Here is a 57,671-nt window from a genome sequence, read left to right as displayed (position 1 = left end):
GGAACGCACCGGGGCGATGAACCTGGTGCTCGACGCGTTCGAGGCCCCACCTGCCCTGCGGTTCGTGGCGAAGGCGCTTGGTAAGCCCTTCCAGTTCCTGGGCTACAAGGGCGACCCATCCATGCCGCCCGCCACCCGCGCATTGACCGCCCTTGGCCCCGCATACATCAAATTCGGGCAGGTTTTGTCGACACGGCCCGATGTGGTGGGTGACGAATTGGCGGTGCAATTGCGGGTGCTGCAAGACAAGCTGCCGCCCTTCTCCATCGAAGAGGCCAAGGCCGAAGTTCAACGCGAGCTTGGCCTGCCCACGGATACCATCTTCTCCGAATTCAGCGCCCCGGTTGCGGCGGCATCCATTGCGCAGGTCCACAAGGCCCGGCTTGCCGATACGGGCGAAGAGGTCGCCGTCAAAGTCCTGCGTCCCGGCATCGAACGCGCATTCTCCAAGGATGTCGACGCGTTCTACCTTGCCGCCCGTATCGTTGATATCTTTGCCCCCGGCGCGCGTCGTTTGCGCCCGATGGAGGTGATCGAACATTTCGATGGCGTGGTGCAGGGTGAGTTGGACCTGCGACTTGAGTCTTCTGCTGCAGGTGAATTCGCGGCCAACACTGCCAATGATGACGGGTTCGCGCTGCCCAAAATCCGGTGGGAGCATTCGGCGCGTCGGGTGATGACGCTGGAATGGGCCGACGGGGTACCGATGGGCGACAACGCGGCCATTGATGCGGCGGGGCACGATCGGGTCGATCTGTCCGAACGTGTGCTAAAACTGTTCCTCATGCATGCCCTGCGCGACGGGTATTTCCATGCGGACATGCATCAGGGCAACCTCAAGGTCGCACCGAACGGGGATATCATCGCCTATGATTTCGGGATCATGGGGCATATCGACGAATACACCCGCCGGGTCTATGCCGAAATCCTCTTTGGGTTCATCCGCAAGGACTACAAGCGCGTCGCCGAGGTGCATTTCGAAGCCGGGTATGTGCCCGCCGACAAGGATGTGGATGAATTTGCCCGCGCCCTGCGCGCCGTGGGCGAGCCGATCTTTGGCATGGACGCCTCCAAAATCTCGATGGGGCGGCTGCTCAGCTACCTGTTCGAAGTCACCGAACGCTTTGGAATGGAAACCCGCACCGAACTGATCCTGTTGCAACGCACCATGGTGGTCGTCGAAGGGGTCGCGCGCTCGCTCAATCCCAACATGAACATCTGGCAGGTCGCGTCGCCGGTGGTCACCGACTATATCCAGAAATCAATCGGCCCCAAGGCCGTTGTCAGCGATCTCTACAAAACCGCGCGCGTCCTCAGCCGCTTTGGCCCGCGCCTGCCACGTCTTGTCGAACAGGCGCTGATCGCCCAATCCAACCCCGCCCCCGAAAAAAGGCGCGGTTTTTGGCGTTGGGTGGCGCTCGCCGGGTTCGCAGGGCTGCTGGCAGGTGGCGCACTCACGCTCATTATCGAAGCGCTCGCCTGACTCTTCTTTTGACCAAAATACCGTTCGGGGGTCCGGGGGTGAAAAGCTCTCGGTCCGGCGCTTTCCATTAAGTAATGCGTTCAATGGCCAGCGCAATCCCTTGCCCCCCGCCGATGCACATGGTGATCAGCGCCTTTGATCCACCAATCCGCTCCAACTCATACATCGCCTTCACGGTGATGATTGCACCCGTCGCACCGACCGGGTGGCCAAGCGCGATGGCACCACCATTGGGGTTCACGCGGGCAGGGTCAAAGCCGAGGTCATTGGACACGGCAAGGGCCTGTGCCGCAAAGGCTTCGTTGCTTTCCACCACATCGAAATCGCTGGCCGACAGGCCGGTGCGATCCAGCAGATTGCGCACCGCAGGGATCGGGCCAATACCCATGACTTCAGGGCGCACGCCCGCATGAGCATAGCCCAGAACGCGCGCCTTGGGTTTCAACCCGGCCTTTTCAGCCGCCTCCGCCGTCGCCAGAACAACGGCCCCAGCTCCGTCATTGATGCCAGACGCGTTGCCCGCCGTGACCGACCCGTCCTTCTTGAACACAGGGCGCAAGCCGCCAAGCGCGTCCATGCTGGTCGCCTTGGGATGTTCGTCGACCTCAAAGGCAACCGTGTCGCGTTTCACACGCACTTCGACTGGGACGATCTGACTGGCAAAGCGGCCCTCGGCGATGGCGGTCGCGGCCCGTTCCTGACTTTGCATCGCGAACGCATCCTGATCGGCACGGGTGATATCATGCTCGGCGGCGACATTCTCTGCCGTCACACCCATATGACCTGTCCCGAAGGGGCAATTGAGCGCGCCCAGCATCATGTCCAGCGTGCGCACATCGCCCATCTTCGCCCCCCACCGCTGGTCTGGGACGATAAAGGGCGAGCGCGACATATTCTCGGCACCGCCAGCCAAGCCAAACTCAGCATCTCCCAACGTCAGCGACTGAATGACTGACACGATGGCCTGCACGCCCGACCCGCACAGCCGGTTCACGTTCATCGCCGGGGTCGTGTCCGGCACATCGGCCTGCATCGCCGCGACGCGACTCAGGTACATGTCACGCGGTTCGGTGTTGATCACGTGGCCAAAGGCAACATGGCCGATCTGGTTACCTTCGACCCCGGACCGCGCGAGCGCGGCCTTGGCCGCCACGGTGCCCAGATCAATCGGAGTGGTCCCGGCAAGCGCGCCGCCGAAAGTGCCGATGGCCGTGCGCGCGCCGTCCAGAATTACGATGTCATGGGTCATGCGGTCTCTCCTTTGGGTTGCTGTCGAATATGACGGTGCACATGGTTCATGTCAGCCCCCGCACCTTGACAGGGACGCAACGGCACGGGCATCTGTCCGTCATGACGGATGAAACTGACGCTATCCTATCGCTGCTGCCCACACGCCTCAAAGAGGCGCGGCGCGCCCAGGGCTTGAGCCTTGATGCAGTCGCCAAGCTGTCAGGCGTAAGCCGGTCCATGGTCAGCCAGATTGAACGCGGCGAGTCTTCTCCGACCATTGCAACGCTTTGGAACCTGACACGCGCCTTGCAGGTCGATTTCGCGGGGCTGCTGGACGAAGGCGGACAGGATCAGATCGAAGTGCTGCGCACGGCCGACGTCCCAAGTATCGAAAACCGGGGGGCTGGCTGCACGATCCGCATTCTCAGCCCGCCCGAAGATGCCGGGCGGCACGAAGTCTACGAGGTGCGTTTTACCGAAGGTGGCATGCTCGACAGCCAAGCGCATCGGCGTGGTGCGCGTGAACATCTGACGGTGATCGAAGGCAAGTTGGTTGTCACCAGCGGTGGGGCTCAGGAAAAGGTCAGTCAAGGGGACACGGCCCGCTATGCCGCTGATGTCCCGCACCGGATCACCGCAGACCGGCCTGCGCGCGCGTTCCTGGTTGTGCAGGACGCCTGATTTCCGTCTTCACGGATTATTGTCCGTTATTATGATTTCCTCCATTTGGGAATCACATCCGATATGTTAGAGGGTGGCGCAAAGGAGCCGCCCCATGACCCAAGCCTTTCTCACCCATGTCACTGACACGCTCGCCCAGATCGAGGCGGATGGCATGACCAAGCGCGAGCGCATGATCACCTCGGCGCAAGGCGGGCGGATCGATGTGGGCGGGGCCGAAGTTCTGAACCTCTGTGCCAACAACTATCTGGGCCTCGCCGATCATCCAGACCTGATTGCAGCGGCCAAGGGTGCGATGGACAGTCACGGGTTCGGCATGGCCTCGGTTCGATTTATCTGTGGCACGCAGGATTTGCACCGCGATCTTGAAACGCGGTTGGCCCGGTTCCTCGGGACTGACGACTCCATCCTGTTCGCAGCCTGTTTCGACGCAAACGGGGGGCTGTTTGAACCGCTGCTCGGGCCAGAGGACGCGATCATTTCCGACGCGCTGAACCATGCCTCGATCATCGATGGCATTCGACTGTGCAAGGCGAAACGCTATCGCTATGCCAATTCGGACATGACCGATCTTGAGGCGCAATTGCGCCAGGCCAAGACGGACGGTGCACGCCATATCATGATCGCCACCGACGGTGTGTTTTCGATGGACGGCTATTTGGCAAAGCTGCCCGAGATCAAAGCACTTGCCGATCAATATGGCGCACTTGTCATGGTCGACGATTGCCATGCGACCGGCTTCATGGGGCCCAAGGGTGCGGGCACTCCGGCCCATGCGTGTGTGGAGGTCGATATTCTGACCGGCACCTTGGGCAAAGCGATGGGCGGGTCCATTGGCGGCTATATCGCCGGGCCTCAGCCTGTCATTGACCTGCTGCGCCAACGCGCGCGGCCCTATCTGTTTTCCAATTCCCTGCCGCCAGCGATTGTTGCGGCCGGGATTGAGGCGATCCGGCTGGTGGAGGACGGCGACGATTTGCGCGCTCAACTGTTCGAGAACGCCACCTATTGGCGCGATGGGCTGACCCGCTTGGGCTTTGATCTGTTGCCGGGCGAACACCCCATCATTCCCGTCATGCTGGGCGAGGCGCAGCTGGCGCAGGACATGGCCGCAGGTCTGTTTGACGAAGGCGTCTATGTGTCAGGTTTCTTCTTTCCGGTCGTGCCGCGCGGACAGGCCCGCATCCGCACGCAGATGAATGCCGCGCTGACCCGCGCCGATCTGGATCGGGGACTGACCGCCTTTGAAAAGGTTGGCAAGGTGTTGGGGGTGATCGCATGACCAACCAAATGACGGCGCTGGAAAAGACATATCCGCGCGAGGGCCTTTGGAAAGTCACGGCCCCCGTGCCCGAGATCGGCCCTGATGATGTGCTGATCCGCATCAACAAGACCGGCATTTGCGGCACCGATATTCACATCTGGAACTGGGACGACTGGGCTGCTGGCACGGTGCCGACACCGATGATCACAGGCCATGAGTTTGCAGGTGAGATTGTGGAATTAGGTGCGAATGTAGATGGGTTGGCACTTGGTCAGCGCTGTTCAGGCGAGGGGCATCTGATTGGCAAAACCTCGCGCCAAAGCCGGGCGGGAAAATTCCACCTTGATCCGGCCACACGTGGGATCGGCGTGAACGAACAGGGCGCCTTTGCCGAATACCTGCGCCTGCCCGCTTTCAATGTTGTGCCGCTGCCCGATGAGGTGTCGGATGATATCGGCGCGATCCTCGACCCGCTTGGCAACGCGGTACACACCGCGCTCAGCTTTGATCTGATCGGAGAGGACGTGCTGGTTACAGGTGCCGGTCCGATAGGGATCATGGCCGCTGCGGTGGCACGGCATGTGGGTGCGCGCCATGTCGTAATTACGGACGTGAACCCCGACCGCCTTGCGCTTGCGGCCAAGGTTGCAGACGTCGTGCCGATCAATGTGGCAGAGCGGAATTTGCGCGATGTCATTGGTGAATTGAAGATGAAACAAGGCTTTGATGTCGGTCTTGAGATGTCGGGCAATCAGGCGGCGCTGGATCAGATGGTCGAGGCGATGACCATGGGTGGGCGCATTGCGATGCTGGGCATTCCGCCGGGCAAGTCCCCAGTGGATTGGAGCCGTATTGTCTTCAAAGCCCTCACCATCAAAGGGGTCTATGGCCGCGAGATTTTTGAGACGTGGTACAAGATGATCGCCATGCTGGAAAACGGGTTGGACGTGTCCAATGTAATCACGCACCGTTTTGATGTGGGGGATTTCGAGGCCGGGTTCGCTGCGATGAAAGGCGGATCATCGGGCAAGGTTGTGCTGAACTGGCGTTAGTCAGGGTGCCAGCGCCTGACGTCCCTTTTCGGTCAGCGACCACACGGCGTCCCCTTCGAACACCGCCGCTGTCAGCGGTTTGCCATATCCCGCACCCGTATCAAGGTTGACGCGGTTGCCATAATGCGTGGGCCGGTCGATGGGCGTGTGCCCATGCACGATCAACTTGGGGTGGGGCCCTGTATAAGTGTGGAACTGCTGGCGGATCCAAAGCATGTCTTCTTCGGTCTGATCAGCCAGAGGGATACCGGGGCGAATGCCTGCATGGACGAACATCAGATCGCCTACAATGTGCGTGAGTTGCAGGTCTGCGAGAAAATCGAGATGGGCCTGGGGGACCGCGTTGCGCGCCTCGGCCTGTACGTCCTTTTCGCGCTGCTTGCCGCTGGCATCAACGCCATAGGAGGCAAGTGTCGTATCGCCGCCAAGCCGTTGGTGCAGCCAGTAAAGCTCGACCATCAGATAGGGGTCGTGCCGAAGCGGGTCTTGCATGAACCACTCGAACATGCGGTCGTGGTTGCCTTTGATAAAGGTCCAGTTGCTCTGCGCGTCGCGCCCCTCGATCAGCCGCTCGATCACGCCGCGGCTGTCGGGGCCGCGGTCGGTGTAGTCCCCGAGAAAGACGATCTCGGCATCGGCCCCGCCGTCCTTTTCGATCAGAGACAGGATATGATCCAGCTCGCTCAACTGCCCATGAATATCGCCAACGGCATAGATCGGACCGGTCATGGGGTTCCCTTGCAAAAGTGATGTGCCGTAAGGCGGAGGTGTCCTCCGCCCTACGACAAGGCCGTGTCAGGCGACGTCAAACTCCAGAGGTTTAACCTGAGTAAACATGCCCGTCCCGTCCAGTGTTTTCAGCACATCGCCCGGAATTGGGTGATCGACATACAAAAGCGCAATCGCTTCGCCACCCTCGTTGGCGCGCCCGAGGGTAAAGTTCGCGATGTTCACGCCATTTTTGCCCATGGTGTTACCAAGCAGGCCGATGATGCCCGGGACGTCCTCGTTTGTCGTGTAGAGCATGTTGGCTCCGATCTCGGCATCGATGTTGATGCCTTTGATCTGGATAAAGCGTGGCTTGCCATCGCTGAACACGGTGCCAGCCACTGATCGCTCGCGTTTGTCGGTGACCACGGTGACCTTGATATAGCCGTCAAACGTGCCCGACTTGTCCTGATTGGTGGTCGAGATCTGGATGCCGCGCTCTTTGGCAATGATCGGCGCGCTGACCATGTTCACGTCCGGGTTAGCGCGCTTCATTATGCCCGCGATCACGCCACAGTTCAGCGCATCGAGGTTCATCGCCGCGACCGATCCGTCATAGAGTATGTTGATCGCCTTGATGGGTTCGTCCGTCATCTGACCGACAAAGGCACCCAGATGCCCGGCGAGTTTGACCCATGGCCCCATGACCATCGCCTCTTCCGCCGTGACCGACGGCATGTTGAGCGCATTTTCGACCGCGCCCGTCAGAAGATAATTCGACATCTGCTCGGCCACTTGCAGGGCCACGTTTTCCTGCGCTTCGGTCGTGGCGGCACCGAGGTGGGGGGTCACGACCACGTTGGGCAGGTTGAACAGTGGGTTTTCCTTGGCCGGTTCCTCGGCGAACACATCAAAGGCGGCACCCGCCACATGGCCGGATTTCAGCGCCTCGGCCAAGGCCGCCTCGTCCACAAGACCGCCGCGCGCACAGTTAATGATCCGCACACCGGGTTTCATCATCGCGATGCGTTCGGCGGTGATCATGTTGGCTGTCTGCTCGGTCTTGGGCACGTGCAGGGTGATGAAATCGGCGCGCTTGATCAGGTCTTCGAGTTCGACCTTTTCGACACCCATCTTGGCGGCTTTTTCCTCGCCAAGGAACGGGTCGAAGGCCAGTACCTTCATCTTGAGCCCGCGCGCGCGGTCGCACACGATGCCCCCGATGTTGCCTGCACCGATCACACCAAGCGTCTTGCCGGTCAGTTCGGTGCCCATGAATTTTGACTTTTCCCATTTACCCGCATGTGTGGAGGTCGAGGCTTCGGGGATTTGCCGCGCGACGGCGAACATCATCGCGATGGCGTGTTCGGCGGTGGTGATCATGTTGCCGAAGGGCGTGTTCATTACGATTACGCCCTTCTTGGACGCTGCATCCTTGTCGATGTTGTCCGTGCCGATGCCCGCGCGTCCGATCACCTTGAGGTTGGTCGCGTTCTTGAGGATCGTCGGCGTGACCCGCGTGGCTGATCGGATGGCGAGGCCGTCATAGTCGCCGATCACCGCGGCGAGTTTGTCTTTGTCCTTGCCTAGGTCGGGTTGGAAGTCGACTTCGATCCCGCGGTCTCTGAAGATTTGAACCGCGGCTTCCGAGAGTTTGTCGGAGATGAGTACTTTGGGGGCCATTGTTGTGGTCCTTTGATGGAGCATGGCGGACGAAACGTCCGCCTTACGAACAGGGGATGGGGTAAGGCGGAGGTGTCCTCCGCCCGGGGTTATGCGTTGATTTCGGCCTCGAATGCCCAGGCGAGCCACGGCAGCATCGTTTCGATGTCCGACGTCTCGACTGTCCCGCCGCACCAAATGCGCAATCCAGGGGGCGCATCGCGATAAGCACCGATGTCGAGGGCGACATTTTCATCCGCGAGCCGTTGGGCAACGGCCTTGGCAAAGGCTGCGCCATCCGTGATCCGGTCGTCGGTGAACTTGAGGCAGACCGAGGTTGTGGACTGCGTGGCCGGGTCGCTGGCGAGGTTTTCAATCCAGCCATGTTGCGCGACGAAATCCGCGATGGCCTGCGCGTTCGCATCCGCTCGTGCGATCAGCCCTTGCAGGCCGCCGACGGATTTCGCCCAATCGAGCGCGAAGAGGTAGTCTTCGACCGCCAGCATTGAGGGGGTGTTGATCGTCTCTCCCTTAAAGATGCCTTCGATCAGCTTGCCGCCTTTGGTCAGACGGAAAATCTTGGGCATGGGCCATGGCGGGGTGTAGGATTCGAGACGTTCAACGGCGCGCGGCGACAGAATCAGCATCCCATGCGCGGCCTCGCCCCCCAGCACCTTTTGCCAACTGAATGTGGTCACATCCAACTTGTCCCACGGCAGGTCCATCGCAAAGGCTGCCGAGGTCGCGTCGCACAGCGTCAACCCGGCGCGGTCCGTCGGGATCGCATCGCCGTTCGGCATCCGCACGCCGGATGTGGTGCCGTTCCAGGTAAAGCAGACATCGTGGTCGTAGTTCAGCGCACCCATATCCACGATCTCGCCGTAGGCGGCGGTGTGGACGGTGTGGTCGATCTTGAGTTGTTTGGCGACATCCGTGACCCAGCCCGCGCCGAAACTCTCCCACGCCACCATCTCCGCAGGGCGTTCCCCGAGCAGAGACCACATCGCCATCTCGTAGGCGCCTGTGTCGGAGGCGGGCACGATCCCGATGCGGTAATCCTCTGGTACACCGAGGATCTCGCGCGTTTCGTCGATGGCCTTTTTCAGCTTGGCTTTGCCGACGGCGGCGCGGTGCGAGCGGCCCAAAGGGGCGTCGGCCAAGGCGGTCAGGATATGTGTGGGGGGTTTGGCGCATGGCCCGGAGGAAAAGCGCGGATTGTTCGGGCGGGTGCCCGGTTGTTGCGTAGCCATTTCTGGTATCCTTACAGATAATCGCCCTTCGTTGGGGAAGGGTGTCCCACCGCCGGACATACGGAACCCCAGTAAAAACAGCAATAGGCAAAGGTGTTTGCCTTGAAGGTAAATGTAGCCTTTTGCAGAACGATGCAGGAACGCATGTTTCCTATTGGCACAAATTTGACACAAGGAAATCCGGTTTTGTTCCACAACACCAAGCCGCAGAATCGTGTGGTATGCTTAATGCAATCAGCCCTTTTCTGGCGGGTCAGGTGGCGTCATGAGTGGCATGGCGTTGATCTGGGCCGCGAACGTCAAAGGGTTGAAACCCGCCGCTAAGATTGTGTTGATTCAGCTGGCGGATTTTCACAATAAAGAAACCGGCCAATGTAACCCTAGCGCGCAGCGGTTGGCTGACGAATGCGAGATGGGCCGGGCAACGCTGTTTCGGCATATGACGACCTTGGAAGAATGCGGTCTCGTTACACGCCATGCCCGTGGCGATGGCGAAGGCGGGCGCGGGTCCAATCAGTATGAGTTACACCTCGACATCACCCTCGGTCCGAGTGCGCGCCCGAAGGTGGGTGGCAGCGGTCCCAACGGGGTTGAGTCTCAAAATGAGACGGGGAGAAACGTCTCAAAAACGCGGGGGAAAAGTCCCAGTAGTGAGACGGGGGTAGTCTCAAATCGGGACAGGAACCTTACCATTGAACCTAAAAAGGAACCTCCTTCGCGCAGGCGCGAGGCGGGGGAGGCTGAGAAGATTCTGGAAGCCTATCCACCAGACCGACTTCGCGGCAGAGCGGCCTGCCTTGCCCAAATCGAAGAGGCCGTGAAGGAAGGGATCAAGCCGGAGGACTTGCTGCAAGCCGCCCAAGCCTACGCCACCGACAGCGCAGGGTTCACCCGCTCCAAGGTCTGCTTTTCCGACAACTGGTTTCAGTCACGGCGCTGGCAGGCCTATGTCGATAAGCAAGCGGAAGACCTAGAAAAGGCGAAGGTGTTGGAGGCCGATCACCATGCGCGGCTGGCCTGCTGGATTAGCGGCCGCAGCCCGATGTGCAAACACATCACGGCACCGCAGGTTACTGCGTTGCTCGCTTCAAAGCTGGTGACCCAGGCCCAAATCCAAGCCGCTGGCCTCAGATCATGACCGCAACCGATCCCACCGAAGAGCAAACAGCAAGGCGACCCATGTCATACGCTGGCGCTGCTGACACGGGACCTTGCGAGGGGCGGCAAGCCTCCCCTTCGAACCCCACCGGTGCGGTAAAAGCCCGCACCAAAGAGCCGCTGACCGAGACCTTCGTCTTTCGGTGCACATCGGCGGAGAAGGCCCAGTTGCGCGCCAAGGCCGAAGCCGCTGGCCTTCCTGCTGCGACCCTGCTGCGCGAGGCGCTTGGCCTTACCGAGGCCCGCCGTCGCAAGCCCATTCCCCGCGTTGACCCTACGCTGGTGCTGGCCGTCGGGCGCATTGGCGGCAACCTCAACCAGATCGCCCGCTGGCTGAACCGCGCGATGTTGGTTGGCCGCACCGACCTCGACAGCCTGACCGTCGCGCGCCGCCTGCTGACCATCGAACGCCAGCTTGCCCAGATCGTTGAGGCTGCGCGCCGATGCTGATCAAGTTCTTCCGCAACGGCAAAGGTGCGGGCGCTGGTCCGGTCGGCTACCTCGTCGCGGACAAGGTGCTGGCCTATGACGACAACCGCGACCTGATCCGCGATGCAGGCGGCCAACCGATGACCGTCACGCGCGAACCCTTGCCCGAGGTCCTGCGCGGCAATCCCGACCGCACCGAAGCCTTGATCGACGCCAGCCGCCACCAGTGGACCTACCGCGCGGGCGTGATCAGCTTTGCCGCAACCGACGCTCCGTCCGAGGAACAGCAGGCCGAGGTCATGGACGGGTTTGAGCGTCTGGCCTTCGCGGGGCTGGACCCGACGCAATATGACGTGCTCTGGGTCCGACATACCCACGAAGACCGCGTTGAGCTCCATTTCTGCACACCGCGCTTGGAGCTGACCTCGGGCCGAAGCCTGAACATCGCGCCGCCCGGCTATCAGAACGCCTTCGACACCCTGCGCGACGTGATGAACCAGCGCCACGGCTGGGCCGACCCGATGGAGCTGGAGCGTATCCAAGAGGTCCGCGACACCATCGAAACCCCAACCCGCGCCCAAGGCCGGGACGAGCTGCACGCGTGGCTGCAAGATCAGATCAGCGTCGGTCTGATTACTGACCGCGCCAGCATGCTCGACGCCCTCGTCGATGCGGGCTTCGACATCCCGCGCACGGGCAAAGCCTACCTGACCGCCCAAGACCCCAACACCGGCGAACGCTGGCGTTTGAAAGGAGAGATTTTCCATGAAAACTGGCAAGCCGACCCGGCTGAGCGAGAAGCTGAATGCGGAGCTGGACACGATCCGGCAGGACTACGCCGCCTCGATGGCATCCCAACTGGAGAGCTTCAGGACCGATTTGAACGCCATTGCGACCAACGCGCAGCATACAATCGAGATCGATACCCGCACTTTTCTGCGACAGAACAAGAGCTGGCTGACGATCTCACCCTGGTTGATCACGGGGACGTTCTTGGCGGGGATCGCCTTGATGATGGCGGCGAGCTTGCTTTGGACGGTCCAACTGACGCGCTCGGAACTGACGGAACTGGGCCTGACGCGGATCGACAGGGAGGACGGGACGTGGCTGGTGCTGGACCCGACCAAGACGCGGCTGAGGACCTGCACGCTGGGTGGCAGGTCAGTGACATGCATCAAGATCGAGGAGGACTAGATGACGAAACCCCTGACAGCGTTGGAACGCGACTTGCTCGCTTGCGTAGAGCGGTTGGTGACGGCCTGCGAGGTCTCAGCAAAGGAATTGAGCGGGTTAGAGGCACGCTCGACGACCAAGATGCAGAGCCAGATGGATGGATTGGCCGCCTGCGTGTAGGTGCTCATTCAATCGCAAGTGGCGTCCGTGGCTGCGTTGCACGGCTTGTTGAGCGAGGGCTCGAACTACGGGAATTTGCGCAGGCAACTCGAGACCAGCTTGAAGTTAGCGAAAGCCGCCGAAGAGAGGTTAAGACAGAGCTAGAAGAGCGGGAGGTGGAGATGGATCGGGGGATGACGCATTGAACAGCTTCCAATCTACGGAGCGCGTCCTTCAGCAACGTTTTTGCCAACTTGATAGCAGTGCAAAGCACACGGAAAATGTCTCACAGTTATGCCATCGACTTCGGTCTCGCAGGTTAGTGTTTTGGTTGTAGCCCCAACAGGCAAAGGCATATCGGCATGCTTCTTCGCAAGTTCGATCAGGCCTCGCAGCTCACCAGGCTGATCTCCTGCATAGCGATCAGACCATTTGATCTCATATGCCCATGATGGCTTTAGGCGCGCGGCATCCACACGCACCAAGTCGACCTCAAGATAGGTTCTACCCTGTTTCCAGCGGGCGTAGTGGATGTTGTTCATCATTTGGTTCGAATGGAACCACTGCGAAAAGATGGCTGTTTCGGCCAAAGCGCCCATTGGCTCATCCCCGTCTTCGACAGGCGCAAATAGGGCCGTTCTCATGGAAGGATTTGTCAAATAGACCTTAAAATTCCGCATCCGAGCGAATGTTTTACCAGTTTCGTCCACGCGTTTGACACGAACGATCAAGAATGCTGCTTCCAGATAGTCGAGATATTTGGTGATCGTGTTCTTTGCTACGCCAGAGCTTTGGGCCAGCCCATCCAAGCTGATCTCCTCCCCTGTGTGATAGGCCAGCGTGGTAAACAGCCGGTTGAGTTCTTGGATGTCCTGTATCCCATAGAGGCTTGGCAGATCGCGCAACAGAACCTTATCGATGATGTCGCGCCCCAAAAAACGTTGAACGTCAGCCTGAATCGTCTTGTTCAGCACCGCTTCAGGATAACCACCAAAGTTTAAGTAGTTGATGAACTCGATATTTAATTGTTCGATGTCGGTTGTTGTATAGCGCATTGTGCCTTGCATCTGACGGGCTTCGATCAATTCGTCTTCGACGTCTCGAAAGGCCAAAAACTCCGCAAATGTAAGTGGTGGAAGGAAGAAGTCGGTGAACCGCCCTGCACCTGACTCTTGGCTTTTCAATTTGAGCGCTGCAGCTGCGGACCCCGATGCGATGAAGCGCGTTTTGGGGTGTCGATCTGTCAGAACCTTCAAGTGGACTTCCCACTCCTTGAGGTACTGAACCTCATCGAAGATTATAATGCGACGTTCATCCGAACCCTGACCCGTCACTTCTTCAAAAAGTGAGATCAACCGGTCAAGGGGCATGCCACTATAGAGGGGTGTGTCGATGGACACGAACAAGATTCGCGTTCTGTCAAATCCATCACGTAGCGCCTCTTCGATCATTTGACGGAGCATGACGGTTTTTCCGACACGGCGTGGCCCCATAAGAATTGTCGAACGATTTACGGACCAGTCGAGCGATAACTCACAAAAAGGCCTAAAGTAGGATCGGTACTTTTCGATTGATCCGTCTGGAATAGCGTATTCTGCATCCCACCAAGGATTGTCTCTTTTGAGGCTCTTCAGGATGTCTGATTGTGATATTTCAAGCATGTCGGGTTAGTATCACGGTCGTGATCCTATCACAACGCCATGCCTCAGGGTGCTGATATGTAACATCTATTTGCGTCATTTTATCAGCCGGACCGATCAGATTTGCAGTGATCTTTAGCTAACTGAACATCCAAGCGCAAGGTGACCAGACCCTAGGCTTGCATCCGAAGTGCATCGAAATGCCGGGCTAAACGAAGACCTCAATGCCCGATGGATCAGGGTGAAGTTCTCACAAAGATCAATTCTCTTCACTGCCTTCAAAAACATCCGGCAACACCCGAGACAAAACGCCAATCAGAAAGGCTGTACTGATCCCGAAGGTCAGCAAACCCGTGATCGCGCAGAACGTGGCAACGATGCGCGCGTCTGGACCCAACACGATGTCACCGTATCCAAGTGTCGTGTATGTCACCGTGGCGAAGTAAAAGCTTGTCACAAGGTCAGGTAAATCGGTGATCCGCGAAAAGAGCAATGACCATGTCCAAACCTGCAATGTATGCGCTAGAATAAGCACGAAAATGCTGAATGAGAGCAATGCCACGACCCGCAGTCGCGACCACCTTCTAACCCCAAAAAGCCCTGCAACCTTTGAAAAATGCGGAATGCTAAGTGCGATAGCACCAACATGAACCAGGGCGCTGAACGTCAACAGTCCGGTTCCGAGAAGTATTTGTTGGACGGCACCCATAGCACGTTCCTTGGTTTGTTTCTAAGACTTGATCTATAGAGATAGAGACACAGACGACATCCAGGGGCAATTATTATGGCGCAAAACAGCATTTTCGGAATCTTGGGTTTGATCGGTGTATTGGTGAGCACTGACGCTGTTGCGCAAGAGGCAACGCCGCGCCCGGCCAAAGTGGCGACTGTGACAGCTTCGGATACCGTCATCTCGCGCAAATACCCAGCTGTCGTCTTGCCATCTCAAGAGATTGAACTGTCCTTCAAGGTCTCTGGGCAAATCATTGATCTGCCTATTCGGGCGGCATCAAATGTGAGTGCGGGCGATACAATCGCCCAGATTGATACACGGGATTTTGAGAACCAGATATCCCAGCTTCAAAGCAGTCGTGATCAGGCAACTGCGCAACTAGAGGCCTTGCAAGCAGGTGCTAGGCCAGAAGAGATATCCGCGCTAGAAGCAGCGGTTGCCTCTGCTCAGGCGCAAGTCGAGCAGACTGCGGACGCATTGAGCAGGGCTGAAACACTGCTGGAACGCGGCGTGGCGACGCGGGCGCAGGTTGAAGGCGCGCAGGCAGAAGCGCGGGTTGCACAGGCGAATTTGCGCGCGCAACAAGAGCAGTTGCGGATTGGGGAGATTGGCGGACGACCTGAAGAGATTGCAGGTGCCGAGGCCGCTTTGCGCGGCATTGACGCCCAAATCAAAGTGGCCCGGGATAACCTGTCAGACGCCACGCTGACCGCCCCTTTTGATGGCATCATTGCGCGCCGGGATATTGAAAATTTCGCAAACGTGTCTGCGGGACAAAGCATCGCCTTGCTTCAGCGGTTAGAAGTTGTGCATCTGGCCTTTGACATTCCCAGCCTTGATGTGACCGAGCTGACCCGAAATGGGCCTGACAGCATCACCAACACTGCCACCTTCAATTCTCTACGTGGACAGGAATTTGAAACCGAACTGGTCGAATTTTCTGTTCAGGCTGACAGTGCAACGCAAACCTATCGGGGCCGCGTATCTGTGACTGTGCCTGAGGGCGCCGTGATCCTGCCCGGCATGGTGGCGAGTGTGATTTCATCAACCCAAGGGTCAGCCGCACAAGTCAGCGCGCCCCTGTCTGCCATTGCGGCCGGACCCGATGGATCTCCATTTGTCTGGCTGGTGGCCGCAGATGGAAGAGTATCCGCGCAACAGGTTTCATTGGGAGAGGCTGCAGGCGACAGCGTGGTGATCAGCGAAGGCCTTGTTGGTGGCGAGACGATCGTGTCCGCAGGTGTCAGCGAGATCATCGACGGAATGACCATCCGCCCGATCACACGCGTGGGGAACTGATCAGATGGATTTGGCCCGGTTCGCGCTGGAAAAGCGCCTGATCTCCGCCGTTGCGACTATTTTGATCCTTTTTGCTGGGTATTTTGCCTATACGGTGCTGCCGCGTTTTGAAGACCCCGAGTTTGTCATCCGGCAGGCGCAGATTGTAACGCCCTATCCCGGTGCCTCAGCCGAGGAAGTCGCCGAGGAAGTGACCGAAGTTGTGGAAAACGCGTTGCAGCAATTGCAGGGAATTGATGAAGTCCGTTCTGTGTCTTCTCCCGGCCTCAGCACCGTCACGGTCGAATTTACGATTGCAGCAACGCCTGGCTACACCGAGCTGGATCAGGTCTTTTCAAAGATGCGCGCCAAGATATCGGATGCGCAATCGCAACTACCGCCGAATGCGCTTGGGTCTCAGGTCTATGACGACTTTGGCGATGTCTATGCCCAGTATTACGCGATCACGGGTGAAGGGTTCACGATCACTGATCTCTATGAATACGCCAAAGATTTACAGCGCGAACTGGTCACGGTGGATGGCGTCTCGAAGGTAGTTTTGAATGGTGTGCAGGAAGAGGTCATCTATGTCGAATATGCCCCTGCGCGGCTGACCGAACTTGGCCTGTCACCGGGACAGATCCAGCAACTGTTGGAGGGGCAAAACCTTGTCACACCAGCCGGGTCGATCAAAGCGGGTCTGTCGCGTCTTTCAGTACGGCCAGAAAGTGCGGTGGGATCGATTGATGCAATCCAGAACCTTCTGATTACAAACGCACAGAGCGGCACATCTTTCCGTCTGGGAGACATTGCGACAGTGTCGCGCGGACTGAAAGAGCCTGCAAGTACTCTGTTGTTTCGCAATGGTGAACCAGCCATCGGTCTGGGCATTTCCAACACACGTGGCGGTAATGTCGTGAACATGAGCAATGCGGTCAAAGACCGGATTGCTGAATTATTTGATGAACGCCCGATTGGCATCAAGGTATTGCCGATCTCGGATCAAGGCGCTGCGGTAAAATCATCTGTGGATGATTTCGTCGTCAACGTCGCACTAGCATTGGCCATCGTGGTTGGCACGTTGCTGATCTTTATGGGGTTGCGCTCTGGCATCCTGATGGGTGGCATTTTGCTTGTGACCATAGCGGGCACGCTCTTTGGGATGTACCTTTATGGTCTCAACATGCAGCGTATTTCGCTGGGTGCGCTGATCATCGCCTTGGGCATGCTGGTGGACAACGCTATTGTGGTCGTCGAAGGCACGCTGGTGCGCGTGCAGCGCGGGGAAGACGCCGCAAAAGCATCGCGCGCTATCGTCAAGCAAACCATGTGGCCGCTCTTGGGCGGCACGGTTGTTGGCACCCTAGCGTTCTCTCCCATCGGGTTTTCGCCTGACAACACGGGCGAGTATGCAGGAAGCCTGTTCTGGACCATCGGCATTGCCTTGCTGTTCTCATGGCTCGTGGCGATCTGGCTCACGCCTTATTATTGCACCGTGTTGCTCAAGCAGGGCCAAGCGGACGCCGAGCCCAAAGAGAACGCGTTCCTCAATGTCTACCGCGCGTTTCTGGCGCTTGCGATCAAGGTGCGCTGGATCACCGTCGGCATCACTGTGGCGCTTTTTGTATCGGCCATTGCAATGTTCGGTGCCGTCCCGGCGGGGTTCTTTCCGTCGTCCACACGCGATCAGTTCGTGATCGACTATTTCCTACCGCAAGGGGCCGACATTGCGAACACTCAAGCTGATCTGACTGAAATCGCAGAATACGCGCGTGGGTTAGAGGGCGTGACAGGGACTAACACAGTCGTGGGTGGCGGTCATCTGCGCTTTATGCTGATCTATGAAGCAGAGGGCGGAAATCCGGCCTATGGTCAGATTTTGGTGGATGTCGAAGACTATACCATCATCGACGGGCTGCGCACGGATTTGCAGGCTTACATTGATGAGGCATACCCTGAATCCAACACGAAAGTTTGGAAGTTCGTTTTGGGTCCGGGTGGGGGCTCCAAGTTGGAGGCGCGGTTCTTTGGTCCAGAACCAGCTGTTCTGCGCGATCTAGCCGCACAGGCGAAAACGATCATGTCGCAAGCCGGTGCCGTGGCTGTCAAAGACGACTGGCGCGAACAGGTACAGGTCGTACGTCCCGTCATCGACATCGAAAACGCGCGCCGTTTGGGCCTGACTCAGGGCGAGATTTCCAATGCAATTTACAGCCATCTGACGGGCACAACCCTTGGCGTTTACCGCGAACGTGATGAATTGCGTAATGTGGTCATGCGCCCCGTTGAAGACGCGCGCAACGACATCGGCCAGTTGCGTGATATCCAAGTCTACAGCGCGGCGATTGGCCGATATATACCGATCAGCCAAGTTGTCGACCGCTTTGACATTGTGTTTGAGGCAGGCAATCTGCGCCGTATCGACCGGGCTTTGGCGATCACTGCGCAATCGGACAATGCGCCGGGTGTTCTATCGGGTGATCTGTTTGAAGCCGTGAAGGGCCCCATCGAAGGCATTGCTCTGCCCCCCGGTTACAGCATGGAATGGAAGGGTGAGTTTGGCAGCTCTCAAGAGGCCAACGCAGGCCTCGCATCGACTATGCCCATCGGGTTTGGGGCAATGTTCATCGTGGTCTTGTTCCTGTTTAATGCATGGCGGCAAACAATCATCATCTGGCTGGCCGTGCCATTGGCGTTGATTGGTGTGATCTACGGTCTTGCCGGCACGCAAACGCCGCTGGAGTTTATGGCAATCCTCGGCATCCTGTCGCTGACGGGCATGTTGATCAAGAACGCGATTGTTCTGATTGACGAGACGGACACGCAAATTGCGGATGGCAAGGCACGTATGGCTGCCGTCATAGATGCGGCTGTCAGCCGTGTCAGGCCGGTGTCCTTGGGCGTATTGACCACCGTTTTGGGCGTGGTGCCGTTGTTGTGGGACCCGTTCTTTAAGTCGCTTGCGGTGGTCATTATCTGCGGACTTAGCTTTGCGACAATTCTGACCTTGATTGTCGTCCCCGCGCTCTACGCGATTTTCTTCCGTGTGCGCCAAGAGGAAACTGCCGAAGGTTAACAAACGGATCTGCGCATTAGGTTGTCGGGGCGAACCTTCAGCGTCTTCCACGCTCGCGTGCTAAAAGGAAATCACTGTGCCAGAAATCATTGTCCCGGCCTTTATCTCTGTCACATTGGGCTTTGTGGTGTTTTTCCTCGGAGCCTTTCTGACTCGCAAGATCGCTGTCTTGGGAGACTACAACATCCCCGAGCCGGTCTCAGGTGGCCTTGCCGTCGCACTGCTTACATGGGGCTTCTTTGCCATCACGGGGCAACAAATTACGTTTGACTTAGAGGTTCGCGACTATCTGCTTGTGGTGTTTTTTGCGACCATTGGGCTGAATGCACAAATTGCGGACCTGTTCAAAGGGGGCCGTCTCCTTTTGCTCCTTCTCGGGCTGACACTTGCCTTCATGGTTCTGCAAAATGTTGTGGGTCTGTTGGGTGTTACCCTGTTTGGCTTGCCCGCCGCCACATCCGTTCTGGTGGGCTCTGCTTCGCTGATAGGGGGGCATGGCACAGCGATTGCATGGGGCCCGCAAATTGAAGAGCTGACCAGGTTTGGCGCAGCACCCGAAACGGGTGTGGCCGCTGCAACGTTGGGTCTGATCCTTGCCGCAGTGCTGGGAGGGCCGATTGCAAAGCGCCTGATCGACCGTAACAGCCTACAAAGCGATCAGGCTGATGAGCCGATTGTTGGCCTTGAGTTTGACGACAAGGAGAACCCTGACGACCTTATCAACCATGTCAGCCTGATGCGCGGCATGCTCGCCGTGCATGTGGCGATCTTGCTGGGCTACATCGTGCATCTGGGGATTATTGAGGCTGGCGTGAAGCTGCCCTTGTTCGTTCCCTGCCTGCTGGTTGGCATCGTCATGTCCAACACCATTCCTTACCTCATGCCTTCAATCACATGGCCTGCACGTACCAAGTCTCTTGCGGTCATTTCAGACTACTGTCTGTCGGTGTTTCTGGCGATGTCCTTGATGAGTCTTCAGCTTTGGACCCTCGCAGAATTGGGCGGGCCGATTTTGGCCGTTCTGGTGCTGCAAGTTGTGATGACGGTCGCGTTTATCCTACTCATCTTCTTTCGTCTGATGGGCAGCAACTATCAAGGTGCGGTGCTCAGCGCAGGTTTCGCAGGGTTCACACTTGGGGCCACGCCAACCGCGATTGCAAACATGTCATCCGTGACAAAACGTTACGGTCCCGCACCGCTTGCATTTATCGTCTTGCCGCTTGTCTCAGCGTTCTTCGTCGACCTAGCCAATGCAGTGATTATCCAGTTTTTCGTTAATCTGTAACCTCGATCAATGTTGTTCCTCGCATGAAGGGGGCTGCGCTAAGCCAGATCGGTCGATTTTGGGCAGGTCCGCCAACTATTTCTCGTCATAAAAATAGAACTTGCGGCGGGAAACATCGCTGTTTGTGATGAGGATTTTCCAAAGCGTTTCACCAACAAATGCGAGGATGCCCCCTGCGACAGCTAGGTGCAGTAGGAACAGTGTATAGATATCCCAGAAATTGCCCGTGTCTGAACGATAAGAGATAAAGCCAATGCTACTGGCTACCAGAAGCAGGATACCCATCAGGCGCAGAGAGTTGGCGAATTTATTGATCGGCGTGTTCGGGTCTTTCAGATGCTTCATCGGGTTGCTCGCCTTATCCAATAGCCGAAAAGAACAGCTTTGCTTCGCTTTGCGGCGACGTGCCTTTTGAGAGGGATTGCTCAAAGATGTAGTGGGTGTATTTCTGAATTTCCGCGCTGGAAAACGATCTGTCATTCGCATCGGCATGATCAAAAACGGCCTGAGCGGTTTCCCCGGCCAGACGCGCCGACTGCTCACTGTCAGGAACGGAAATCCCATAGACCAGCCAAATAAGGTTCTTGTCGAATTCTTCGCAAAACTTGACTGCGATCGAGAGCGGTAACTCCCGTCTTTCAAGCTCATAATTTTTATAGGACTTGTCGGCGATCCCAAGTATCGCGGCGACCTTGCTTTGAGGATAGCCCAATTGGCTGCGTACGCTGAGCATCCTTTGGCCTATCCCAATCAACACAGTTGACATGCGGACAAATGTTCCCATATTTGGACTAACGTAACCTAATGTGACGCGTTCTGTCTAATCATACTACTATTTGATCAAGAGGAAAGAACTATGAACGAATGTACCCTGCTTACCCCTAGACAATTGGCAGCTGAGACAGGTTGGCCAGAGAAGCGGATCAGGAAATTGATCTCGACGAGAAGCATTAGGTTCTTGAGAAATGGGGCAAATTTCCTTCTGCCTCAGAACGCTATTCATGAATACATCGCACGGAACATGGTCGAGCCATGCCAGGTCGAGGTGCCGGAAAATGAGTGATATTTTGCCATCACATACGACGCCGCGTGCCCTCGCGAAGCGTCTTACCGCTTCTCCACGATTCGTGTCGGACACTGTCCGCGAACTCGGATGCTTTTGCAAAATTGGTCAGAAAGTCATTATGTTGGATCATCATGTGGTCACGTTTATGGAGGCGATGGAATGCCGCTCAAAGTCTTCAAACGGAACAAGCTCTATAGCTACAGAGGCACAGTTGCCGGTAGGCGACTACGAGGCCCTACGGGAACAGCGGACAAGAGGATCGCAGAGAGGATCGCAGCAGAAATCGAAACAAAAGCGTGGCAAAGTCATCTTGATGGACCGGGCGCAACGCTGACGTTTGCCCAAGCCGCAATTGCTTATAGGCAGGCAGCGCGTGACGACCGGTTTCTTGATCGCGTTGAGGACTATTGGAAGGACACGCTTGTCCCAAAGATCAACGGCGAGGCTATCCGCCAAATGGCCCGCAAATTGTATCCTGGCGCGGCCAATGCCACTTTGAACCGTCAAGGCATAGTACCGGCGCAAGCGATCATCAACTACGCAGCGGATTTGGAATGGTGCGCACGGATCAGGGTTAAACGGTTCAAGGTCAAAGCCAAGAGAAAGACCCCTGCAACACGGGGGTGGGTAGAAGCTTTCGCGCAGCAAGCGGTACAAGATGAGCTACATCACTTGGCTGCGCTGTGCCTGTTTATGTTTGGCACGGGAGCGCGACGTGGTGAGGCATGTGCTTTAACTTGGGGTGACGTTGAGCTGTTTCAGAAGAAGGCCGTGATCAATCAAACCAAAATCGATGACCAACGCATTGCGCACCTGTCGCCGCCAGTCATCGCGGCATTGGCGAACATTCCTTCAAACCGTAAACCTGACAGTTTGGTGTTTCAGTATGCCTCTGGCGAAAGCGTGGGGCAGGTCTGGAACAACGTCATCGAGCGAGCGGGCATCGAAAAGCTCTCGCCCCACTGTTGCCGCCACGGATTTGCAACTTCGATGCTGCAGGCCGGGATAGACCCAAAGACTGTCGCGGTACGTGGTGGTTGGAAAGACGTTGGAACAGTTATGAAATTCTATGCGCACGCGATGGATGATCCGACCGTCACAGATGTGCTTTTTGGCACAAAATAGACACAAGACGAAAGCAGCTTTCGATCAAGTATCTGTAAATAAAAGGAAATATAGCAATGAATTGGACCCTTCGTTGGGGAAGGGTGTCCCGCCGCCGGACGTACGCTGCCGCGCGGGGTGGTGCAAGCCGCGTTTGAGGGCTATAGCGCCGCTTGTTGATTTATTTGCGACATGCCCGTCGCCTTTCGGAAACTTGCCCATGTTTGTGTGTACGCTTTTGACGAACCCTGCCCGCCCGTCGCTGAATCCTGCGATGGTGGACGCGTTGCGCAACGCGTGGGGCGGGGGGGATGTGCAATGGTTGGCGGTTGATGAGGCCGCCGCATTCACCTTGCCCGCAATCTCCGACAATCGATGGGACGTTTGGAGCGACGTGCGGGAGCATGGTGTCGATCTGGTCGTGCTGCCCTTTGAGGGGCGACGCAAGCGGATGCTGATTGCCGATATGGACAGCACCATGATCCAGCAAGAGTGTATCGATGAACTGGCGGACGTGGCCGGTGTCGGCGACAGGGTAAAGGACATCACCGCTCGGGCCATGAATGGCGAGCTGGACTTTGAAGCGGCTATTGTCGAGCGTGTCGGGTTGCTGGCAGGTTTGCCTGAAAGCGTGATTGCGGAGGTTTTGCGCGACCGCATTACCATGACGCCGGGTGGGGCGACCTTGTTGGCCACGATGAAGGCGGGAGGAGCCTATGCCGCCCTCGTCTCGGGTGGGTTCACGGCGTTTACATCCGCAGTCGCGGCGGAGTTGGGCTTTGATGAGAACCGCGCCAATACGCTGCTGTCTTCGGACGGCGTTTTGACGGGTGAGGTCGGAAGGCCGATCCTTGGACAGCAGGCCAAGGTTGATGCGCTGGAGGAGATTACAGCCCGTTTGGGTCTTGGCGCTTCGGATGTTTTGGCTGTTGGGGACGGTGCCAATGATCTGGGCATGTTGCATCGCGCGGGAATGGGGGTTGCGCTGCATGCCAAGCCGAGTGTCGCGGCGCAATGTGATGTCCGGGTGAATTTTGGGGATTTGACGGCGCTGCTGTTTTTGCAGGGCTATGCACGGTCCGAATTCATTGAGGGATGACTGGGGCGCTGCCCCAGACCCCGCCGTATTTTCGGACAAAAGAAATGTGTAAGGCGGACATGTTGTCCGCCTAGATCAGTGTGGGTGCGGCCCGCAGGTATCCTGTGTGCAGGCCCGCGAAGTTGTGGATGGGGCCGTTGGTGTAGGCCAAAGCCTCGGGGTGGTCGGGGTCGAGTGCGCCGAGTTTCACAAGGATCTGCGCAATCGCGCACTCGCTGGCGCGGGTGGCACCGTCGATGATCTTGAGCGCGACGCCCAGCTTTTGATCCGGCAGAATTGCGATGAAGTACCCTTCGGCCCCCGTCTTGATCGCCGCGCGCCCGCCCATCGCGCGGATGAGCCGGGTGCAGGCCCGCCTTTCGCCCGCGACCAGATCAGGATGCTGGGCCATGGCGTTGCGCAACTGGCCTTGCGGGCTGTCATCCGGCGCAATCGCGTATTTGGCCATCGCGCGCGCCATGCCGTGCAGGGTGCAGGCATGGTTCGGTGCCGAACAACCGTCGATGCCGAACCCCGGTGAGGTCTCGTCGGTCATCCGCTCGAACGCTTCGAGAGCAGCGGTTTGCACAGGATGAGACGGGTCAACATATTCAGGGCCCGCGCCGAGGTGCTTGGCAAGCGTGAGAAAGCCTGCATGTTTGCCCGAGCAGTTGTTGTGAATACGACAGGGCGTTTCGTGCGCGCGGATCATCGCGTCGCGCACATCGTCGTCCCGAGAGGGTTGCGGGCCGCAGCGGAAATCATCATCGCCGAGCCCGAGGTGGTCCATCCACGCGCCGACCTTTTCCGAATGGATCGTGGCCCCTTGGTGCGAGGCGCAGGCCAGCGCGAGATGTTCGGGTGTGAGGTTGTGCGCTGCGGCGGCCCCACTTTCGATCAGGGGCAGGGCCTGGATCATTTTTGACGACGAGCGGGGCAAGACCACCGCGTCCGGATTGCCCCAGGCATGCACGATCTGCCCGCTGTCATCGCAGACCACCGCGTGCCCCAAATGCGCGCTTTCAAGGAACGGTCCACGCCATATTTCGGCAAGCGTTACAGCGTCATGGGCCGGATGCGTCATCTTTTCCCTCACAGTTGCGCGAAAACTCGCCAATTCATCTTTCCTGCGTCGCGCGTTTCGCGCTAATGTGCCACTTGTCGAGAAGAAATGCCGCCCTTGCAAGAGAATGCGCTGAAAATGGCGTGCCCTGGGGCGGTGCAGGTATTGAGGTTACTTACAGCTTGGAGGCTGTGACTATGGGAATGACATCTAGAATATTGCGGGGCATGGCCATCACTGTAGGCGCGTTGTCGCTTATGTCCGGTGCGGCCTTTGCTCAGGATCAGAGCACGAACCGGGTGGCCGCCAAAACCGACTGGAGCGTGTTCGTCGAAGACAACCCGACCGAATGCTGGGGCGTTGCGACACCCAAGGAAACGGTGAACACCCGCGAGGGTCGCGTTGTTGCGGCGACCCGTGGCCAAATCCTGTTGATGGTCTTTTATCGACCCAGTGCCCAAGCCAAGGGGCAGGTTGCCTTTACCGGTGGCTACCCGTTCCGGTCCGGGTCGACTGTGAACATCAACATCAGCGGCAATGAGTTCGAGCTGTTCACCGACGGGGAGTGGGCATGGCCTGCGACCGCCGCGGATGACGCCAAGATTGTGACCGCGATGAAGCGTGGTTCAGACGCCATCGTCACTGGCGTGTCGAGCCGCGGCACAACGACCAAGGACACGTTCTCGCTGCTTGGCTTTACCGCAGCGGTCGAGGATGCTGAGGGCCGCTGCGGCGGCTAAGCCCGCCTTCGAAATCAAAAATGCGTGAGCGACTGTGCAGTGATGCACGGTCGCTTTTGCATTTCAGCCTATTGGGAACTGGGTGGTCCCTTATTACCTATCATTCATCGGACAACGCCACAGACACGAAAAGGAGACCGACATGGTCACCACAACAGTACACACATTGGACACAGCCCCAGAGGCGTCCAAACCCTTGCTCGAAAAATCTATCAAAGCCTTTGGTCGCCTGCCCAGTCTGCATGGTGTGATGGCAGAAAGCCCCGGCTTGCTTGAAGGCTACCAGCAGCTGCACCGTCTTGCGATCGAGGGCACGGCCTTTAGCCCCGAAGAACGCACCGTGGTTTGGATGACCGTCAACGTCGCCAACACCTGTCACTATTGTGTGCCCGCCCACACCGGCATCGCCAAGATGGAAAAGATCGACGACGCCATTGTGAACGCTCTGCGTGACGCGACTCCGTTGCCCGCCAAGTTGGAAGCCTTGCGCACCTTCACACTGGCCCTGCGCGAAAGCCATGGCCGTCCCGGAGCCGATGCAATCGCTGCGTTCGAGGCCGCTGGATACGGTGAACGTGCAATTCTGGATACGATCCTGATCTATGCCCAGAAGGTTATGTCGAATTTCACCAATGCGGTCTTTGAAACACCCACCGATGCGGCCTTTGCCCCGTTCGCCTGGGAACCCAGGGCGATTGCGGCTGAATAGACGTCGGACTGGGGCGCTGCCCCAGACCCCGAGGTATTTTTGGCGAAAGGAAGGTGTGGGCGAATCCCTTTGTGCTTGCCTGCACCTTTCCTATATAGGGGCGCATCACCTTACCTATCTGGACCTTTGCCATGGCTGACGCGCCGATCACTCAGGATGTTTTGACGATCCCCCGGAAGCTGCCGGAGGGGCCTGTCAACCTGGTCGGTCTGACCCGCGACGCGATGCGCGATGTGTTGATCGCCAATGGCACGCCGGAAAAGCAGGCCAAGATGCGTGTCGGGCAGATCTGGCAGTGGATTTACCAATGGGGCGTGCGTGATTTTGATGTCATGACGAACCTCTCCAAAGCTTATCGCGCCGAACTGGCCGAGCGGTTCGTGATTGAGATTCCCGAGGTCGTGTCCAAGCAGGTCAGCGAAGATGGCACCCGCAAATGGCTGGTGCGTATCGCCGGTGGGCACGAAGTGGAAGTTGTCTATATTCCCGAAGAGGGGCGCGGCACGCTGTGTATCTCGAGCCAGGTCGGTTGCACGCTAACCTGTTCGTTCTGCCACACCGGCACCCAAAAGCTGGTGCGCAATCTGACGGCGGCCGAGATCGTCGGGCAGGTCATGATGGCCCGCGACGATCTGGAGGAGTGGCCTACACCCGGCGCGCCCAAGGATGAAACGCGTTTGCTGTCGAACATCGTGTTGATGGGCATGGGCGAGCCGCTCTATAATTTCGAGAACGTGCGGGATGCGATGAAGATTGCGATGGATGCCGAGGGCATTCAGCTTTCGCGCCGTCGGATTACGTTATCGACCAGCGGCGTGGTCCCCGAGATTGCCCGCACCGCCGAAGAGATTGGCTGCCAGTTGGCCGTGTCTTTTCACGCCACCACGGACGAGGTCCGCGACAAGCTGGTCCCGATCAATAAGCGCTGGAATATCGAGGCGCTGCTTGAGGCCTTACGCGCCTATCCCAAGGTGTCGAATTCTGAACGGATCACCTTTGAATACGTAATGCTCAACGGGGTGAATGATACGGACGAGGACGCGCGCCGCCTGATCAAGTTGATCGACGGCATCCCGGCCAAGATCAACCTGATCCCGTTCAACGAATGGCCCGGTGCGCCTTATACCCGGTCGTCCAACAATCGCATTCGCGCCTTTGCCGACATCATCTACCAGGCGGGTTATGCGAGCCCGATCCGCAAGCCGCGGGGCGAGGATATCATGGCGGCCTGCGGGCAGTTGAAGTCCGCGACGGAGCGGGCCCGCAAGTCTCGTGCGCAGATCGCGGCAGAGGCCGGGTTGGGGTAAGCGGCGGCCACTGTTCCCGAGCGCGCCACAATTGGCCCCAACAATTTCCAAATCATGAACGATTGGTGCCATGGAGGCACGACAGGGTGACCCTCAGGGAATGAGGAAATGGAGACCACCCATGTCGATTATTACGAACCAAGACGAATTCGCCCACGCACACATCGTGGACCTTGTCACACGCGAACGCGAGATTGCCTTGTCGCGCCGCGAATGGAAGCACCGGCTTGCCGGCTATGGTTTCTCCATCCGCGAAACAGATGCGGGCGACATGGTGGAAACTCTGCCCCACCGCATCGACGTGTGCGTCCTGCCAAGCGTCGCCGCCTGATCATCAACGCCCGGGCACCTCACCGCGTTTGTCGGTCGGGCCCCATGCGTCGATGATGTCGATCGCCTCTTGGGCTGTGTCGACGAAGCGGAACAGGTCCAGGTCATCGGCCGAAATCGTACCTGCATCAGACAGCGCGTCCCAGTTGATGATCGAATTCCAGAACGCCTTGCCAAAGAGCAGGAACGGCACCCGTTCCATGCGGCCGGTCTGGATCAATGTCAGGGCCTCGAACAACTCGTCCAGCGTGCCGAATCCGCCGGGGAATACGCAGATGGCCCGCGCGCGCATGAGAAAGTGCATCTTGCGGATCGCGAAATAGTGGAAGTTGAAGCACAAGTCCGGCGTCACATAGGCGTTCGGGGCCTGTTCGAACGGCAGCACAATGTTCAACCCGATTGAGGCACCGTTCGCATCGTAGGCCCCGCGATTTCCAGCCTCCATCACACCGGGCCCGCCGCCGGTGACGATGACGTTTTGTTTGCCTCCGCTTTGTTTGGACTTTTCAGTCATCAACCGTGAGAACGTCCGCGCCTCTTCATAATAGTCCGACAGGTCAGCCAGCGTTTTGGTGCGCGCCTGATCTTTGTGGTCGGGGTCGGGGATCCGCGCGCCGCCGAACAGCACGATGGTCGATTCAATGCCTGCCTCGTTCATCAGCATTTCGGGTTTGAGCAGTTCGAGCTGCAAGCGCACAGGGCGCAATTCATCGCGGCACATGAACTCATCATCTGCGAACGCCAATCCATAGGCGGGCGAGCGGGTTTGGGGCGTGTCCGGTACTCCTTCGGCGGCTTTGCGGTCTGTGTGCGCATCGCGGAAGGGGCTTTGGCGGTCGTCTTTCATCTGATCATGGTCCTTTCAAGGCTTGGGACAAGGGGTAGCGTGGCCTGCCCGCCTTGCCCAGATGTGATTGCATGGCGCGGTTGATTGTTGTCTAAGCGCGGCGACCATTTCTGGAGGGATTCCGCATGTCGAACGCACAGCTTGAAACCGCGATTGAGGCAGCCTGGGAGGCGCGCGACACGATCACGCCCGCGACCACAGGCGAAACCCGTGACGCCATCGAGGATACGCTGAACGCGCTGGACAGTGGCAAGCTGCGCGTCGCCGAGCGTCAGGACAGCGGTGACTGGCATGTGAACCAATGGGCCAAGAAGGCGGTCCTGCTGGGGTTCCGCATCAAGGATATGGAGCGTCAGGATGGTGGCCCTCAGGCCGGCGGCTGGTGGGACAAGGTTGACAGCAAGTTCAAGGGCTGGGGCGACGATCAGTGGAAAGGCGCGGGCTTTCGCGCAGTCCCGAATTGTGTTGTGCGCAAGTCGGCCTTCATCGCGCCGGGCGTCGTGCTGATGCCGTCCTTTGTCAACCTTGGCGCTTACGTGGATGAGGGCACGATGGTCGACACGTGGGCCACGGTCGGGTCCTGCGCCCAGATCGGCAAGAACGTACATTTGTCCGGTGGTGTGGGCATTGGCGGCGTGCTTGAGCCGATGCAGGCGGGGCCAACCATTATCGAAGACAACTGTTTTATCGGGGCGCGATCGGAAGTCGTTGAGGGCTGCATCGTGCGTGAGGGGTCTGTGCTGGGTATGGGCGTGTTCATCGGCCAGTCGACCAAGATCGTGGACCGCGAGACGGGCGAGTTCACCTATGGTGAAGTACCGGCGGGATCGGTGGTTGTGGCCGGATCCATGCCATCCAAGAACGGTGTGAACCTTTACTGCGCGGTCATCGTGAAAAAGGTCGATGCGCGGACACGTTCCAAAACGTCGATCAACGAGTTGCTGCGTGACTGACACGCCCAAAAAGTCAAAGAAGCCGTCGCGCCAGCAGGTCTTTACCTTGCTGGTGCAGATCGGGCGCAAAGATGGGGACGGTCTACCGGATGGTGCGACTGGCGCTGCCTTGATGTGCTTTGCCAGTGGTGTAGACGAGGCCGAAGCGGTGCGCGAGACCGTGGCGCTGCTCAAGCAGGCAGACACCGCCCCACTGGATGTCACCGGCTATGGCACCTTGGCTGAACGTGAGGCTGAAGGGCATGAGATCAGCGACGAAGAGCGGGACCTGATGGCGCGCGCACTGGCCGAGAATGCGGTGATCGTGGCGCAGGTCACGCCCTTCTTTGACGAGGCCTAGGCCGCGCGCTGTTCAACCAGCGTGATCGCTTCGAACTGACGCAACACCTGATGGATGGGCTTGGCATGTTCGGGCAGTAATCGGCTGGGCATATCGGCCAGAATGCTGGCGCTCAGGTCGCGCTCGTTTCGGCGCAATCGCCCGATATAGAGACTTTCCAGAGCGCATCCGGCGGCCACCAACGCTTCGTGGCCGGGCAACAGGATTTGCACATAGTCGGCGGTTGTTTGAGGTGCTGCCCAGATTGCCGCGTGTCCATTGACCATGTGCCGGGCAGGCACCAGAACCGCCTCCTGCCCAAAGATGTATTCGACGTCTGATCCCCGCAACACAAGCCGCTGTTCAGGTGACACCACAATGTCGCGGGCCAGCCCGAAATAGGGGGCCTGCAAGCGCACTGGCCTGAAGCTGCCCCGGGCCGGAACGGATTGGCGCACGGTGTGCAGTACAGGCACGATGTCACCCACCGCTGTCATCACGGTATCACCACGCCGCAAGGTCTCGGCTGGGCGATATCCGTTTGGGGTAGCAATGGGTGTGGCAGGGTGCAGGCTTGGCGTCGGACCAATCGGGAAGATGTCAGGTGAGATGGCTGCGAACAACACCTCGCGCGACAAGGTATGCGCGCCGCGACCCAACATCAGATCGCGCATATCCTGCGCCAAGAGCGGGTTGGGGGCATGTACCGTGTTCGACACCACTTGGGCGCGTTCGGGTTGTTCCAGCGCAAGCCGCGCCCAGTCTTTTGATGTGTCCCAGGCGTAGGTGACGCGCAGCGTGTGGGCCCGCCCATCGCCCGTCCACCGGATCGCGGCGTGATTGATGGTGTCGTTGTGGCGATGCACCATCGCGATCCCGCCGCCGGGAATGGCGCGAAAGATCAGCTCGCGCGCCCAAGGCACAGGATGCGCCACGCCCAACAGATCATGGGGACGCACATGCCCGGCCATGTTCGTTTCAAACATCAGCGTGCCGCGGGTCATCGCCTCGCGCGCAGGCGCGTTGGCCCGTTGGATACCCAGACCCGAGGGCGCATACCGCCCGTTCTGGTGATCACACAGCCCCGTCCAGATCACGCAGCAGCACTCGCCTTGCGCCACAGCGTGGCCTCGTATGCCTTGAGGGTCCGGCGGACGGCAGGACTGTATCCGGCACCGGTATGTGGGTCTAACTCAGGGAAAATCGAACATATCTCGGCCACGACCTGCTGCTCGAAGCTTTTGGTCGTCTGGGGGCCGGGCAGGAAACTTTCGGTGGCCAACCCTTCGGAAAAGACGACCTGATGTTTGTCGAACATGAGGTGGACATAGGTGACATTGCCGCCCGGCTGCTGAATGACGGATCGGTCGTTCACCAGATCCTTGGCGGCCACCAAAACTTCGGGCTCGCCAAACAGTAACTCGGCCAAACTGTCACGGATCAACACGCGGTGCAGTGGTGACACCATAATGTCGTTATGGGCTCCAAACGTGCCCGCGCGAATCAGGATCGGGGCGTGATTGCCCTCGGCCGGAACAGCGCGCATGCCGATCCAGCGCAGGGGTTGGGCACCATCGTCTTTGGTCAGCACCAGATCACCGGCCTGCAAATCCTCGACCATCCTGTCGCCTTCGGGCGTGGCAATCATCGTACCGGCCACAAAGCATGGGATTGAGGTGGCGTTGACGAACCCTGTATCGGTGTTGACCCCGTCGGTGATCGAATAGGTGAAGTTGAAGTCTTCGATGTTGCCGTCGCCGGTGACGGTCAGCATGCCGTTTGCGCCCAGGGTGACGACCTGGCCGGTTGGTAGGGTGATCGTATCCCCGACAGAAACAGCCTGCCCGTTGATATGGGTGACCGTCAGCGTGCTGCTGGTCGGCGCGATATCGTTGTCGAGGACGTTGAAGGAGGTGGTGCCATCAGGAAAGACGTTCACATCGTCCGAGATCGCAACCAGAGAGGTCTGCACGGAATTCCCGGCGATCAGCAGGTTTGAATCGTAGCTGTTGTCAGAAACGTCAGCAATCCCGATCCGGATCGAGTTCACGACGTTCGGATTAACCACCATCGTCAGGGTCATGGTGATGGTGAACCCGTCCATCTCGGTATTGAAGTCGCTGTCAGAGTTGTCGACAAACATGTTGATGTTGTTTGTGGTGTTGATGTTGCCCGGGTCCGTGTCCCCATCGCCCACGTCCATCTCGACAAGTTGTCCGTTGACCCAGACACCGACGAAATCCTGATAGATCGAGTTCTGGAATTCCGGGTATTCCTCTGAGCTGAACACGAACTGCATCGTCATGACGTTGCCGTCGGGAATGAAATCGACGTCTAGATACGACGCGTCGAAGGTGCGCGTGCCAGCGGCCGCGTTGAACTGGGAATTGTTGTTCGGGCCCGATGAGTTGGTCGAGGTGTTGCCGGACTGGTTCGCGTTCCCGGACGAGTTGGTGAAATCTTCGGCATCACCTGTCGACAGGATGACGCCGGTATTGCCGGGCGTGACCCCCGGCGCGACCGTATCACCGTCCGTATAGATCCCCGCACTGTCGCGGTCGCCGGTATAGGACGCTGAAACGACCTGCACGCCAGTGCCAAAAATCGTGCTCGCCATATCCGTGGCGTCAACGCCCTCGCGTACCGTCTGAATCGGAAGTTCCGATGCCGCAACCATATCCTGCCCACCCCAAATGTTGACGGCAGAACGGTTGCAGCGCACGCAGTTAGCCTGCGTGTCTCGACGTGCGTTTTTTGCACTTGGTGTGGTCGCACGTTGGCGACCGGACTGCTGATGCCCTGCCTCGGGTCATATTATTGCGCCGACTCTAGCACAGCTTTTAACAGGCTGTTAACTCTTTCGTGGCCGCAAGGGTTTGCAATCGCGTCCTTTTGGCCACAACCCATGATTGGAGACCGCATGCCTGGTATTGATCCCGCCCAATTGACTGCCGATCTTGTGCGTTGTGCCTCGGTCACCCCTGAGGATGCCGGGGCGCTTGATATCTTGCATGATCTGTTGCGCGATGCGGGGTTTGAGTGCGCGTGGGCGGATCGGGGTGCCATTCGCAATCTGTTCGCGCGGTGGGGGCCCAAGGGGCACACGCGCACCTTTGGGTTCAATGGTCACACGGATGTTGTGCCGATTGGCGACGCTGCATCTTGGTCGATGCCTCCCTTTCGGGCCGAGATTAAGGACGGGATCATGTACGGGCGTGGCACCACCGATATGAAGTCGGGCGTGGCCGCCTTTGCCGCTGCCACTATCGATTTCGTACAATCCACGCCGCCCGACGGTGCCATCATCATCGCCATCACCGGTGATGAAGAAGGCGATGCCACGGACGGCACAATCGCCTTGTTAGAGTATATATCCGAGCATGATGAGGCGATGGATGTCTGCCTTGTGGGCGAGCCGACCTGCCCTGAAAACATGGGCGACATGATCAAGATCGGACGCCGTGGTTCGATGACCGCATGGATCACCATCACGGGCGTGCAGGGGCATTCTGCCTACCCGCACCGCGCCAACAATCCGTTGAACCCCATGATGCGGTTGATGGATCAGCTTGCCTCTCACAAACTCGACGATGGGACCGCGCATTTCGACCCGTCCACTTTGGCGGTGGTCACAGTCGATACAGGCAACCCGGCCACCAATGTGATCCCGGCCCAAACCAAGGCGACGGTCAATATCCGCTTCAACGACACCCATAGCGGCGACAGCCTGACTGCGTGGTTGAAGGCCCAAGCCGATGCGGTCGCCACAGCCTTCGGGGTTGAGATTGATATGGACGTCAAAGTGTCGGGCGAGAGTTTTTTGACCCCTCCCGGAGCGCTTTCGGACATGATCGCCCGCGCGGTTGAGGCGGAAACCGGGCGGGTTCCGGCGCTCAGCACGTCTGGTGGAACGTCCGACGCCCGCTTTGTCAAGGATCACTGCCCTGTGGTTGAATTCGGCCTCGTCGGGCAGTCGATGCACAAGGTTGATGAACATGTGCGCGTCGATCATATCCACCAACTTAAAGCGATCTATGCGCGTATCCTCAGGGACTATTTCGGATGACATGGGCGATCCGGCAGACCGACGACATCGCGACCTGTCATGCGCTACGCCGCGCCGTTTTTATCGAAGAACAAGGCGTCAGTGAGGCTGACGAGGTGGATGGGCATGATGCGGAGGCCTTGCACGTGCTCGCGCATGTGGACGGCGTGGCGATGGGATGCGCACGGATATTGATCGGTGATGGCACGGCCAAGATTGGCCGCGTCTGCGTGTTGAAAGACGCGCGTGGCACTGGCCTGGGTGCGGCCATCATTCGTGCCTGCATGGATGTGGCGCGGGCGCAGACGGGCATTCGTAAGGCCAAATTGGGCGCTCAGGTGCATGCGCTTGCCTTCTACGAACGGCTAGGCTTTGCTGCCTACGGTCCGATCTATGATGATGCAGGGATCGCACACCGGGATATGGAACGCGATCTGTGAAACCGACCCTTGTCGTCATGCTCAAAGTGCCGCGCGCGGGGCGTGTTAAAACTCGATTGGGTCGCGATATCGGGATGACGGCGGCCGCGTGGTGGTTTCGCCATCAGGTCGCGCGATTGCTGCGCAGGATTGAGGATCCGCGTTGGCGGATCGTACTCGCGGTGGCCCCCGACGTTGAAGGGCTGCGCAGCCGCGTTTGGCCCGCGCGGTTCGACAGATGGCCCCAAGGCAGCGGATCATTGGGCGATCGGATGGCGCGGATGATGCGCCGCGCGGCTGGTCCTGTCTGCGTGATTGGCGCGGATGTGCCGGGGATTACGCGTACAGGTCTTGCCAAAGCGTTTGCCACCCTTGGCGATCATGACGCCGTCTTTGGACCCGCACCGGACGGGGGGTATTGGCTGATTGGTGTCAAAACAGGCTCTAAATTAAGGAAAGGCGCATTGATTGGCGTGCGTTGGTCGTCAGAGCATGCGCTTGCAGACAGCCGCGCCGCTCTCGTACCTTACCGGATCGGTCTGGTCGACATGCTTGCAGATGTGGACACCATCGACGATTTGCCATGACGACCCACAGTGTGCGTGCTACCTCGCGTTCATGACCCGTATTCCGACAAAACCCGAAATCCTTGACTGGATTGCCGCCAACCCGACCCTGACCGCCAAACGTGATATTGCCAAGGCGTTCGGCATCAAGGGGGCCGCGCGCATCGACCTCAAACGTCTGCTCAAGGAGTTGGCGGATGAAGGGCATTTGGAAAAGCGCAAGAAATCCTACAACGATCCGGACCGGCTGCCGCCCGTCAGTGTCTTGCTGGTCAACGCGCCTGACGATGATGGCGATCTGTTTGCACGGCCGATGGAATGGCACGGCACAGGGGTTGAGCCGAAAATCCTGATTATCACACGCGCTTCGGATCCGGCGTTGGGGGCCGGGGATCGTATTCTGGCCCGCCTGACTTTGGTGAGCGGGCAAGACTATCATTATGAGGCGCGGCTGATCCGGCGGATCGGCACGAACCCTGCACGTTTGCTGGGCGTGTTCCGCAAAACGGCCGAAGGCGGGCGCATTGTGCCTGTCAGCAAGGGCACAGATAGGGAATGGTCGGTTGCTGCGGACGCGACGGGCGGGGCCAAAGACGGCGAGTTGGTTGAGGCGGAACAAGCAGGCCCCAAATCACGTATTGGCCTGCAACGCGCCCGTGTTGTGGATCGTTTGGGCGATCCTTCTGCGCCCAAGGCTGTGTCGTTGATTGCGATCCATGAACATGGGATTCCAGACAGCTTTCCCGATGAGGTCGTCGCCGAAGCCGATGCCAAAACACCCGTCGGTCTGAAAGGGCGCGAAGATTTGCGCGACATGCCTTTGATCACGATTGACCCCTGGGATGCGCGCGATCATGACGATGCGTGCTATGCCCATGCCGATGACGATCCCAAGAATAAGGGCGGCCACATCATCTGGGTCGCGATTGCGGATGTGGCGGCCTATGTCACGCCCGGCTCTGCCTTGGATCGCGAGGCGAAGAAGCGGGGTAACTCAACATATTTTCCCGACCGCGTGGTGCCGATGCTGCCGGATCGCTTATCAGGTGATCTGTGTTCTCTGCACGAAGGAGTCCCGCGCGCTTGTATCGCTGTGCGGATGCAGATTGATGCCCAAGGGGAAAAGATCGACCATAGCTTTCATCGTGGGTTGATGCGCTCACCTGCATCCCTGAACTACGAAGAGGTGCAGGCGGCGATGGATGGCATGCCGACCGAGCGGACAAAGCCCTTGTTAGAGCCTGTTTTGCAGCCGCTCTACGCCGCTTACGCTGCCCTTCTTGAGGCACGAAAACTACGCCAACCGCTTGAGTTGGACCTGCCGGAACGTCAAATCGTGCTGGATGAGGATGGCACCGTCAGTTCGGTCAATTTCAAGGACCGGCTGGATGCGCACAAGCTGATCGAAGAATTCATGGTGCTGGCCAATGTGGCGGCGGCGGAGACGTTGATTGCCAAGTCACAGCCTTTGCTGTTCCGGGTGCATGAGGAACCTGCGCAAGACAAGCTCGACAGTTTGCGTGAGGTTGCGCAGGCCGCGGGTCTGAACTTGGCCAAAGGGCAGGTGCTGAAAACCGCGCATCTGAACCGTTTGCTGGCACAGGCGCGCGATACTGACGATGCGGAATTGATCAACATCTCGACTCTGCGGTCCATGACGCAAGCCTATTACGGGCCGCAGAATTTCGGGCATTTCGGGCTCGCCCTGAAAATCTATGCGCATTTCACGTCGCCCATTCGCCGCTATGCCGACCTGATCGTGCATCGCGCCCTGATCACTGCCCATGGATGGGGCAAGGACGGTCTGCGGGCCGAGGATGTCGAGGTGCTGGAAAAGACCGGCACGCATATTTCAGACACCGAACGCCGTTCCATGATGGCCGAACGGGATACGACCGATCGCTACCTTGCTGCTTATCTGAGCGAACGTGTCGGGGACGAAATCGAAGGTCGCGTGGTGGGGATCGCCAAGTTCGGGATCTTTGTGAAGCTGGACGGCAGCGGGGCGGATGGCCTTGTGCCGATGCGCTCCATCGGAGCGGAATACTTCCATTTTGACCGAGAGGCGAACACGCTCATGGGGTCCGACACTGGCATGGTGATCAGTATTGGGCAGCGCGCCACTGTGCGTCTGACTGAGGCGGTGCCGGTCACGGGTGGTGTCGCGCTCGAACTGCTGGCGCTGGATGGCAAATCGCTGCCCAAGGGGCGCAGCAGCCCGGCGGGTCGCAGTCCGCGCCGCAAGCCGACGAAGGCCAAACGACGCAGTGACAAGACCAAGCGCAAGGTCAGTCGCAAGCGGTGATCAAGCTGCACGTCCTGTCATATTCTGACAGGACGTGTGCTATGGTCGCCCAATGACTCGCACCCATCGCCTGTTCCAATTGATGCAAACGCTGCGTCGCATGGCCCCGCCCATCACCGCGCAATCGCTGGCGTTCGAGATGGATGTGTCCTTGCGTACGATCTACCGCGACATTGATGAATTACGGGGCCTTGGGGCGGTGATCGATGGCGAAGCGGGCTTTGGTTTCACCCTGATCGAAGATGCGACTCTACCCCCTCTTGGCTTTGAAGATGATGAGTTGGAGGCGTTGGTTCTGGGTTTGCGCGATGTGGCGGTGATTGGGGATCCGGCCTTGGCCAGGGCGGCGACATCGGCTCTGGCAAAAATTCAGGCGCGGGTACCACCCAGACAAGCGCATCGCCTGAAACACGCTGTTCTCGACGCGCGCCGCTATTGGCGGCCAGATCCGCCGCGTATTGACGTGGGCAAGTTGCGCCAGGCCGCTTGGGACGAGGTCTGCATTCATTTTGCTTATCAGGACGCCAAAGGAGATCAGACGACGCGCACCGTCAAGCCGCTTGGGATCGTATATATGGAAAGCACCAACATGCTGTTGGCGTGGTGCATGCTGCGCGAGGACTTTCGGGCCTTTCGATTGGATCGCATGGATGAGTTGCTCGTGACCCGCGACAGCTTTCGTCCGCACCGGGTGTCCCTGCTGCGCGATCATCTGGCCCGGCTGCGCGCGGAAGTGCATGAGGTGGCGAAGGACCGCACTGCCGACAATTGATGCCTTTGCGGATTGCGCGATAGTCGCTAGATTGGAAGCAACGCGAAACAAGCGAGCATGAGGCATAATATGCGGTGGGCAGTCACCCTTGGGGCACTTTGTGGTGCCATTTTCGTCGCGCATGACACGATGGCGCAGGGCATTCCGCAGTCGATCAGACCCGAATTGCGACCCCTCACGCAAACATCCGTATCCGTTGTTTTAGCAACCTTTGATGCCGCCGTGTTGCGCCCGCAGCTGCGCCCCCAGGCGATCAGTCAAGCCGCGCCGCCACCCGTCGAAAAGACGGCGGCAGATGCAGGTTTTCAACAGTGGATCGAGGTGTTTCGGGGCCGAGCGATCAGTCAGGGCATCGATGCAACCACCTTTGGTCAGGCGTTCCGTGGCGTGCGCTACGACCCTGATGTGATCAAGCGCGACCGCAACCAATCGGAGTTCACCAAGACGATTTGGGACTATCTCGACAGTGCCGCCTCTGACAGCCGGGTTGAAAACGGTAAAGCGGCTCTGGTCAAACATCGCAGCCAGCTTGACGCGATCGAGGCGCGCTATGGCGTCGAAAAGGAAGTCGTTGTCGCCGTGTGGGGTCTTGAGAGCAATTATGGCACCTTTCGCGGCAAGAATGACGTGGTGCAAAGCCTTGCGACGCTCGCATATGACGGGCGGCGTGGCGCGTTCTTTGAGCAGCAGTTGGTTGCTGCGCTCAAGATCCTTCAGAACGGCGATACCTCCCCGCGCAACATGACTGGTTCATGGGCCGGGGCGATGGGGCACACGCAGTTTATCCCGACGTCTTATCTGGACTATGCCGTCGACTTTACAGGCGACGGGCGGCGCGACATCTGGGCGGATGATCCAAGCGATGCGCTGGCATCGACCGCCGCCTATCTCGCCAAATTCGGCTGGGTCAAAGGCCAGCCTTGGGGTGTCGAGGTAAAGCTGCCCGCCAATTTCGACTATGCGTTGGCCAGCCGGAAAATCACCAAGACGCCCGGCGAGTGGGCCGCGTTGGGGGTCACCGCCATGAATGGTGCAGATGTCCCGAACCACGGTGCCGGGGCGATCCTGCTGCCGGCGGGCGGCAAGGGTGCGGCGTTCATGGTATTCAAGAACTTTGCCGTAATTGAACGGTACAACGCGGCAGATGCCTACGTGATCGGGGTCGGCCATCTTAGCGATCGCATCGGTGGTGGCCCGGCCATTCAGGCGTCATGGCCGCGCGGGGATCGCGCGCTGACATTTGACGAACGCCAGGAAATGCAGCGCTTACTGACTGCTGCCGGATTCGACACCCAAGGGGTGGATGGCAAGATCGGCCCGAAAACGCTCGACGCGGTGCGCGCGTTTCAAAAGTCCAAAGGCTTGGCAGCCGATGGCTATGCGTCGCTGACCTTGCTCAAGGCGTTGCGTTAACCGGGCGACATCCCGCGCAGCCGTTCGGACCGCCGCCGCAGTAACTCGACCGTGGTCAGCAGGCAGATCGAGATCACCACGAGGATTGTTGCAACGGCCAGGATCGTCGGACTGATCTGTTCGCGCAGGCCGATGAACATCTGCCATGGTAGTGTTTTCTGGCTGGCCGAGCCGACGAACAGCACCACCACCACTTCGTCAAAGGACGTGATGAACGCAAACAACCCGCCTGAAATCACACCCGGCAGGATCAGCGGCATCTGTACGCGGAAGAACGTCGTCACCGGCCCCGCGCCCATGTTGGCGGCGGCCCGCGTGAGCGAGCGGTCAAAGCCCACCAGCGTTGCCGTCACCGTGATGATCACGAACGGAATGCCAAGCACCGCATGCGCGAGAATGACCTTCACATAGCCTACGAACCCCTTGTCGAGGCCGAGCGTGCTTTCCATCCAGTTGCCCAAGGACGAGTAGAAAAAGAACATTCCCGTGGCCGAGATGATCAGCGGGACGATCATGGGCGAGATCAGGATGGCCATGATCGTCCCTTTGAGCGGCACATGGCTTTGCGACAGACCAATGGCAGCCAATGTGCCAAGGCTGACCGATATGATCGTCGCGATGGGCGCGATGATCAGCGAGTTCTTCATCGCCAACTGCCATTGCGGGTTGGTGAAGAAGTCTTCGTAATGCTTGAGTGAGTATCCCGCGGGATCGAGCCGCAGCATTTCAGGCGTAAAGGTAAAGAAATCTTGCGCGTTGAACGACAGCGGCATGACGACGATGATGGGCGCGATCAGAAAGAAGAAGATCAGGCCACAAATCACCCGGAAACTGTAATACCAGATCCGCTGACCGAGCGTCGCATATGGTGGAAGGCCCATGTCAGTTACCCCAGCTTAACATTGTCGATGCCCACGATCTTGTCATAGGCCCAATAAAGGATCAGCACCGCCGCCAGCAGGATTGACCCAAGTGCGGCCGCCAGCCCCCAGTTGAGCGAAGACGAGATGTGATAGGCGATCCGGTTCGAGATGAAGACGCCCTTGGTCCCACCCACGATTTCGGGCGTGATGTAGTAGCCGATGGCAAGGATGAAGACGAGGATCGAGCCCGCCCCGATTCCGGGCACCGACTGCGGGAAATAGACCCGCCAGAACGCCGTCCAATTGGTTGCGCCCAGTGACTTGGCCGCCCGCAGATAGCTGGGCTGGATCGTCTGCATCACCGAATACATCGGCAGGATCATGAAAGGCAGGAGGATGTGCGTCATCGACACGATAGTGCCGAACTGGTTGTTGATCATAATCAGTCGGCCGTCGTCAGCCACCAGACCGATCCAGACCAGCACATCGTTGATCACCCCTTGCTGTTGCAGCATCACTTTCCACGCCGAAGTACGCACCAGCAGTGACGTCCAGAACGGCAGCAGTACGAGGATCAGCAGCAGGTTCGCCTTGCGCATCGGCAGGTTCGCCAGCAGCCACGCGATCGGATAGCCGAGTAGGATGCACGAGCCCATGATCAGCAGCGACATCCAGATCGTGCGCACGAACAGCGTGATCAGGATCTGCTTGTCTTCGGGCTGCCATGAGACGCCGTCCGCCGTCTTTTGCGCATCAACCGCGTTCAGGAAATAGCCGCTGGTATAGGTGCTGGAATGGGTCTGGATCGTTTCCCACGGCACTTGGGTGCCCCAGTCTTCGTCCATATCGACAAACGCATCGACAAAGTTGGCAACCGGCAGGTTGGCCGCTTGCACCGCGCGCAGTCTGTCAGCTTCGGGCCCTGCATAGCCGCTCAGATCCGCGGTTTGCAGGTCAATCAGCAGGGCGGGGGCGACAGCCTCCCATGGGTCACGGGTGGCGGGGTCGCGCCCGTCCTGAGTGGCCACGTAAACGGCCCATGCGGTGTATTCGCGTGCGGCGAGGGGCAGTAAGGCAGCCACTTCGGCGTCGGGGGCAAAGTTGACTTCGCTATTCGTTTCATTGTCAGTCAGCGCCGCAACCCGCGCCCGTTGCTGCGCCATCAGCGCATCGTCAGCGGTCTGACGCGCATTCATCAGCGCATACCACGTCTCGCCGTCGTCCCATGCGGCGTCGAAATCTTCGAGCGGTTCGTAGGAAATGTCTGCCACGTCATCCAACTGGCGCCCGGATTGACGGAACAGCGACGAAAGACCGGTGGTCTCGTAATTCAGGCGTGTGCCGAGTCGCGTGTGCCGCTTGGCCTCGGCCGCGAGGAACATATCAAAGAACATCGCCTGAAACGTGTCTTCGGAAGGCAACGGTTCGGCATCCGCATCCCATTCAGCGAGCGCCTCGACCGTGTAGGGTAGCGTGTTGCCGACCATCTCGTTCTCGACCGAGCGGAACAGCATCGACCCGATGGGCACGATGAAAGTGATCAGTACGAAGATCAGCAAGGGCGCGATCAGCATCAGCGCGCGCAGCTTCTGCCGGCGCAGGGCGCGGGCCAGACTGCGTTTCAGCGGGGTGCCGTCAGCGGCCAGCATGGCCTCGGCCATCACACACCCTCCACGACAAGAATGGTGGACGTGGCAGAGCGGTGGCGGATCTTGGCCACCTCTTGATATTCGGGGTCATTGTAGGCGGCGACCGCGGCCTCGTATGACGGAAATTCGAATACGACGTGGCGGTTCTGGGTTTCGCCTTCCATCGTTGTGGATTGTCCACCACGCACGATGGGCACGGCACCAAGGCGGGTCAGGATCGGCGTGTCCTTTTCGATATACGTCTTGTACGTCTCAGGATCGTTCACAGTGATGTGGCCGATGATGTAACCTTTGGGCATCGTCGTCTCCCGGTGGGGGGTGGAAGTGGCAAGGCACGAGGTACGCGCCTTGCCGTTGTTCAGAATCGTAAGGCGCAGGTGACCTGCGCCCTGGACCGGTTTATTGAGCCAGCCACGCCTGGAATTTGGCGTCGATGTCATCGCGATAGTCAGCCCAGAACTCGTAGTTGTAGAGGAACGTGTTCTTGGCGTTGTCGGGATCGGTTGGCATATGTGGTGCCATGTCGATACCCAGCTCGGCGTGCTGACCGACCAGTGGTGCGGACGAGGCGCGGGCAGGGCCGTACGAGATGTACTTGGCTTGATCCGCCAGACGCTGTGTGTCGGTCGCGAACTTGATGAAGTCCAGCGCGCGGGCTTCACGCTCGGGGCTCAGACCTGTTGGAATGATCCAACCGTCAAGGTCGAACACCTGCGCGTCCCAAAGCATGGCGATGGGCTGCTTCTGCTCTTCGATGGCAGCAAACAGACGACCGTTATAGGTCGACCCCATGATGACTTCGCCATCGGCCAGCAGTTGGGGCGTGTCCGCACCGGCCGACCACCAGATCACGTCGTCCTTGATGGTGTCGAGTTTGGCAAGCGCCTGGTCCTGACCTTCGGGCGTGCCCAGAACGTCATAGACGTCTTCCTTGGCCACACCGTCACAAAGCAGAGCCCATTCCATGTTGTTGATCGGGCGCTTTTCGAGGGACCGCTTGCCTGGATAGGTTTCGGTGTCGAAAACGGCACAGACTTCAGTTGGGGGCGTGTCGCCAACCAGATCGGTGCGATAGCCAAAGGTCGTCGAGTAAACGATCTGAGGAATAAAGCAGTCGCTGACCAGCAGATCGCCAAAGTCGTCCGATGCGGATGTGCCATCGGGTGCGGCGGCGAGCTGCTCGTCCGCGTCGATTTCCAGCGCGAGGCCTTCGTCGCACAGGCGGATCGCGTCCGCTGCAACAACGTCAACCACGTCCCATGTGACGTTGCCCGCTTCGTTCATGGCGCGCAGTTTCGCCACGGCCTCGGCCGAGCTTTCGTCCCATACGGCTGTGACGCCTGAGTTATTTTCGATGTAGGGCGCGACATAGGCGTTTTGCTGGCTGGCCTGGTATGCACCGCCCCAGCTTACAAGTGTCATGTCGCTGGCCATGTGGCCGTCGGCAAAGGCAGTGCCGCTTGCAACCGTCAAAGCCGTCGAGGCCAGAAGGGTCTTGGTGAGTTTCATGGTATTACTCCCACTGATTACGCCCGTTGTTGAGTGTTGCAGGCCGAACGTCGGGCATCGCCCCGGCCTGTCTGAGTTTGCCTTACGCGTCGAGCGCCCGGCAATCCTGTGGCATCCACCCGATTTCGACCATCGTGCCTGGGGTCAGGCGGATCTGATCGGGGGCATTGCGTGTCTTGATGACGAAATCATCGTTGCCCGCCACCCGCAGGCGGGTGCGGAAGATATCGCCCATATAGATGAATTCGAGCACTTCGGCCTTGAGCGTATGCGCATCGGGCGTCAGCCGCGCGGTGCCGATTTCGACCCGCTCGGGGCGGATTGATACGCGGGTGCGCTGACCGACTTCGGTCACGTTGATGGGTTTGGCGTCGATGATGCTGCCGTCATCCAGCCGCACCTCGCAGGTGTCGCCTTTGATCTTTTCGATCACGCCGAGCAGGGTGTTGTTCTCGCCGATGAACTGGGCGACGAAGCTGTTTTGCGGTTCCTCATACAAGGCATCCGGCGGGGCAAGCTGCTGGATGCGCCCGTCGTCGAAGACGGCGACGCGGTCCGACATCGTCAGTGCTTCGGTTTGGTCATGGGTCACATAAACGGTCGTGATCCCCAGATCATGCGCCAGACGGGTGATTTCGAATTGCAGCGTTTCGCGCAGTTGTTTGTCGAGCGCGCCAAGCGGTTCGTCCATCAGAACCAGTTCGGGCTCGAACACCAGCGCACGTGCCAGCGCGATCCGTTGTTGCTGACCACCGGAAAGCTGCGCGGGCCGACGCCCGGCAAAATCCTGCATCTGCACCATGCCAAGCGCGCGCATCACCTTTTCTTCGCGGTCCGCCTTGCCGATCTTGCGCACCTCAAGCGGAAAGCTGAGGTTTTCGGCGACCGTCATGTGAGGAAACAGGGCGTAGTTCTGGAAAACCATACCGATGCCGCGTTTGTGAGGCGGAATGTTGTTGATCGACACACCGCCAAGCCGGATGTCGCCGTGCGTGGCCGTCTCGAACCCCGCCAGCATCATCAGGCAGGTCGTCTTGCCCGACCCCGATGGCCCGAGCATGGTCAGAAACTCGCCTTTGGGCATCGACAGGTTCAGATCTTTGACGACGAGGTTTTCGCCATCATAGCTTTTTTGCACGCGTTCGAATTCGACGAACGCCTGGTCGGTCGCAGTATCGGCCAAATCTGGCTCCCCGTTTTATATCCGACGGTTGACCGTCAGTTGCGACATGTAAAACGGTCCGACGCGCATGTTGCAACCAACAAGGCTGCAAAATGGGGGTTTCATAGTGCAATCGGGTCGGTTTCACTGAAAAAGCAGACGCTTTCAGGGAATTGTCCTTGAGGGGTAGGCGGGCCGCATAACGGAATCATGTGCATTTTAGTGCGAGGGAGTGGTTTGAAATACCGCGATCAGGCCGCTGGTTTCAGCATGTCGCCGTCTTTGAGCAGCGCATAACACTCATCCAATGCCGTGCGCGCGCGCTGGCCCAACAGGGTGATTTCGTCCGGCGCGATCACCAAGGGCGGCGAAATGACCATCCGGTCATAGACGTGGCGCATCACCAGATTATTGGCAAAACAGCGCTCGCGGCACATGAACCCTGCGGTGCCCGCATCCATCGCGAACTTGGCGCGGCTGCCCTTGTGCGGCGTCAGCGCAAGCGAGCCCATCATGCCTGTGATCGTCGTCTCTCCCACCATCGGGTGATCTGCCAGACCGTGCCACATCTCGTGCAGGGCGGGCATGGCAACGTCACGCACGTGATCCAGCACGTTTTCTTCCTCGAGAATGCGGATGTTTTCCAGCGCAACCGCGGACGCAACGGGATGGCCGGAATAGGTATAGCCGTGGTTGAATTCGCCCGATCCAATGACCTCGGCCACCTCGTCGCACACGATTGATCCGCCGATGGGCTGATAGCCCGAGGACAGACCCTTTGCGATCGTCATGATGTGCGGCGTGATCCCGAGCGTCTCACTTCCGAACCAGTTGCCTGTCCGACCAAAGCCGCAGATCACCTCGTCCGCGATCAGCAGGATTTCGTATTTGTCACAGATGCGCTGGATTTCGGGCCAGTAAGTGCTGGGCGGGATGATCACGCCACCGGCGCCCTGGATCGGTTCAGCGATGAAGGCGGCGATGCGATCCTCGCCATGGGCCAGAATGGCCTGCTCCAGCTCTTGCGCTCGGGCGAGGCCGAAATCCTCCGGGCTCATATCGCCGCCTTCGGACCACCAGTTGGGCTGGTTGATGTGGTGAATGTCGGGGATCGGCAGACCGCCCTGTTCGTGCATCGGGGTCATGCCGCCCAGACTGCCCGACCCGACGGAGGAGCCGTGATAGGCGTTTTTGCGCGAGATGATGATCGTCTTGGTCGGCTTGCCCTTGATCGCCCAATAGGTGCGCACCATCCGAATGTTGGTGTCGTTCGCCTCGGATCCGGACCCGGCGAAAAAGACGTGGTTCAGATCACCCGGTGCCAATTCTGCGATCTTCTGGGCCAGCGCGATAGCTGGCACATGCGTCGTCTGGAAAAAGGTGTTGTAGTAGGGTAGTTCCTTCATCTGGCGCGCGGCGACGTCGGCAAGCTCGCTGCGCCCATAGCCGATGTTCACACACCACAGGCCGGCCATCGCATCAAGGATTTCATTGCCTTCGCTGTCGTGCAGATACACGCCCTTGGCCCGGGTGATGACGCGCGCGCCCTTGGCCGCCAACTCGCCCCCGGCGGTGAAGGGGTGCATGTGGTGCGCGGCGTCAAGCGCCTGCAATTCGGATGTGGGCAGGTGATTGGTGATCGCGGGCATTGAAACCTCGAAGGTAAGAGACTTGCGGAGAATATGGGCAAAGGGCGCGCCGTCAATCGCCGTTATGCGATCATGCTGGACGGGACCAATAAAAGTTGATTTCATATCAAGCGACCCGGCAAACCGGGCATGTGACGGGAGTACACTATGAAGAAGTTAATGCTGAGCACAGTCGCTGGTCTTGCCCTGACAGGTGCCGCGCTGGCCGAAGAAGTGCGTGTTTATAACTGGTCGGACTACATCGACGAAGACCTGTTGACCAAGTTCGAAGAAGAGACCGGCATCGATCTGATCTATGACGTGTTCGACAGCAACGAAGTGCTGGAGACCAAAATGCTGGCCGGTGGATCGGGCTATGATGTGGTGGTGCCGTCGGGCACCTTCCTGCAACGCCAGATCGCAGCCGGAGCGTTTCAGAAACTGGACCAATCCAAGCTAACCAATTCGGTTAACATGTGGGACGTGATCAGCGAACGGGTCGCAAAATATGACCCCGACAATCAATACGCGATCAACTACATGTGGGGCACCACGGGCATCGGTGTGAATGTCGGCAAGGTGCAGGAGATCCTCGGCGAAGATGCCCCGGTCGATTCCCTCGCCCTCGTGTTTGATCCGGCCAACATGGAAAAACTGCAGGCCTGCGGCGTGCACATTCTGGATGCCCCCGCCGAATTGATCCCCGCAGCGCTGGCCTATCTGGGCGAAAACCCTGATGCGCAGGATGCTGACACCATCAAACTGGCGGAGCCCGTGCTGACGAACATTGCGCCTTATGTGCAAAAATTCCACAGCTCGGAATATATCAACGCCCTTGCAAACGGTGACATCTGCGTGGCCGTCGGCTGGTCGGGTGACATCCTTCAAGCACGGGATCGCGCGGCAGAGGCCGAGAACGGGGTCGAAATCGAGTATTACGCGCCCAAAGAGGGGGCGCTGATGTGGTTCGACAATATGGCGATTCCGGTGGATGCCCCCAACCCTGACGGCGCGCACAAGTTCCTGAACTTTATCATGGACGCGCAGAACATGGCGGCTGCATCCAACTACGTCTATTACGCCAACGGCAACTTGGCGTCGCAGGAGTTCCTGGTCGAAGACGTGATCGGCGATGTCGCGATCTATCCCGACGCAACCACGCTCGAGAACCTCTACACCACAACGCCCTATGACGCCAAAACACAGCGGACCGTCACGCGCATGTGGACCAAGATCAAATCAGGCACCTAAGCTGTGCTTCCAGGGCGCGGGGATACGCCTCGCGCCCCGCTCTATTTGAACGGAGTCCTCCTTGGCAGAGACTGTTTTCGCCCCCTGGGACGTTCCGACCGCCGAGCCGATCATACGGTTTCGCAATGTCACGAAACGCTTTGGCACTTTCGTTGCCATCGACGATCTGACGCTTGATATCTATCCACAGGAATTCTTTGCGCTGCTTGGGCCGTCGGGCTGTGGCAAGACGACGATGATGCGGATGCTTGCCGGCTTTGAAAACCCGACCGAGGGGTTCATTGAACTTGCAGGCAAAGACATCGCCGGGGTGCCTGCTAACAAGCGGGCGGTGAACATGATGTTCCAATCCTACGCCCTGTTTCCGCATCTGAGCATCTGGGACAACATCGCCTTTGGACTCCGGCGTGAAACCAGTGACAAAGCTGCAATATCCGCCCGTGTCGAAGAGATGCTGAAGCTGACCCGGCTTGAAAAACTTGCCCGCCGCAAGCCACATCAGATTTCCGGCGGGCAGCGCCAGCGTGTGGCACTTGCCCGGTCCTTGGCCAAGGCACCCAAGCTGCTGCTGCTGGACGAACCTCTTGGCGCACTGGATGCCAAACTGCGCGAGGCAACACAGTTCGAGCTGATGGATATTCAGGAAAAGACGGGCACCACATTTGTGATCGTCACTCACGACCAAGAGGAGGCCATGACGGTCGCCTCGCGCATCGCTGTGATGGATGAAGGCCGGATCATGCAGGTGGCGACGCCTGATCGCATTTATGAGGCTCCCGCATCCGTCTATGTCGCTGATTTCATCGGGGATGTGAATATTCTGACCGGAACTGTCACGGCAACCGGGGCGGATACGTATGCGCTCACCTGGAAAGAAGGTGCCGCACCCGTCACCGCAGTGTCGGAGACGACGTTTGCCGAAGGGCAGCAGGCCCACCTTGCCGTGCGCCCGGAAAAAGTGGCGATCCACACGACCAAACCCGATGATGTCGACAATCTGTTGGAGGGCAAAGTCCTCGACATCGCATATCTGGGTAACCTGTCGACCTATCACGTGGAATTGCCCGGGGGTCAGATCATCAAAGCGCAGACCGCCAACACACGCCGTTTGTCCCGGCGCAGCATTACGTGGGAAGACCCGGTCTGGGTCGGTTGGACCAAAACAGCGGGCGTGCTGTTGGGCGCATGAGACGCGCAACGCTCATATCGGTGCCCTATATCTGGCTGCTGGCGCTGTTTCTGATTCCGTTTCTGGTCGTTTTCAAGATTTCGCTGTCTGATATCGCGCTGGCGATTCCACCCTATACGCCGACCATGCGCGACGGCTTCTGGAATATGCTGTCGCAGCTGGATTTCGAGAACTTTGTCTTTCTGACCGAGGACGACCTCTATTGGAAAGCCTATCTCAGCTCGTTGCAGATCGCGCTGATTTCGACGGTGCTGACGCTGATTGTCGGCTATCCGATGGCCTACGCGATGGCGCGTGCGCCCGATCAGTGGCGGCCCACTTTGCTGATGCTGGTGATCCTGCCGTTCTGGACGTCGTTCCTGATCCGCGTTTATGCGTGGGTCGGCATCCTGTCCAACGAAGGGTTCCTGAACCAGTTCCTGCTGTGGATAGGGGTCATCGGCGAGCCGCTGACCATTCTGAACACCAACACCGCCGTCTATATCGGGATCGTTTATACCTATCTGCCCTTCATGATCCTGCCGATCTATTCCGCGCTTGATCGGCTGGACGGATCGCTGATCGAAGCGGCAGAGGATTTGGGATGCTCGCGGCTCAAGGCGTTCTGGCTGGTGACAATTCCGCTGTCCAAGAACGGGATCATCGCGGGCTGTTTTCTCGTCTTCATTCCCGCGCTGGGCGAATTCGTTATCCCGTCGCTGTTGGGGGGATCAAGCACGCTGATGATCGGCAAGGTATTGTTCGAAGAGTTCTTTTCCAACCGCGATTGGCCTGTCGCATCGGCGGTCGCGGTGATCCTGTTGCTGATCCTGATTGTTCCCATCGTTCTCTTCCAGCGCAACGAACAGCGCCAGGCCGAGGCAGAAACATGAACCGCCTCAGCCCCTTCAACGTGGTGTCACTGACACTGGGTTTCGTGTTCCTCTATGTGCCGATGCTGATCCTCGTGATCTACAGCTTTAACGCGTCGAAACTGGTGACAGTCTGGGCGGGATTTTCAACCAAATGGTACGGCGAGTTGCTGTCGAATGAGGCATTTCTGGACGCGGCATGGGTCACGTTACGGGTCGCTGTGATCTCATCCACCATCGCCACCGTGTTGGGCACCATGGCGGCTTATGTACTGGTGCGCGGCGGGCGGTTTTTCGGGCGCACCCTGTTTTCCGGTATGATCTACGCGCCGCTCGTCATGCCCGAAGTGATCACTGGCTTGTCCTTGTTGTTGCTGTTCATCGGAATTGGATTGGACCGCGGCGTGCTGACCATCGTTCTGGCGCACACGACATTCTCGATGTGCTTTGTGTCCGTCGTCGTCTCGTCCCGCCTGATGACGTTTGACCGGTCGCTCGAGGAAGCTGCCTTGGATCTGGGCGCTTCGCCGGTTGACTCCTTTCGATTGGTCACCTTACCGATTATCGCACCAGCAGTGATATCGGGGTGGTTGCTGGCCTTCACGCTCAGCCTCGATGATCTTGTCATCGCGTCCTTCACGTCCGGTCCATCGGCCACCACGCTGCCGATGAAAATCTGGTCATCCGTGCGGTTGGGCGTCAGTCCGGAGATCAACGCGCTGAGCACGATCATGATCGGTTTGGTCACGATCGGGGTGATCACGGCATCGCTCAGCACCAAACACGCGGCCTTGCGCGCCAAACGGGATGAGCAGGCCGCCGCGCGCGCCACATGAAACGCATCTTTGCAGACTACGCCTATGGGGCCGGACCACGTGATGGATGCTGGTGGGATGAAACGGCGCACGTGCCTGTCTGCCCCAAGCTGGAGGGTGAGGTCGTTTGCGATGTAGCCATTGTGGGTGGCGGTTTCACGGGGTTGTCCGCTGCGTTGCACTTGGCCCGCGGTGGCGCGTCTGTCGTTCTGCTCGAAGCGCACGCACTGGGCTGGGGTGCCTCTGGTCGGAATGGCGGGTTCTGCTGTTTGGGCGGCGGGATGGCATCGGACTCTGCGCTTGATCGACGTTTTGGAAAGGTGGCACGGCTGGCTTGGCGGCAGTGCGAAAAGGCAGCGGTTGATCTGGTCGACCGCTTGATCTCTGAGCTCAATCTGGACGTTGACCGCCATTCAAACGGCGAAACCTGCCTTGCGCATACGCCGAGGGCGGCGCGGTCGTTGGAGACCGAGGGCGCGCGGACGCTGGAGAATTATGGCGTCAGGCCTGAGATTATCGCGGCAGACGATTTGGCGGCGCATGGCATGTCCGGACCTTTTCACGGTGCCTTCACAAACCCCATCGGGTTTGGGTTGAACCCCCGCAAATATTTGGCCGGTCTGGCAACTGCCGCTACCACATTGGGCGTGCGGATCTATGGTCAAAGCCAGACCACGAGGGTCGAACCGACGCGCGTCATAACGCCATCCGGCACAGTGCAGGCCGAGCGGATAATCGTCGCGACAAACGGGTACTCCAGCGAGGATATCCCGTCGGCGATGGCCGGTCTTTATATGCCCGCGCAATCGACAATTATCGTGACGCGACCGTTGCGTGCGGCGGAGTTGCAAAGTCAGGGCTGGCTCACCGACCAGATGGCCTATGATACGCGGCATTTGCTGCACTATTTTCGCCTGATGCCGGATCAAAGGTTTCTATTCGGCATGCGGGGTGGGCTGGCCGCGTCAGTCTCAGCCGAACAGAACGCGCGGTCTGCCGTGATGCGCGATTTCCGGCATATGTTTCCGGCGTGGTCTGATGTGGACATCACGCATAGCTGGTCTGGACTGGTCTGTTTGGCCCGCAATCTTCTGCCATATGTTGGGCGGCTGCCTGGCATGCCACATGTGCTGGCAGGCTTTGCGTACCATGGAAACGGTGTCGCTATGGGCACGCTCACGGGTCGGTTTCTGGCGGACATGGTGCTGGAAAATTCGCCAGTCGATTGTCCTGACGTGATACGGCACCCGGCCCGCGCCTTTCCATTTGGAACGAAGCGCCGTGTCGTAATGCCGCCGATATATGCTGCTTTTCAGGCGCGTGACTGGATCCGTTAGGCCGGTGGTTCGCGCAAGCCGCTTACGTTGCTGGCTTCAATCAGGTATCCGCTGCCAAGCACGAGGAGTGTTGCGCCACCTTCAATGCGGGCCTCGGTCACACGGCTGTAGGACAGCGCAGGTTCGGTAAGCAAAACGGCATCATTCGCGCGGCTTTCGATCTCGAAGGTGTATTCGCCCGGCTCAAAGGATGATCCATCGGCTTTTTTACCGTCCCAGACAAAGGGTTCGGCACCCAAGGGCAAGGCGAGCCGTTGCACCTGCGTGCCTTGCGCATTGGTCACGATCAAATCGACTTCACTGGCTGCGATGGGCGGGTTCGGTGCAATCGTGATTGGGTCGCCGGTAAATTTGGCTGGGCCTTGTATCAACGCCTCCATCCCGATCCAGTTTGCAGCGCTTGCCATGTCATTTGCGCCCAGTGCCGTGAGCAGTTGTTGCATCAGATCATTGGTCGTCACCTGTTGCTCGACCATCGAGAACTGCGCGAGTTGGGCTGCGTATTCCGAGGAATCAATTGGTTCCAGCGGGTCCTGATATTCGGCTTGCGCCGTCAACATTTTCAGGAACACCTCGAAGTCGGAACTGAGAACGTTGGCGGCGGGCGCTGTTGTCGCGGGTGCAGGGGCCTGCGCGTTGGGTGCTTGAAGAATTTCCATGATTTATAGCCTTATGTCGACGCCATCTGGCGCAATTCTGAGTGCTGACGTGAGTGCCGGGATGACAATCGTGGCCGGATTTTCGAAGGGCGCTGTATGCGCCGGGTTCCCGTCTTGATGGCGCGCTTCGGGGTCCTGATCAGTTTGATCGCCTTGAGAGAATGAGAACGATATGTCCTCGTACCCAAGCTCTTCAAACGAGCGGCCCAAATCTTCGATATTGCGACGCATCAGGTCCAGCGTTTCCGGTCGCTCGGCCACGACACTGACCACAATACCGGCATCAGATGGTGACAGAATCATCCTGACCCGCCCAAGCTCGGGCGGATTTAGTACGAGCTCCAGTGGTTTCCCCGGGGTTTTGTGCAGCGCTTCCGCAATCTGTTGTGCGATATGAGGCGGGAGGTCCGGGCGTGTGTGTAAAACTGTCGGCATGTGGTGGACTGCCGAAGGTCGAAGATCCCACATGACTTGTTCGAACGGACCCTCAATAGATGTCGCCGCTCCGGTGGCGAACGATGCGACCTGAGCGGGCAACGGTGTTGAAATGTCGGTCATACCGGCAAGCTGGATTGTGCTTGGATTGCTTTGCGCGGAAACTGCGTTTGATGGGTCATTGTCGTATGTCGCAGGTCCAGCCGTCTGTGGGGTGAGGCCCGCCCGTTCCATAATTGCACGTTCCACCATCTTTGGCTCATTCGGTAAAAACTCGATGGAATCTTTAATGAGGCTGGAGCCTGACATCTTGTTCGGTACTCTCGGTGACCCGAGGAGCGTCGCGCTGTGTCCTGAAAGATGCCGATCCGTTGGCGTTAGTGTGGCAGGGGATGCTGCATCAATCGACATACGCTGTTCTGCGCCAGTTACCGCAGCATCGCCGAAAGCGGGCGGAGGTTGGGGGATGGAGGTCGGCTGATCTTGCTTTGCCGCTGGTCGGAAAGTTACCCTCTGCCCAGCATCAGCAGTCGAATATCGAGACGATACTTTTTCAACGGCCGCGATCGACTGGATGGGCCGAGACTCGACATAATTCAGTGGCTTCGCAGTAGGTTGTTCGACCGCGGCCAAATCCGATGCTGCCGCCGCTAACCGTTCTTCAGGTTTAGATGGGAGGTCTGCGATATCAGGTTCGTTATCGTGGCCAATATGTGCAAGCCCACCTTTGATCTGCGACGATGTTTCGACGTGATTATCAACACCATCAGAGATGATTTGAACGGTCGGTGAGGGACTGGCTGTTACCTCCGCCTCCCGACCTTGGATGTCGTTGCGAGGGGGTGTTTCCAGCCCTGCTTCGCTTGAAGCGACGTCCATCTCACGATGTTCCGGTACTGTCGCTTTTCCAACATCAGGCAGCAAATCGGACGCGTCAGCCCCGTTCTCAAGAACAGAGGCAAAAGGCAGCAATGCATCGCCCGACGTCTCGGTTTCCGGAAGTCTCAGGCGCACTTCCGCCATGTCCGTCAAGGCCGTCAGGATCGTAAGGTTCATGCGCGTCTCCGGGATTTCTTCCACGTTGACAGCACTATGGCGCAGCGATGGTTACCGGTTCTTTACTGATCATCGTCCATGATCCGAAATATCGATCGAATTGAAAGGAACTCAGTATGCAGTCTGTTGAGGCGCAACCTCGTGTCCCCACACCCATGGCCCGGACCGATAGCGCGTTGCGTGATGCCGCGCAGAAGTTAGAGGCGACATTTTTGGCTGAAATGTTGAAGGCCGCTGGATTGGGGCAAACGCGCACTGCCTTTGGCGGTGGTGCGGGCGAAGATCAATTTTCGTCCTTTCTGGTACAAGCACAGGCTGAAGAAATGGTAACTGCCGGCGGTATCGGGCTGGCAGAAGCGCTGTTTGAGGCGCTGAAGGAGCGACAGCATGAAGGATGATCAGGCGCATGCGACCATCGATTCGTTGAATGATCTGCTGGACACAGAACGCGCCGCCTTACTGGAGGGAAATCTGGACGATATCTCGCGGTTGCATTCGCGAAAGGAGAGCTTAATCAACGACCTGAATGCCCCTGATTTTCCGGGTGGACCGCATATTGGTACCTTGCAAGACAAACTGCGACGCAATCAATTGCTATTGGATGCAGCCCTTGATGGCGTGCGATCCGTGACGCGTCGATTGGCGAGCATTCGTCAGGTGCGCCAGTCGCTCGACACGTATGATTCCTTGGGAAAAAAACGCACTGTAACGGTGGCTGATGGCGGGACTTTGGAGAAGCGTTCCTAGGTTTGATTCAAATCTAAGGCATTGAGAAATCGGCGCTTAGCGATCTGTTAGGACTAAACGGGGCATGGTCTTCCTGCACTCAATTCGGGTGGCGCACATCCCTGATCATAGGGACTGCATTTGTCAGAACGGCAATCGGTTTCGCCCACGATGGTCGAAACGTAACCCTTGGCGCAAAGCGCCGTGACAAAAGGACATGCATATGTCGAGCATTCTTACGAACAACAGCGCAATGGTTGCGCTGCAAACCCTTAAAGGGATCAATAAAAATCTGGCGATGACGCAGAATGAGATTTCGACAGGTAAGTCGGTATCGAGCGCCAAAGACAACTCTGCCGTTTGGGCGATTTCCAAGGTTATGGAATCGGATGTCAAAGGCTTCAAGGCGATTTCAGAAGGGTTGAGCCTTGGCGAATCCACAGTCGCCGTCGGTCGGAACGCGGCGGAAACTGTGACTGACCTGTTGGTTGACATCAAAGGCAAGATCACGGCCGCTCAAGAATCCAACGTGGATCGTGATAAGATTCAGACGGATATCAATGCCCTTCGCGAGCAGATCGAAGGTGTGGTTGGTGCCGCGCAATTCAACGGCCTAAACCTTGTTGATGGCACGTCGACCGATGACGTCAATATTCTGTCATCGCTTGACCGGAATTCGAGTGGCAACGTGAGCGCCTCGGACATTACGGTGGAACGTCAAAACCTGTCGGTGTCCGGTTCTGTGACCACGCAAGTCTATGATGGTACCGGCGCGGATACTGGCGCAACAATCGTGAACGCAACGCCGGAAGGTGCCGGGACGCCAGTCAACTCTGGCACTGCGGCACCGACGACCGCCGCGGCATCTTTCGTTGATGTCGCCATCGCATCGGTCGGTGACGGGTTTGGGTACCAACTTCAGTTGGATGACACAGCTGGTGCTAACAGTCTTGGCGCACGGACGTTCGAATATGTGGCTGACTCTGATGACAGCACCCAGGATGTCGCGACCAATCTGTACAATCAGGTATCTGCTTTCCTGTCCGCTACGAATGAAACCAACTACACCGTAGCACTTGATGGCGACACCGTGCGCCTGACGCGTGCGAATGCCGGCAACGAGCTGTCCGTGACGATCGAAGCGGATACGGCTGGGAACACCGCAGGCACAAGTTCCGGTGGGTTGGCAGCGTTGCAGGCCGTTGACGTGACGACCGACGCAGGTGCAACTGCTGCGCTGACGTCGATCGAGACGCTTATCAATACCGCAATTGATGCAGCAGCAGCATTTGGTTCTGTTGAGGGGCGGATTGAAACGCAATCCGAATTTGTCAGCAAGCTGACGGACTCCTTGAAATCCGGTATCGGTTCGCTTGTTGACGCTGATATGGAAGCGGTCTCTGCTCGCCTGCAGGCCCTGCAGACGCAGCAACAGTTGGGTGTTCAGTCGCTGTCGATCGCGAACCAGGCACCACAGACAATCCTGTCGTTGTTCCGTTAAGCAATCCAGGCGAGGCGCTGTTTTTGGTGCCTCGCCAACTCATTTCATTCCAATGGAACAGGTGATCGTGTGAACGCGACTTCTCAAGCTATGCGTGGCTATGCGGAAAATGCAACGTCAACCCGAAGCGATCGTCGGGCCGAATATCAAGTGATCGCGCGTGTTACTCAAGAACTGCGCGACCGGGCGCAGGATAGCAAAAAGAACTTTGCGGGATATGCTGAAGCGTTGCATCGGAACCAGCGGCTGTGGACGGCTCTGGTGGTCGATATCGCTGATGCGAACAATCCGTTGCCGCACGAGCTAAAGGCACGTGTGCTGTATCTATCGGAATTTACCAGTCATTACACGCGGCGAATCCTTCGCGAGAAGGTATCGGTTCTGCCCTTGTTGGAAATCAATATGGCTGTTTTACGAGGCCTGAAAAGCGAGGGCCCGGCAACATGAGTGGTCTTATACTGAAGCTGAGCCCGAAAGAGCGCGTTTTGATCAATGGCGCGGTTATTGAAAACGGGGACCGCCGGAGCCGTTTGGCGATCATGACGCCGGACGCACATATTCTAAGGCTGCGGGACGCTATTCATCCTGAGGATGCGAAAACGCCTGTACGTCGGGTATGCTATGCGGTGCAGTTGGTTCTGTCAGGCGATGCAGATCGAGGCGACAGCCGACGCTCACTCTTGCGAAGCATTGAAGAGTTGAGCCAGGTGTTCATTGATCCAGACAGCCGCAAACATCTCGACATTGCGTCTCATGCATTGGTTCAGGATGACCACTATCGCTGCCTGAAGGCCCTTAGAACGTTGCTGCCTCGTGAAGAGCGTATGCTATCCACCGGAGTACAATAACGTGTATCAGCCTGTCCTGATTTCGTCCGGTTTGATCGGTTGGCAATTCCTGCAAAGAACTTACGATCAGCAATCTGCCGCCTTCAATCAATCCGCCCAGTTAAAGCGCGATAAGGATCATTTTGCTGAGAAAATAGGGTCAGTGACTTCGGCGCAGGATTTAGTGGCTGATCGTCAACTTCTGACCGTGGCGCTCGGTGCCTTCGGTCTTCAGGACGATATCAACAACCGCTTTTTCATCGAAAAGATGTTAAGCGATGGGACGACGGCAGATGACGCTCTGGCCAATCGTTTTACCGATTCCCGTTATCGAGATTTTTCGGCGGCATTTGGTTTGGGTCCTGGTGAGGTTCGGGGCGCATTGGCTCCTGATTTTGCCGAGAAAATTATTGCTCAATATCAAGCGAACAGTTTTGAGATTGCCGCTGGCAATCAGGACGAAACGATGCGGATCGCCCTGTATGCTGAACGAACTCTTGGCGACGTTGTAGGCGGTTCGGGTAGTGAGGCGCAAAAGTGGTTCAGTATTATGGGGCAACTGCCTTTGCGAACCCTGTTTGAGACTGCTTTGGGCTTGCCAGATGGGTTTGGTCAAGCTGATATCGATCAGCAATTGGGAGTGTTTCAGGACAGGACCGAACGTATCTTTGGAGTGTCGGATCCATCGGAATTTGTTGAGCCTGAAAATCTCGACCGGCTCATCACAACATACCTCGCCCGCGCTCAGATAAGTGCGTTTGGTTCCGGATCTTCAGGTGCTCAGATCGCATTGACTCTGCTAAGCCAGTAGTTCTCGTTTTTGGTATGTTTTTCAGTTGCTGACCTGCTCCCCTGAGAGTCCGTGTTTATAAGTTAGCTCTGTTCAGGTTTTGGTCCTCTTCTGACCGGTTAGCAT

General features: G+C 58.3%; 54 protein-coding genes and 1 pseudogene (1 of these 55 running past the window's edge). 35 read left to right on the top strand and 20 right to left on the bottom strand.

The features are described from left to right. Positions 1–1,483 carry the 3' portion of a 2-polyprenylphenol 6-hydroxylase gene (gene ubiB / locus Q0908_RS04680; RefSeq protein WP_299281404.1) on the top strand. The gene continues 50 nt to the left of window position 1, outside the view, so only the last 1,483 of its 1,533 coding nucleotides appear in the window; its start codon lies beyond the left edge, outside the window; its stop codon occupies positions 1,481–1,483. A 67-nt stretch (positions 1,484–1,550) separates the two neighbouring features. Here ubiB and Q0908_RS04675 read toward each other — a convergent pair whose 3' ends face one another. Further along, positions 1,551–2,732 (bottom strand): acetyl-CoA C-acyltransferase family protein, encoded by a 1,182-nt coding sequence (locus Q0908_RS04675; protein WP_299281402.1) that lies wholly within the window; start codon positions 2,730–2,732, stop codon positions 1,551–1,553. Between the two features lie 101 nt (positions 2,733–2,833). On the opposite strand from Q0908_RS04675, the gene Q0908_RS04670 reads away from it, so the two are divergent. The 3 genes from Q0908_RS04670 to tdh all read left to right on the top strand — a co-directional run bounded on the left by Q0908_RS04670 (position 2,834) and on the right by tdh (position 5,710). Further along, complete coding sequence (locus Q0908_RS04670) at positions 2,834–3,394, top strand: XRE family transcriptional regulator (RefSeq protein ID WP_299281833.1); 561 nt, start codon at positions 2,834–2,836, stop codon at positions 3,392–3,394. A gap of 94 nt (positions 3,395–3,488) precedes the next feature. Further along, positions 3,489–4,676: a glycine C-acetyltransferase gene (locus tag Q0908_RS04665; protein WP_299281401.1), complete on the top strand. Its 1,188-nt coding sequence runs from the start codon at positions 3,489–3,491 to the stop codon at positions 4,674–4,676. Continuing rightward, complete coding sequence (tdh, locus tag Q0908_RS04660; protein ID WP_299281399.1) at positions 4,673–5,710, top strand: L-threonine 3-dehydrogenase; 1,038 nt, start codon at positions 4,673–4,675, stop codon at positions 5,708–5,710. Before Q0908_RS04665 ends, tdh begins: the two co-directional genes overlap by 4 nt. Here tdh and Q0908_RS04655 read toward each other — a convergent pair whose 3' ends face one another. The 3 genes from Q0908_RS04655 to Q0908_RS04645 form a co-directional block, all read right to left on the bottom strand. Continuing rightward, positions 5,711–6,439, bottom strand: a complete 729-nt coding sequence (locus Q0908_RS04655) for a metallophosphoesterase family protein (RefSeq protein ID WP_299281397.1) — start codon at positions 6,437–6,439, stop codon at positions 5,711–5,713. It abuts the gene before it with no gap. Positions 6,440–6,505: 66 nt separating this feature from the next. Continuing rightward, entirely contained in the window at positions 6,506–8,101 is a 1,596-nt protein-coding gene (serA, locus tag Q0908_RS04650) for a phosphoglycerate dehydrogenase (RefSeq protein WP_299281395.1), read from the bottom strand. Between the two features lie 89 nt (positions 8,102–8,190). Further along, positions 8,191–9,330, bottom strand: a complete 1,140-nt coding sequence (locus tag Q0908_RS04645) for a phosphoserine transaminase (RefSeq protein WP_299281394.1) — start codon at positions 9,328–9,330, stop codon at positions 8,191–8,193. Positions 9,331–9,595: 265 nt separating this feature from the next. Between Q0908_RS04645 and Q0908_RS04640 the strand changes: the two genes are divergently transcribed. From Q0908_RS04640 to Q0908_RS04630, 3 genes are read left to right on the top strand one after another with little or no spacing between them, the layout of a single operon-like run. Further along, a complete protein-coding gene (locus Q0908_RS04640; protein ID WP_299281392.1) occupies positions 9,596–10,468 on the top strand; it encodes a helix-turn-helix domain-containing protein in 873 nt (290 codons plus the stop codon). A 41-nt stretch (positions 10,469–10,509) separates the two neighbouring features. Further along, entirely contained in the window at positions 10,510–10,938 is a 429-nt protein-coding gene (gene mobC, locus Q0908_RS04635; protein ID WP_299281390.1) for a plasmid mobilization relaxosome protein MobC, read from the top strand. Next, positions 10,932–12,455, top strand: a complete 1,524-nt coding sequence (locus tag Q0908_RS04630; protein WP_299281388.1) for a relaxase/mobilization nuclease domain-containing protein — start codon at positions 10,932–10,934, stop codon at positions 12,453–12,455. Before mobC ends, Q0908_RS04630 begins: the two co-directional genes overlap by 7 nt. Positions 12,456–12,467: 12 nt before the next feature. Here Q0908_RS04630 and Q0908_RS04625 read toward each other — a convergent pair whose 3' ends face one another. After that, complete coding sequence (locus Q0908_RS04625; protein WP_299281387.1) at positions 12,468–13,910, bottom strand: ATP-binding protein; 1,443 nt, start codon at positions 13,908–13,910, stop codon at positions 12,468–12,470. 238 nt (positions 13,911–14,148) lie between these two features. After that, a complete protein-coding gene (locus Q0908_RS04620; protein ID WP_299281384.1) occupies positions 14,149–14,598 on the bottom strand; it encodes an ion channel in 450 nt (149 codons plus the stop codon). Positions 14,599–14,721: 123 nt separating this feature from the next. Here Q0908_RS04620 and Q0908_RS04615 point away from each other — a divergent pair, with 123 nt between their 5' ends. From Q0908_RS04615 to gltS, 3 genes are all read left to right on the top strand, one after another. Then, positions 14,722–15,921, top strand: a complete 1,200-nt coding sequence (locus Q0908_RS04615) for an efflux RND transporter periplasmic adaptor subunit (RefSeq protein ID WP_299281382.1) — start codon at positions 14,722–14,724, stop codon at positions 15,919–15,921. A gap of 4 nt (positions 15,922–15,925) precedes the next feature. Next, the gene (locus Q0908_RS04610) at positions 15,926–18,976 is read left to right on the top strand and encodes an efflux RND transporter permease subunit (RefSeq protein WP_299281380.1); all 3,051 of its coding nucleotides are present in this window, start codon (positions 15,926–15,928) and stop codon (positions 18,974–18,976) included. Positions 18,977–19,052: 76 nt separating this feature from the next. Beyond that, positions 19,053–20,261, top strand: coding sequence for a sodium/glutamate symporter (gltS, locus tag Q0908_RS04605; RefSeq protein WP_366868711.1), 1,209 nt, complete (start codon positions 19,053–19,055; stop codon positions 20,259–20,261). Between the two features lie 75 nt (positions 20,262–20,336). Here gltS and Q0908_RS04600 read toward each other — a convergent pair whose 3' ends face one another. Then, a complete protein-coding gene (locus Q0908_RS04600; protein WP_299281378.1) occupies positions 20,337–20,606 on the bottom strand; it encodes a hypothetical protein in 270 nt (89 codons plus the stop codon). Positions 20,607–20,619: 13 nt separating this feature from the next. After that, on the bottom strand, positions 20,620–20,994 hold the full coding sequence (locus tag Q0908_RS04595) for a helix-turn-helix transcriptional regulator (RefSeq protein WP_299281377.1): 375 nt from the start codon (positions 20,992–20,994) through the stop codon (positions 20,620–20,622). 492 nt (positions 20,995–21,486) lie between these two features. Between Q0908_RS04595 and Q0908_RS04590 the strand changes: the two genes are divergently transcribed. Then, positions 21,487–22,452 (top strand): site-specific integrase, encoded by a 966-nt coding sequence (locus tag Q0908_RS04590; protein WP_299281375.1) that lies wholly within the window; start codon positions 21,487–21,489, stop codon positions 22,450–22,452. Positions 22,453–22,651: 199 nt separating this feature from the next. Continuing rightward, positions 22,652–23,530 carry a phosphoserine phosphatase SerB gene (gene serB, locus Q0908_RS04585; RefSeq protein WP_299281373.1) on the top strand — a complete coding sequence of 293 codons (879 nt, stop codon included), beginning with the start codon at positions 22,652–22,654 and terminating at the stop codon, positions 23,528–23,530. Positions 23,531–23,600: 70 nt separating this feature from the next. Here the strand turns inward: serB and Q0908_RS04580 are convergent, their stop codons facing one another. After that, positions 23,601–24,593 (bottom strand): asparaginase, encoded by a 993-nt coding sequence (locus Q0908_RS04580; RefSeq protein WP_299281371.1) that lies wholly within the window; start codon positions 24,591–24,593, stop codon positions 23,601–23,603. A 206-nt stretch (positions 24,594–24,799) separates the two neighbouring features. Here Q0908_RS04580 and Q0908_RS04575 point away from each other — a divergent pair, with 206 nt between their 5' ends. The 4 genes from Q0908_RS04575 (at position 24,800) to Q0908_RS04560 (ending at position 27,659) form a co-directional block, all read left to right on the top strand. Then, entirely contained in the window at positions 24,800–25,312 is a 513-nt protein-coding gene (locus tag Q0908_RS04575) for an invasion associated locus B family protein (protein WP_299281369.1), read from the top strand. Between the two features lie 142 nt (positions 25,313–25,454). After that, the gene (locus Q0908_RS04570; protein ID WP_299281367.1) at positions 25,455–26,021 is read left to right on the top strand and encodes a carboxymuconolactone decarboxylase family protein; all 567 of its coding nucleotides are present in this window, start codon (positions 25,455–25,457) and stop codon (positions 26,019–26,021) included. A 131-nt stretch (positions 26,022–26,152) separates the two neighbouring features. Next, the gene (rlmN, locus tag Q0908_RS04565) at positions 26,153–27,328 is read left to right on the top strand and encodes a 23S rRNA (adenine(2503)-C(2))-methyltransferase RlmN (protein ID WP_299281365.1); all 1,176 of its coding nucleotides are present in this window, start codon (positions 26,153–26,155) and stop codon (positions 27,326–27,328) included. 121 nt (positions 27,329–27,449) lie between these two features. Further along, entirely contained in the window at positions 27,450–27,659 is a 210-nt protein-coding gene (locus Q0908_RS04560) for a hypothetical protein (RefSeq protein WP_299281363.1), read from the top strand. Positions 27,660–27,662: 3 nt separating this feature from the next. Here the strand turns inward: Q0908_RS04560 and Q0908_RS04555 are convergent, their stop codons facing one another. Beyond that, a complete protein-coding gene (locus Q0908_RS04555) occupies positions 27,663–28,505 on the bottom strand; it encodes a TIGR00730 family Rossman fold protein (RefSeq protein WP_299281362.1) in 843 nt (280 codons plus the stop codon). Positions 28,506–28,630: 125 nt separating this feature from the next. Here Q0908_RS04555 and dapD point away from each other — a divergent pair, with 125 nt between their 5' ends. Both dapD and Q0908_RS04545 read left to right on the top strand, forming a co-directional pair. Further along, complete coding sequence (gene dapD, locus Q0908_RS04550) at positions 28,631–29,458, top strand: 2,3,4,5-tetrahydropyridine-2,6-dicarboxylate N-succinyltransferase (protein WP_299281360.1); 828 nt, start codon at positions 28,631–28,633, stop codon at positions 29,456–29,458. Next, the gene (locus tag Q0908_RS04545) at positions 29,451–29,798 is read left to right on the top strand and encodes a hypothetical protein (RefSeq protein WP_299281358.1); all 348 of its coding nucleotides are present in this window, start codon (positions 29,451–29,453) and stop codon (positions 29,796–29,798) included. The genes dapD and Q0908_RS04545 overlap by 8 nt, the downstream gene beginning before the upstream one ends. Here Q0908_RS04545 and Q0908_RS04540 read toward each other — a convergent pair. Next, positions 29,795–30,898 carry a Hint domain-containing protein gene (locus tag Q0908_RS04540; RefSeq protein WP_299281356.1) on the bottom strand — a complete coding sequence of 368 codons (1,104 nt, stop codon included), beginning with the start codon at positions 30,896–30,898 and terminating at the stop codon, positions 29,795–29,797. The genes Q0908_RS04545 and Q0908_RS04540 overlap by 4 nt on opposite strands. Next, complete coding sequence (locus Q0908_RS04535; RefSeq protein ID WP_299281354.1) at positions 30,871–32,394, bottom strand: Hint domain-containing protein; 1,524 nt, start codon at positions 32,392–32,394, stop codon at positions 30,871–30,873. The genes Q0908_RS04540 and Q0908_RS04535 overlap by 28 nt, the downstream gene beginning before the upstream one ends. A gap of 303 nt (positions 32,395–32,697) precedes the next feature. Here Q0908_RS04535 and dapE point away from each other — a divergent pair, with 303 nt between their 5' ends. Genes dapE through Q0908_RS04505 form a run of 6 tightly spaced genes read left to right on the top strand, consistent with a single transcriptional unit; the run spans position 32,698 to position 39,297 of the window. Beyond that, positions 32,698–33,843, top strand: coding sequence for a succinyl-diaminopimelate desuccinylase (gene dapE / locus Q0908_RS04530; RefSeq protein WP_299281352.1), 1,146 nt, complete (start codon positions 32,698–32,700; stop codon positions 33,841–33,843). Then, entirely contained in the window at positions 33,840–34,262 is a 423-nt protein-coding gene (locus tag Q0908_RS04525; RefSeq protein WP_299281350.1) for a GNAT family N-acetyltransferase, read from the top strand. Before dapE ends, Q0908_RS04525 begins: the two co-directional genes overlap by 4 nt. Beyond that, positions 34,259–34,828: a DUF2064 domain-containing protein gene (locus Q0908_RS04520; protein ID WP_299281348.1), complete on the top strand. Its 570-nt coding sequence runs from the start codon at positions 34,259–34,261 to the stop codon at positions 34,826–34,828. The genes Q0908_RS04525 and Q0908_RS04520 overlap by 4 nt, the downstream gene beginning before the upstream one ends. 31 nt (positions 34,829–34,859) lie before the next feature. Beyond that, positions 34,860–37,112, top strand: a complete 2,253-nt coding sequence (gene rnr / locus Q0908_RS04515) for a ribonuclease R (protein ID WP_299281346.1) — start codon at positions 34,860–34,862, stop codon at positions 37,110–37,112. Positions 37,113–37,164: 52 nt separating this feature from the next. Beyond that, entirely contained in the window at positions 37,165–37,884 is a 720-nt protein-coding gene (locus tag Q0908_RS04510; RefSeq protein ID WP_299281345.1) for a YafY family protein, read from the top strand. Between the two features lie 57 nt (positions 37,885–37,941). Next, positions 37,942–39,297, top strand: coding sequence for a lytic murein transglycosylase (locus Q0908_RS04505; RefSeq protein ID WP_299281343.1), 1,356 nt, complete (start codon positions 37,942–37,944; stop codon positions 39,295–39,297). Here the strand turns inward: Q0908_RS04505 and Q0908_RS04500 are convergent. The 6 genes and pseudogenes from Q0908_RS04500 to Q0908_RS04475 all read right to left on the bottom strand — a co-directional run. Beyond that, positions 39,294–40,172: pseudogene (locus Q0908_RS04500) on the bottom strand (ABC transporter permease); the annotation flags it as partial. The gene Q0908_RS04505 and the pseudogene Q0908_RS04500 sit on opposite strands and share 4 nt — an antisense overlap. Positions 40,173–40,183: 11 nt before the next feature. Continuing rightward, a complete protein-coding gene (locus tag Q0908_RS04495) occupies positions 40,184–41,821 on the bottom strand; it encodes an ABC transporter permease (RefSeq protein WP_299281341.1) in 1,638 nt (545 codons plus the stop codon). Continuing rightward, positions 41,821–42,108 carry a DUF1330 domain-containing protein gene (locus Q0908_RS04490; protein ID WP_299281339.1) on the bottom strand — a complete coding sequence of 96 codons (288 nt, stop codon included), beginning with the start codon at positions 42,106–42,108 and terminating at the stop codon, positions 41,821–41,823. Before Q0908_RS04490 ends, Q0908_RS04495 begins: the two co-directional genes overlap by 1 nt. A gap of 100 nt (positions 42,109–42,208) precedes the next feature. After that, positions 42,209–43,318 carry an extracellular solute-binding protein gene (locus Q0908_RS04485; protein ID WP_299281337.1) on the bottom strand — a complete coding sequence of 370 codons (1,110 nt, stop codon included), beginning with the start codon at positions 43,316–43,318 and terminating at the stop codon, positions 42,209–42,211. Positions 43,319–43,400: 82 nt separating this feature from the next. Further along, positions 43,401–44,501, bottom strand: a complete 1,101-nt coding sequence (locus Q0908_RS04480) for an ABC transporter ATP-binding protein (protein WP_299281335.1) — start codon at positions 44,499–44,501, stop codon at positions 43,401–43,403. Positions 44,502–44,731: 230 nt separating this feature from the next. Continuing rightward, on the bottom strand, positions 44,732–46,129 hold the full coding sequence (locus Q0908_RS04475) for an aspartate aminotransferase family protein (RefSeq protein ID WP_299281829.1): 1,398 nt from the start codon (positions 46,127–46,129) through the stop codon (positions 44,732–44,734). A 147-nt stretch (positions 46,130–46,276) separates the two neighbouring features. Between Q0908_RS04475 and Q0908_RS04470 the strand changes: the two genes are divergently transcribed. The 5 genes from Q0908_RS04470 to Q0908_RS04450 all read left to right on the top strand — a co-directional run bounded on the left by Q0908_RS04470 (position 46,277) and on the right by Q0908_RS04450 (position 51,551). Further along, positions 46,277–47,359: a polyamine ABC transporter substrate-binding protein gene (locus tag Q0908_RS04470; RefSeq protein ID WP_299281333.1), complete on the top strand. Its 1,083-nt coding sequence runs from the start codon at positions 46,277–46,279 to the stop codon at positions 47,357–47,359. Positions 47,360–47,420: 61 nt separating this feature from the next. Then, complete coding sequence (locus Q0908_RS04465) at positions 47,421–48,548, top strand: ABC transporter ATP-binding protein (RefSeq protein ID WP_299281332.1); 1,128 nt, start codon at positions 47,421–47,423, stop codon at positions 48,546–48,548. Continuing rightward, the gene (locus Q0908_RS04460) at positions 48,545–49,420 is read left to right on the top strand and encodes an ABC transporter permease subunit (protein WP_299281331.1); all 876 of its coding nucleotides are present in this window, start codon (positions 48,545–48,547) and stop codon (positions 49,418–49,420) included. The genes Q0908_RS04465 and Q0908_RS04460 overlap by 4 nt, the downstream gene beginning before the upstream one ends. Beyond that, the gene (locus tag Q0908_RS04455) at positions 49,417–50,235 is read left to right on the top strand and encodes an ABC transporter permease subunit (protein WP_299281329.1); all 819 of its coding nucleotides are present in this window, start codon (positions 49,417–49,419) and stop codon (positions 50,233–50,235) included. Before Q0908_RS04460 ends, Q0908_RS04455 begins: the two co-directional genes overlap by 4 nt. After that, the gene (locus tag Q0908_RS04450) at positions 50,232–51,551 is read left to right on the top strand and encodes an FAD-dependent oxidoreductase (RefSeq protein ID WP_299281327.1); all 1,320 of its coding nucleotides are present in this window, start codon (positions 50,232–50,234) and stop codon (positions 51,549–51,551) included. Before Q0908_RS04455 ends, Q0908_RS04450 begins: the two co-directional genes overlap by 4 nt. Here Q0908_RS04450 and Q0908_RS04445 read toward each other — a convergent pair. Next, complete coding sequence (locus tag Q0908_RS04445) at positions 51,548–52,210, bottom strand: flagellar hook capping FlgD N-terminal domain-containing protein (protein ID WP_299281325.1); 663 nt, start codon at positions 52,208–52,210, stop codon at positions 51,548–51,550. The genes Q0908_RS04450 and Q0908_RS04445 overlap by 4 nt on opposite strands. A 3-nt stretch (positions 52,211–52,213) precedes the next feature. Next, positions 52,214–53,701, bottom strand: a complete 1,488-nt coding sequence (locus Q0908_RS04440; RefSeq protein WP_299281324.1) for a flagellar hook-length control protein FliK — start codon at positions 53,699–53,701, stop codon at positions 52,214–52,216. A 116-nt stretch (positions 53,702–53,817) separates the two neighbouring features. Between Q0908_RS04440 and Q0908_RS04435 the strand changes: the two genes are divergently transcribed. The 6 genes from Q0908_RS04435 to Q0908_RS04410 all read left to right on the top strand — a co-directional run bounded on the left by Q0908_RS04435 (position 53,818) and on the right by Q0908_RS04410 (position 57,566). After that, positions 53,818–54,099 (top strand): rod-binding protein, encoded by a 282-nt coding sequence (locus tag Q0908_RS04435; protein WP_299281322.1) that lies wholly within the window; start codon positions 53,818–53,820, stop codon positions 54,097–54,099. Then, positions 54,089–54,448, top strand: a complete 360-nt coding sequence (locus Q0908_RS04430; RefSeq protein ID WP_299281320.1) for a flagellar biosynthesis protein FlgN — start codon at positions 54,089–54,091, stop codon at positions 54,446–54,448. Before Q0908_RS04435 ends, Q0908_RS04430 begins: the two co-directional genes overlap by 11 nt. A 202-nt stretch (positions 54,449–54,650) precedes the next feature. Then, positions 54,651–55,928 (top strand): flagellin, encoded by a 1,278-nt coding sequence (locus Q0908_RS04425; RefSeq protein ID WP_299281318.1) that lies wholly within the window; start codon positions 54,651–54,653, stop codon positions 55,926–55,928. 69 nt (positions 55,929–55,997) lie between these two features. Next, positions 55,998–56,375: a flagellar biosynthesis regulator FlaF gene (gene flaF, locus Q0908_RS04420; protein WP_299281316.1), complete on the top strand. Its 378-nt coding sequence runs from the start codon at positions 55,998–56,000 to the stop codon at positions 56,373–56,375. After that, the gene (gene flbT, locus Q0908_RS04415; protein WP_299281313.1) at positions 56,372–56,776 is read left to right on the top strand and encodes a flagellar biosynthesis repressor FlbT; all 405 of its coding nucleotides are present in this window, start codon (positions 56,372–56,374) and stop codon (positions 56,774–56,776) included. Before flaF ends, flbT begins: the two co-directional genes overlap by 4 nt. 1 nt (position 56,777) lies before the next feature. Next, a complete protein-coding gene (locus tag Q0908_RS04410) occupies positions 56,778–57,566 on the top strand; it encodes a DUF1217 domain-containing protein (protein WP_299281311.1) in 789 nt (262 codons plus the stop codon). Positions 57,567–57,671 lie beyond the last annotated feature (105 nt).

Origin of the sequence: uncultured Tateyamaria sp. (assembly GCF_947494755.1) — a bacterium.
Taxonomy (GTDB): Bacteria; Pseudomonadota; Alphaproteobacteria; order Rhodobacterales; family Rhodobacteraceae; genus Tateyamaria.
This window is presented reverse-complemented; position numbering and strand designations above follow the sequence as displayed.

Bases quoted from the DNA above. Each gene is read 5' to 3' on its own strand.
- Q0908_RS04675 (WP_299281402.1), bottom strand. From the start codon at position 2,732: ATGACCCATGACATCGTAATTCTGGACGGCGCGCGCACGGCCATCGGC.
- Q0908_RS04670 (WP_299281833.1), top strand. From the start codon at position 2,834: ATGACGGATGAAACTGACGCTATCCTATCGCTGCTGCCCACACGCCTC.
- Q0908_RS04665 (WP_299281401.1), top strand. From the start codon at position 3,489: ATGACCCAAGCCTTTCTCACCCATGTCACTGACACGCTCGCCCAGATC.
- tdh (WP_299281399.1), top strand. From the start codon at position 4,673: ATGACCAACCAAATGACGGCGCTGGAAAAGACATATCCGCGCGAGGGC.
- Q0908_RS04655 (WP_299281397.1), bottom strand. From the start codon at position 6,439: ATGACCGGTCCGATCTATGCCGTTGGCGATATTCATGGGCAGTTGAGC.
- serA (WP_299281395.1), bottom strand. From the start codon at position 8,101: ATGGCCCCCAAAGTACTCATCTCCGACAAACTCTCGGAAGCCGCGGTT.
- Q0908_RS04645 (WP_299281394.1), bottom strand. From the start codon at position 9,330: ATGGCTACGCAACAACCGGGCACCCGCCCGAACAATCCGCGCTTTTCC.
- Q0908_RS04640 (WP_299281392.1), top strand. From the start codon at position 9,596: ATGAGTGGCATGGCGTTGATCTGGGCCGCGAACGTCAAAGGGTTGAAA.
- mobC (WP_299281390.1), top strand. From the start codon at position 10,510: ATGTCATACGCTGGCGCTGCTGACACGGGACCTTGCGAGGGGCGGCAA.
- Q0908_RS04630 (WP_299281388.1), top strand. From the start codon at position 10,932: ATGCTGATCAAGTTCTTCCGCAACGGCAAAGGTGCGGGCGCTGGTCCG.
- Q0908_RS04625 (WP_299281387.1), bottom strand. From the start codon at position 13,910: ATGCTTGAAATATCACAATCAGACATCCTGAAGAGCCTCAAAAGAGAC.
- Q0908_RS04620 (WP_299281384.1), bottom strand. From the start codon at position 14,598: ATGGGTGCCGTCCAACAAATACTTCTCGGAACCGGACTGTTGACGTTC.
- Q0908_RS04610 (WP_299281380.1), top strand. From the start codon at position 15,926: ATGGATTTGGCCCGGTTCGCGCTGGAAAAGCGCCTGATCTCCGCCGTT.
- Q0908_RS04600 (WP_299281378.1), bottom strand. From the start codon at position 20,606: ATGAAGCATCTGAAAGACCCGAACACGCCGATCAATAAATTCGCCAAC.
- Q0908_RS04595 (WP_299281377.1), bottom strand. From the start codon at position 20,994: ATGCTCAGCGTACGCAGCCAATTGGGCTATCCTCAAAGCAAGGTCGCC.
- Q0908_RS04590 (WP_299281375.1), top strand. From the start codon at position 21,487: ATGCCGCTCAAAGTCTTCAAACGGAACAAGCTCTATAGCTACAGAGGC.
- serB (WP_299281373.1), top strand. From the start codon at position 22,652: ATGTTTGTGTGTACGCTTTTGACGAACCCTGCCCGCCCGTCGCTGAAT.
- Q0908_RS04580 (WP_299281371.1), bottom strand. From the start codon at position 24,593: ATGACGCATCCGGCCCATGACGCTGTAACGCTTGCCGAAATATGGCGT.
- Q0908_RS04575 (WP_299281369.1), top strand. From the start codon at position 24,800: ATGGCCATCACTGTAGGCGCGTTGTCGCTTATGTCCGGTGCGGCCTTT.
- Q0908_RS04570 (WP_299281367.1), top strand. From the start codon at position 25,455: ATGGTCACCACAACAGTACACACATTGGACACAGCCCCAGAGGCGTCC.
- rlmN (WP_299281365.1), top strand. From the start codon at position 26,153: ATGGCTGACGCGCCGATCACTCAGGATGTTTTGACGATCCCCCGGAAG.
- Q0908_RS04560 (WP_299281363.1), top strand. From the start codon at position 27,450: ATGTCGATTATTACGAACCAAGACGAATTCGCCCACGCACACATCGTG.
- Q0908_RS04555 (WP_299281362.1), bottom strand. From the start codon at position 28,505: ATGAAAGACGACCGCCAAAGCCCCTTCCGCGATGCGCACACAGACCGC.
- dapD (WP_299281360.1), top strand. From the start codon at position 28,631: ATGTCGAACGCACAGCTTGAAACCGCGATTGAGGCAGCCTGGGAGGCG.
- Q0908_RS04535 (WP_299281354.1), bottom strand. From the start codon at position 32,394: ATGGCGAGCACGATTTTTGGCACTGGCGTGCAGGTCGTTTCAGCGTCC.
- dapE (WP_299281352.1), top strand. From the start codon at position 32,698: ATGCCTGGTATTGATCCCGCCCAATTGACTGCCGATCTTGTGCGTTGT.
- Q0908_RS04525 (WP_299281350.1), top strand. From the start codon at position 33,840: ATGACATGGGCGATCCGGCAGACCGACGACATCGCGACCTGTCATGCG.
- rnr (WP_299281346.1), top strand. From the start codon at position 34,860: ATGACCCGTATTCCGACAAAACCCGAAATCCTTGACTGGATTGCCGCC.
- Q0908_RS04510 (WP_299281345.1), top strand. From the start codon at position 37,165: ATGACTCGCACCCATCGCCTGTTCCAATTGATGCAAACGCTGCGTCGC.
- Q0908_RS04505 (WP_299281343.1), top strand. From the start codon at position 37,942: ATGAGGCATAATATGCGGTGGGCAGTCACCCTTGGGGCACTTTGTGGT.
- Q0908_RS04495 (WP_299281341.1), bottom strand. From the start codon at position 41,821: ATGGCCGAGGCCATGCTGGCCGCTGACGGCACCCCGCTGAAACGCAGT.
- Q0908_RS04490 (WP_299281339.1), bottom strand. From the start codon at position 42,108: ATGCCCAAAGGTTACATCATCGGCCACATCACTGTGAACGATCCTGAG.
- Q0908_RS04485 (WP_299281337.1), bottom strand. From the start codon at position 43,318: ATGAAACTCACCAAGACCCTTCTGGCCTCGACGGCTTTGACGGTTGCA.
- Q0908_RS04475 (WP_299281829.1), bottom strand. From the start codon at position 46,129: ATGCCCGCGATCACCAATCACCTGCCCACATCCGAATTGCAGGCGCTT.
- Q0908_RS04470 (WP_299281333.1), top strand. From the start codon at position 46,277: ATGAAGAAGTTAATGCTGAGCACAGTCGCTGGTCTTGCCCTGACAGGT.
- Q0908_RS04460 (WP_299281331.1), top strand. From the start codon at position 48,545: ATGAGACGCGCAACGCTCATATCGGTGCCCTATATCTGGCTGCTGGCG.
- Q0908_RS04455 (WP_299281329.1), top strand. From the start codon at position 49,417: ATGAACCGCCTCAGCCCCTTCAACGTGGTGTCACTGACACTGGGTTTC.
- Q0908_RS04450 (WP_299281327.1), top strand. From the start codon at position 50,232: ATGAAACGCATCTTTGCAGACTACGCCTATGGGGCCGGACCACGTGAT.
- Q0908_RS04445 (WP_299281325.1), bottom strand. From the start codon at position 52,210: ATGGAAATTCTTCAAGCACCCAACGCGCAGGCCCCTGCACCCGCGACA.
- Q0908_RS04440 (WP_299281324.1), bottom strand. From the start codon at position 53,701: ATGAACCTTACGATCCTGACGGCCTTGACGGACATGGCGGAAGTGCGC.
- Q0908_RS04435 (WP_299281322.1), top strand. From the start codon at position 53,818: ATGCAGTCTGTTGAGGCGCAACCTCGTGTCCCCACACCCATGGCCCGG.
- Q0908_RS04430 (WP_299281320.1), top strand. From the start codon at position 54,089: ATGAAGGATGATCAGGCGCATGCGACCATCGATTCGTTGAATGATCTG.
- Q0908_RS04425 (WP_299281318.1), top strand. From the start codon at position 54,651: ATGTCGAGCATTCTTACGAACAACAGCGCAATGGTTGCGCTGCAAACC.
- flbT (WP_299281313.1), top strand. From the start codon at position 56,372: ATGAGTGGTCTTATACTGAAGCTGAGCCCGAAAGAGCGCGTTTTGATC.